Genomic DNA, 41588 nt, shown 5'->3' with positions numbered 1-41588 from the left:
ACTAATTACGCTAATTTTTAACTAATAAATCAAATACTGATTCGCATTATTTATTTCCATTTATCTCTGATTATGCAATCGTTATTGACGAATCAAGATATACATCCTGAATAGTATTCAATAATTCCACCCCTTCGTTCATTGGTTTCTGGAACGCTTTACGTCCGCTAATCAATCCCATACCTCCTGCACGTTTGTTGACTACAGCTGTAATGACTGCATCACGCAAATCGGAAGAACCGTGAGATTCTCCACCGGAGTTAATCAAACCAACGCGTCCCATATAGCCGTTGGCTACCTGGTAGCGGCAAAGGTCAATCGGATGTTCGGAAGCAAGTTCGGTATACATACGCTCGTCGATCTTTCCGAATCCGATAACTTTGAAGCCACCATTATTAGTCGGAAGTTTCTGTTTCACAATATCAGCTTTGATAGTCACTCCCAAACGGTCGGCTTGTCCTGTTAGGTCGGCGGCAGCATGATAATCGACAGCACCTTTCTTGAAATCATTATTGCGCAGGTAACACCAAAGAATGGTTGCCATCCCCAGTTCGTGAGCATATTCAAAAGCTTCGGCTATCTCCACGAGCTGACGGCGACTCTGTTCCGAACCGAAATAGATAGTGGCGCCTACCGCTACTGCTCCCATATTCCAGGCTTCCTTAACGGTACCAAACAATACTTGGTCGAAACTGTTAGGATAAGAAAGTAATTCATTGTGATTCAACTTAACGATAAAAGGTATTTTATGGGCATATTTACGTGCTACGGATCCAAGAATCCCAAAGGTAGAAACTACTCCATTACAGCCTCCTTCAATAGCCAGTTTTACGATATTTTCCGGATCGAAATAGATCGGATTGGGGGCAAACGATGCTCCGGCAGTATGTTCGATGTCCTGATCGACAGGAAGTATAGACACATAACCGGTATTTGCCAGGCGCCCATGTCCCAACAACGTTTGCAGACTGTTCAATACTCTGATGTTCCGGTCCGAATCAATCCAGATTTTATCTATTGTATCGGGAGACGGAACATGAATCAATGATTTATCAATGGTTTCGCAAGTGTGGTCCAGGTAATAACAGGCCTTATCTCTTAATAATTCTACTACTTTACTCATAACTTCTTTTTTTAATGTGTAACTTTTCTATTTTTTCTTTCCCTGATTGGCTACTGCTTCCATCAGTTTTTTGATCTCTTCTGGGTTTCCCAGGAAATAGTCATTAGCAACGTTCAGGTTTTCATCAAACTCAAATACGTAAGGCACAGCCGTAGGTAGATTCAGCTTGACAATATCTTCATCGGAGATGTTTTTTAGATACTTGATGATGCCTCTCAAACTATTGCCATGAGCGACCACCAACAGCGTATGAGCTGTTTTCAGACTAGGAAATATATCACTTTCCCAATAAGGCATAATACGTTCAATGGTATCTTTCAACGATTCAGTACGAGGCAACTCCGCATCGGGGACTTCATGATAACGGTAATCAAAACGGGGATTTCTCAAATCACTTTCTGAAAGAGGATGGGGAGCTATATCATAGCTACGACGCCACACAAGCACTTGTTCTTCTCCATATTTCTCGGCAGTCTCGGCTTTATTCAATCCCTGCAATTCACCATAATGCTTTTCATTCAGGCGCCAGCTTTTCTCTACAGGTATCCAGTCCAGATTCATCTTATCGAGAACACAGTTCAAGGTTTTCACCGCACGCTTCAAATAGGAAGTATAAGCCTTATCAAAATTGAAACCATATTCTTTCAATGTCTCTCCGGCTTTTTCAGCTTCGGCAACTCCCTTTTCTGTCAGATCTACATCTGTCCAGCCCGTAAAACGATTTTCTTTATTCCATGCACTCTCTCCGTGACGAAGTAATACTATCTTTTTCATTTCTAAAATTCTCCTTTCTTCTTTTTATATATACAACAGATTGTTTCTTCACAAAGTTCACTAGAAAATAAATAGTTGTCAATACCCAGAAATAATGATTCTTTCTGCAAAGAAGCGGGATGCAGTAATCAGGGACATAAAAAAATACCCTCCTCTAATTCTAAGCTTGCATTATGGATGATGATTCATCAAAGCAAGGTTATCATTAGAGAAGAGTAAGTCTGTTAAAGTAAAAAGAGAGAGTTTATATATACAAGAAAATCTGTTCTACTTTTCTATTTTTTTCTATTCTTCGTTTTCCTCAAAGCTATTTATCAGAAGACCGCGTATCAGGATCTTTTCCATAATATCCTTCTTTTATTTTCTGGACGTTACGCAACAATGCCGCATAATGCCGGTAATTAAGTTCTCCCTCTTTATAAGCAGCAAGCTGCTCTTTCACCGAGTCTTCAATCTTATCTAAATGCTGTTCTACAAAAAGCTGAATATCAGAACGGCTGATTGCCAGATTCGCATTGGCACCATCTTTGCCACTAGGTTTTATCATGCCTTCTACAAAGTCCAGATAAGTCCGGTGCAACTGACGACGGAAATTATTCTCCAGTTCATTGGGATCATTCAATGGTTTCCACACTGCAGTAAACACATCATTCAAATAATCATCAAGTACATACGATTCCGAAGAACACAATGAAGTTGAATAGATATTATACAACATCCCCGGTGCAAGCAATAAAGCTACAACAGAGCTTTGACGGTCACGAATCTCATCCACTGCCTTGACTCCGGTACGACTCACCACTTCATCAGGGTAGAGCCATAGCGGAGCTACAAACAAATTGCGTCCCAACCATTCAACAGCTTCTTTCTGCAAACTACGCGGCAGATAATCATGTACTTTGAGATCCGGCAAATTGTTAATATAGCGTCCTCCTATATTCTTTTGTACTTGCAGGGTATACTTCAAATGTTGGGCACGAACCGAATTATAAATGGTAGTTAAGTCATTGTACTCACCGTCAGGCTGCGCTGTCCAGGTCAGTATGTTTTCCATCACTCTTTTCAGGTTCTTTATACCATATTCATTAGCTTTCATATTATTGTCACCCAAGTCCTCACTCTGGCTACGGGGATCAAATCCCTTTCCTTCATCACCAACAAACCACAAGCGATGATCTCCCCGCAGTTTTTTGGTCACTTCGGCACGTAATACGTCTTTTTCTTTATAAGGATCCTTAAATTCCGGACGATAGCGATATCCCCATTGGATAGCCCATTTGTCATAAACACCGATACGAGGGAACAATCCTTTTTCGGAAATCCGATCTTCCGGTTGGGCTACATAATTGAACCGCGCATAATCCATGATCGATACCGTATGGCCATTGGCTTCCACCCAAGCTTTATCACGCAGTTTCTCTACCGGAGTAGCCGAACTGGCTGCCATATTGTGCCGCAAGCCGATACTATGTCCCACTTCGTGTGAAGAGACAAACTGAATCAGGCTGCCCATTAATTTATCATCAAAAGTCATCGTGCGTGCCCGTTTATCCAATGGTCCACACTGCACCATATACCACTTTTTAAGTAAGTTCATTACGTTGTGATACCAGCAGATATGGCTTTCCATAATTTCTCCGCTACGCGGATCGACAATACGCGGGCCATAAGCATTCTCCGTTTCCGAAGGCAGATAGCGTATCACACTATAACGCGCATCATCCAAACTCATATTGGGATCGTTCGGCCATTCTTTAGCTACTATGGCATTCTTGAATCCGGCAGCTTCAAATGCTGCGTTCCAATCTTCGACACCTGCTTTAAGATAAGGTATCCACTTCTTCGGTGTTGCCGGATCAATGTAGTAGATAATAGGATTTTTCGGCTCGGAGAGTTGTCCCCGGCGGTAACGTTCCGGATCTTTCGGCTCCAGCCGATAACGCTGGATGATAGCTCCACGATCGGTAATCTGCTGGTCGTCCGAAAATTCGGTCAACGGGTTTTGGAAAAATCCTACCCGTTCATCGGCAAACCGTGGTTGCATCGGTTCCTTAGGTAACATCACGATGCTGGTATTCAGTTTCACTGTCACCGAACCAGTCTGTGCAGCCGGTAGTCTACCAGCACTGATACTGTAAGTACGCAAAGTCACTGCCTCCACGTTAATAGGATAGGTTTTTATCGTATCCATAAATGTACGGTCTTGGGCTAAAGAACCGATACCAAGGATGGAACGGTCGCTTGAAGTAAAACCACACAATTTATTATCACTCAAAAAGAGTTTTGATACATCAATGAGCTGTGCCTGAGTCTCCGGATTTCTACCAATTACATCAAATTTATAGATTACCGGATCTACAGTCGATTGTTTCAACGCCTCGGCAATGTTATCACCCGGACGGGCAAACTGCGATTGCACATATTCGCGTAAAAAGAGAGTCTTATCATCATGCTGTTCCCAATAAACAACACTCCGGTTCACCTCTTCTCCGCTAAGCATTTTAAAACCCTGTGGCACCGCTTTAAACCAGGTTACAGCCAACAACAACCGTCCCAAAAGAGTATCCGGCACTTCAAAATACCAGTTATCTTTGATGTGGCGTACCGTAAACATACCTTCACATTCACTTCCTCCATCTTTCAACAGTTTCTCATAAGCTGTCACTTTCTTGACAGTGTCTTTCTTGACCGTATCTTCCTGTGCCACCAGTTTCTTCTTTCCACCTTCCAGAAGATATACACCACTGGACCGGGCTCCCACACCTTGTAGAGATAGGAGTGCCAACACAGCCATCATCAAAATCTTTTGCATAGTTTTCTCTTTATTTTCTTATTCGTTAGTGTTCATTGTCAGGTTCGGATTCTTCTCGCGGGCAGCCAACGGGAATGGAATGATATACAACCGTGAATCCGGTTTCAATGTATATGTCTTTTTCTCAACATCCGTAGATACCAGCGGGAAAGTACGGGTAATTGTCTTTGCGTACTCAGCTTCCGTATTATATCGTTTTAAATCCCAAAAACGACTAAATCCGGAGATTAACTCCTTACGGCGCTCATCAATGATTGCCTGCATCATCTCACGTTCGGTGGCAGGTTCCGGCAACACGGCTTCGGCACCCTTGATTCGTTTTTCACGCAACAGGTTCAATGTTTGGACAGCTCCTGGTATATCTTTCAGCCGTGCTTTCGCTTCTGCCAGAATCAAGTAAACTTCGGCAGTACGCATTCCCACAGACATAGGCTGGAACTTAGAATAAGTAATCGAAGTGTTCCACAAAGCAGCTCCTGAGCCTTCGTCAAAGTAGTATACACTGTTGTCACTCGTTTTAAAGAACTGATTCATACGTTCATCATTCTGTCCGAAAAGTTGCACCATCTCCGGACTGAGCATACCATAACAAAAGGCTAAAACTTCAGTAGGACCACCCATATAAGCATAGTTCAGCACTTCCGGGTTACCGCCTTTGGCATAAGTAGTAACCTTAGTCGGACCTCCTTTAACTCCCAAATCAATATAATCAATCAGGGTATTATTCAACTTTAATGATTCTTCGGCAGCTTCTTTCGCTTTTTTCCAATCCCGATGGAACAGATAAACACGGGCAGCCAACGCATATCCAAAAGCTTTTGACGGATGATATACATTCACCGGCTCTTCCTGTAAATAAGGAAGCGCCTCCTCTATATCCTTAATAATGAAATCGTATACTTGAGCAACCGTAGATTTGGTTGGAGTAGCCTCCAAATCATATTTATCGATGATAGCAACTCCACCGTCAGTGGCTGCAGTTTCCGGATTATATGCTTTCGCAAATGTATTTATCAGAATAAAGTGATCCCAGGCACGCATGATCTTTGCTTCCGCTTTTGCCAATTCCTTAACATCTTTATCACCCAGACTAGCATCAACCAATGAAATTACGATATTTGACCGTAGGATATATGTATAACAATTTTCATATAAATTGTTATCACTTAGCTCTTTCCGGTTAGCCGCCTCATTAAAAGTCATGTTAATACCATCCCATGAAATAAACTCATTACCTATGATATTCGATTCTTTCGACCAGACATTATCGCTCAGCAAGGCAAAAGCTGCCGGATGGTAGGCCCGGTTGGGCAAGGCTATCAATTCATAATAAGTTTCAGTAGAATCCACCGTTTTCTTGCCTGTAGGAGTAATATCCACATAGTTTTCACAGGCTGCAAAACCCAATATGAGAATAACTGGCAATATATAAAGTAATTTACGCATATCTTGTATCTTTTAAATAGTTAGAAACTTGTTGATAATCCGATGGAGTAAGTCTTGGGTGAAGCGATGCCACGTGTACCATCGCTCATTCCATAGCTCTCCGGATCAATATCACTTCCTGCCTTACACCAGGTAAACAGATTATTTACCTGCACTTTCACTTTCAGAGAAGAGAGGCGGAGGTGCTGGCAAACCGTAAACGGCAAGTTATACCCTACACTCAAACTACGCAATTTCACATAACCTGCATCTTTCACATTGATGTCACCGTATTGCCACCAATCCTGGAAAGTTGTTGCATAAGTTTTTACCTGTGCCGGTATATCGAGGTACATGCGTACCTGCGCATTCGAATCATCCGCAGTCCAACGGTTGGCAATTCCTTTCAAGGTTTGAGTACCTAACTGGTCATCCATTTTTAATACGCTGTTACGCAGCTTATTACCACCAGCATACACAAAGAATGCATTCAAATCAAAATTCTTATAGTTGAATCTTAACCCCACTGATCCGCTGAATTTCGGAGTCAGCGAACCAAGGTTCACCAAGTCATCAGTACCTTTGAGCGAAGAACCAGAAGTGATACTGGCTACCGTGCCGTCTTCATTAAATTTCACCAGATCATTTCCATCTTTATCCACTACTACCGGATATCCATTCTCAATACGATCTATACGGTAAGCCCATAACGTATTATAACTAGTACCTTCCATAAAATAATCCTGCGGCCCCACTATAAAAAGGCGCGCATTATCAGATTCACTATGATCGACTTTCAACATTTTGTTCTTATTATAGTCAAAGTTTAAATCTACAGCGAAGTTCCAGTCTTTCTTACGTATGATATTGGCTGTAAGGGAAAGTTCTACGCCACGATTACGCATCTCACCATTATTCACCACACGTGAACCGGCTCCTAAAGTAGGGTCCATATATCGGCGTACCAGCAAATCAGATGAGTGACGATTGTAATATTCCAGACTACCGCTTATCAGATTCTTGAAAAGACGGAAATCTAATCCTATATTGTAAGTAGCCGTTTTCTCCCAACGAAGCTTCGGATTCGGCAGATCATCATCCTCGTAAGTCAGATAAGTCGTTTTGATAGGATTGCTCTGTGTTTTTTTCTTTACAACAAAATAGGTAGTCGAGGCTTGATCTACATTACCGTTGATACCGTACGTCATACGTAGTTTAAGGTAATCCAGCCAGGAAATCTCTTCCATGAACAATTCTTCCGACAGAATCCAAGAAGCACCGACTGACCACAAAGGATGGCGCTGATTGCGTATATCAAGCCCGAACAAGTCAGCTTGATCCCAACGTATACTTCCGGAAAGATTATAACGTGAAAGATAAGAGTATCCTGCATTTGCATAAAAAGACGCATAACGATGGCGTGACTCGTGCAAAGTGGCAGACAGCCCCGATAAAGTAATCGTTCTGTCAGAAAGAGCGCTTGTTCCTACACCGTCACGATAGGTCTGCCAGTTCATAAAATCAGAAGTTAATGTCTGCGGATCGTAGCCATACAACAATTGGTAAGCAGGTGTCGGAATCTTGTTTTCACGAAATTCCAGACCGGCAATGGCAGTTACTGCATGGTCTTTCCAAGTTTTGTCAAAGTCAATCTGGTTTCGTACCGTGTAACGCTTACTTTCTACTTCTGTCTGATAAAAACGTCCCCCTTGCGGCAATTGTGCTTTTCCATTTGTATCAACCATACTGTTATGTAGCATACGCATTGCATAAGTATTTTCCGACTCAAATAGTTCACTCTTACCTTTATTCCATTCATATTGATACATGAAGTTGTATTTGAACAAGCCTGTAAACTTACAAACGGACGAATACTAACATCATGTGACTTTGTTATGCTTTCCTCCAATGCATCAAGTACATTGAAACCAAACGTTCTATAAAGTGAGACACCTTCAGCTTTTCTTACAACACTCCCATTATAGGAAGGAGATGTACCCACATTCACGTAAGGAGAAGTATAATGGTTACCGTCGGCATCCAATATCCGCTCATATCGTTGTTGCAGGGTATAGCTAGTATAACCGCTATTCGGGGTATGACTACGTCCCATACGTACGTCCACTCCAGCATTCAGATTCAACCAGTTTGTAACCGCATAATTCGATTTATAGTACAAAGAAATTTTATTGCTTTTACCACTGATAACGCGCTGACTATCCTTTTCATAATTGAAAGAAAGGAGATGGTTGCTATTTCCGGCTTTCTGTGATACGGTTACATTATAGCGCTGGGTTATAGCCGTACGCCAAGCGTTATCACGATATTCTTTATAATAATCATTATTGCGCCATTGCCCCAATGTAGCATTTACTTCACCACTGGTAATATCCCCATTGGCCTGATCCAGATAAAGCTGAAACAAGGGATTGTAATAATTATGCTCAAAAGAAGATAAAAAATTCGCCGCACTTCCTTTTTCCGCTACATTGGCATCAAAAACAGCTGTCTGATAATCAATAATATCACTTGTTGAAGCTAAATTCAAACTCTTGAAATTTGGTTTGGTAGTGATAAACCAGTCTGCATTAATGCTCACGTGCGCACCTTCTTTTTTAGCCCGCATCGTGGCTACCACAATAACGCCATTGGCTGCCAAAGCACCATAAATACTGGCAGCGGCAGCATCTTTCAGCACAGTGATACTCTCTACATTATACGGATTTATTTCGCTCAATCTCAAATTGGTTGGCATATCGTCCACAACAATCAGTGGTTCTGTTCCCACATCACGCGAGAATGTACCTACCCCACGAAGAATAGGACTCATATCACCCGTATTCGAATTGATATTCATACGCAAACCAGCTACTTGCCCTTCCAGAGATGAGGCCAGATCACTGTGCATCTGTCTGTTCAGTTGCTCGGAATCAACGAAACCGAAAGCGGCAGTAGAACGTTCACGGCTAATACGCTGATAACCCGTCACAACAACATCACCCAACTGTTGCTTGTCCTCATGCATTATCACCCTGACGTTGTTACGATCTTTAACAGAAACCATTTCCGACTGCATACCAACGAAAGACACTTCCAATGTATGTACATCGACCGGAACTCTACAAGTAAAGTTTCCCTCTGCGTCCGTAATAGCACCAAAGGGACTGTTAAGCACCTTTACATTTGCTCCCGGCAAGGGATCACCACTTTCATCCACTACCTGTCCCCCAACATTTCTGAACTTACCTGAAGCAGCTGTCGAGGTAGCTTTCACTTTACGGACAGTGATGAAATTTTGTTTCACATCATACTCAAAAGGCTTTCCTTCCAGCATCTTCTGAAGTGCTGCCAAAGGAGACATCTGATATATACTCACAGTTACACGATAAGGTGCAACGTCTTCACTGGGAAAATTCACCTTATAACCAGATACATTGCTGAACTGTTTCAAGGCCGAACCGAGCGGTTCGTTTTTCATCTCTAAAGAAATCTGCCTGTTTTCTGCATTCTGCGCCCATCCTTGCAAGGTTGCTGCTGTGAGCACCAGCAATAGAAAGGCAGTTTTCATCCATACAAGCTTTCTTTTAGTTCTTTTTTCTAATAATGTAATTTGTTGCTTTTTCATAAGAGTTGTATTTGTATAGTTAAATCTGTTTGATCGTAATGGTTCCGTCCTGATAGTCTACCTGCACTTTCTCCAACTTATTCAGTAGTTCCAATGCTTCATCCAAATGGGTATTTTTGTTAGCCCAGAAGTTCAACCTGATATGATACAATTCGCGCCGCTCGAAATCGATATTCACATTATACCATCTTCCCAAAGCACCCATGATTTCTTCCAACGGCACATCCTCAAAGTAGAACATTCCCTCTGTCCAGGCTGTATATGTAGCGATATTCACTTCTGATACTTTTTCCTCTCCGGTTTCCGTATAGGTCAAATCCTGTCCCGGACGTAATGTTACCGACTTATTGTTAGCTGTGTTTGTGACCTGCACCTTACCATTCACCAAAGTCACATGACGATCTTCAGCACTGTAGGAACGCACATTGAATTTAGTTCCCAGCACCATGGTATTCATGCCGTTGGCACATACAATAAACGGATGTTCGGCATCTTTTGCCACTTCAAAGCAAGCCTCCCCTTCTAGTTCCACACGTCGTTCTTTTCCATTAAATGCCACAGGGTAGCGCAAACGACTTTCAGCATTGAGCCATACCTTAGTCCCATCAGCCAGTACCAGCAGAAAATCTTTTCCACGTGGTGTAGTCAAAGTCTGACAGCATACAGTGTCTGCCGAGACAGTTTTCCAGTCTTTCACATCCATCACACTGTCTGTCAACAACTGCTGTCCACTACGACCATCCATTTGTAGGATCACATGTTCATCATTGTTGTTCGCAGCAAAAAAACGTATCGGCTGTTCCGCTGGTAAAGAAGTGGAAGGAAGCAAAGAAGGAATCAGAAAAGCCAGTATCAAGACAGCTGCAGCAGAAGAAGCAATTGCCAAAATGCGCATTTTCTTTCTGTACTTGCGTTTCCGTTCCAGATTCTCACGTATCATAGCCTCCTTACAAGCCATTAATTCCAAGAAAAGTTCTTTATTTTCAGGTATGCTTATCCACTGAAGAAATTCATCAGTTTCCCTTAATTGCGGATGTTGTATGGCACGAAGTGCATAATCTAATTTTTTATCTGAATGGTCTATCATAGTGTCAATAGTTTCATTAAACACGTAAAGGTTGCTGAAACTGATGACACCCTGATAGATTTTTTTTTAAAAAAAGATGGTTAATTGTTTTCGGAGTATCTTTAAAGCTCTGGCAATGTGCGTTCTAACAGTATTATCACTAATACGTAACTTTTCACTGATTTCTGCACATTTCTTTTCATTTAAGAAGAATTCTTCCACTACAGTTCGCATTTGCGGAGCCATCTGGCGAATGCTCTCCTGCATCCGGTTTATCTTATCTTCATACTCACGATATTCTTTCACAGTCCAGCCACTGTAAAGTTCTTCCAGATATCTTTCCGCATTTTTATGCACCACGTTCTGATGACGTATTTGATCAATACAACGATTTCGCACCATGACGAAGAATAACGGCAGCAGATCCTCTTCCGTTGTCAACCGTTCGCTGCTCTCAAGCACCGAACAAAAGACATCGTTCACCACATCTTTTGCGCTTTCCTCATCATTCAGCAGATTATATGCATGAATATAGAGTTTTTGCCAATGCTCCCTGTATATAACAGTAATAGCATTTTGACTATTATCCATGTATTTTTATTACTTTTTGTATTTCGCAGGACGCAAAGATAACCAATTAGAGCAAAAAATACTCTATTTATTAAAAAAGATTATAATTCATATAAACACATTTGTTGCTATAGACATATTCTATTCCCATGATCTGGCTCTTAATATTTTAACACCATGTTTCTCTCCAGAATGATACGATTCACAACTATATCCGGTGGTTTCCATTCATCTGGACGTTGATTTAATCTTCGCTTTATCTTTACGCGTACAGAATGCTTCGATTACTTTTTTTACACGAAGATAATTTATTGATATTCTGATCATATATGCTCAATTTCTTTTTAGTACAGACTTTCCTTGTGATACAATCATACTATCTTTTACTTTTTTAAAGTGGAATTCAACAAAAATGATTATTTTTACGAGCAAATTATTGTCTAACTACCTGATAATACAGACATACCTTGAAAATAAACGAACAAAACGAAAGCGAATTCCTACAAAAGCTTATGAACAAAGCGAATATAGGATGGTGGGAAGCTGACTTGAAAGCAGAGACTTACAAGTGTTCGGAACTTATCTCCCAACTACTCGGAATAGGAGAAGATGGGCTCATCAGTTTCGAAAATTTCAACAAGCGTATTCTAAAAGAAGATCAGGGATACGCAACTTTTCCGTTTTTTGACAAATTACAACAGACTGTAGAAGAAATATACTTGTTTGATACTCCCAAAGGTCATGTATGGATTCGCAGTAAGGCATGCTTCCAGGAAACAGACGAAAATGGTAACACCAAAGTATATGGAATTGCCGAAACCCAAGAGGGAATTCATATAGCATCTGCACATCAAGCTCTACAAAATAGCGAGCGGATCCTACATAATATTTATAAGAATCTTCCGGTAGGCATCGAATTATATGATAAGGATGGTCAAATGGTCGACCTGAATAAAAAAGATATGGAAATGTTCCGTATTTCCAATAAAGAAGATATTTTGGGAGTCAACATTTTCGAGAATCCTATATTGCCGGAAGAGATAAAACAGAAAATAAAAGACAATGAGAACGCAGATTTTACATTTCGGTATGACTTTTCCAAAATCAACAAATATTATCAGCCTAACAGTACAGCCGGTTTCATTGACTTAACAACCAAAGTCACCACTCTATACGATCACAATCACGAACCTATCAACTACCTCTTAATTAATGTAGACAAGACCGAAGATACAATTGCTTATAATAAGATTCAGGAATTCGAGAGTTTTTTCGACCTGGTAGGAGATTATGCCAAAGTAGGTTACGCGCACTTCGATGCTTTGAGTCGGGATGGGTATGCTTTGAGAAGCTGGTACAGGAATGTAGGTGAAGAAGAGGGTACCCCATTACCGGAAATCATCGGCATTCATTCCCATTTCCATCCGGAAGATCGGGCTGCGATGATCGACTTCCTGGATAAAGTGATAAAAGGAGAAAGTTCCAAGCTATCCCGCGATGTCCGCATTCGCAGAGCAGATGGAAATTACACTTGGACACGGGTTAACGTATTAGTCAGGAATTATCAGCCGCAGGATAATATCATCGAAATGCTGTGTATCAACTTTGATATTACCGAACTGAAAGAGACAGAGCGGATGCTGATTGGTGCCAAAGAAAAAGCTGAAGAAGCCGATCGGCTAAAATCTGCTTTTCTTGCGAATATGAGTCATGAGATACGTACCCCGCTCAATGCGATAGTAGGCTTTTCCAGTTTGCTTGAGGAAGCGGAGGATGCAGAAGAAAAACATCTGTATGCAACGATTATTGAAGAGAACAACAAGCTCTTGTTACAACTGATATCGGATATTCTTGACTTGTCAAAGATCGAAGCCGGGACTTTCGATATTATCCCGGAACAAGTGGATGCACAACAACTTTGCAACGAACTGCTACAGTCTATGCAAGTAAGGGCTACTGAACAAGTAGAGATTCTCTTAGCACCGGAACTGCCCGAGCTTACTTTTACCAGCGACAAAAACAGGTTGTATCAGGTATTGCTGAATTTTGTAACGAATGCTCTGAAATTTACTTCCGAGGGCAGTATTGTTATTGATTACCGGATCAATGGAGATGAAGTCAGATTCTCGGTTCAAGATACGGGAATGGGCATCGAACCGGAAAAGCAGGAAGCTATCTTTACCCGATTCGTGAAATTGAATAATTTCATTGCCGGCACAGGGCTGGGACTCCCTATCTGTCAAAGTATCGCCACACAGTTGGGCGGCAAAATCGGAGTGGAATCGGAACCGGGAAAAGGTTCTTGTTTCTGGTTTACGCATCCGATTAACTAAAACGAAATTATTAAGTATTATATAGTTCCATGAGCACTATTCAACCCCGATATATACCCAACAAAGATGCAGAGGATATTATCATATTCATCCATGGTATCGTAGAGGGACCTGAACAGTTTACTCAATTAATGAAGATTAGTGTTTCGGCAGGATACGCCGCAGCCGCATTGTTACTACCCGGACATGGGGGAACTGGCAAGGAGTTTGCACAAAGCAATAAAGAGGAGTGGCAGGAGCATGTTTGCCAGCAAATTGATTCTTATCGGGAAAAGTATTCTCATATCATACTTGTCGGACATTCAATGGGAGGTCTCCTCTCCTTTCTCGCATACATGGAGAACCCCACACAGATAATCGGTATCGTAGTCATTGACACTCCACTGTATGTACATACCAAATGACAGGCCATCCGAAATAATCTAAAGGTAGGATTTTGTAAGAATATTCCAGAACACGATCCGGCCTCGGCACTCCTTCAGGCAAGTAGTGTTGCGCCCTGTTCCGTATTCAGATATATCACATGGGCTCCACGAATCATCAATTTATTCCAGTTGATGGCACGCACCCGAAAAATACTCCCTGAAATAAATATTCCGACCCTAGTCTTTCACGGAGATCGGGATGAGCTAGTCAGTACATACAGTGTACGAGTATTTGAACGCAAGCTGCCTGACTCCAACAGAACAATAGTCAGATTACCGCACTCTACACACTTCACGTATGGCGAAAAAGATTTAGATACCTTATATAAAACGTATCTCCATTTCCTACACAATCTACCCTCAACAAACGGATGATCTTAGACTTTCTACCGATTTCTCTTTAAGAAAATACGATCTGTTATAGTGTTGGGAAGTTCCGATTCATAATGTGTCACCATAATCATCGTCTTATCTTTGCGTTGGCAGAAAGCCTCGATCACTTTCTTTACCCGGCGACGATTATAGGTATCCAAGCCATGAAGGGGTTCATCCAGAATCAACAGTTCCGGGTCTTTGACGAAAGCTCTTGCCAGCAAGGCCAAGCGTTGTTCTCCACTGGATAGTTGCAGGAATGGTTTATCTTTCAAATCTGCAATGCCGAATATATCCATCCACCATTCGCAGATAGCCATCTGCTCTGGTTGAGGACGTTTATACAGACCAATACTGTCATGCAAACCACTGGCTACGATTTCAATAGCCGGTAAGTTTTTGAGATAAGCACGGTGCATCTCCGGACTTACGTAACCGATATGTTTCTTGATTTCCCAAATACTTTCTCCCGTCCCTCTTTTCCGTCCGAAGAGACTGATGTCGCAGGCATACGATTGCGGATTGTCTGCACAGACAAGGCTCAACAATGTTGATTTTCCAGCACCGTTCTCGCCACTCAACGCCCACTTCTCGCCACGATGGACTGTCCAGTCCAGTTCTTTCAGAATAATTCGGTCTCCATAACGAATACTGACCTTATTCAGTTTTACTACTTCCTCCGAATCATAATTGTTGCCATCAGATGGCAAATTTATAATCCGTTGCTGCAAGTCATCAAAAGAGGTAGTCACATCTCTACTGCGAAAAGCGTCCAAATAGACTTCACGTTCCATTTTAGGAAAGACTTCCATTTTGTCCACAGGAATGACATGAGTGATGAATGACGGTATATCATCGAGCATGGAAAGTACCAAAATGATCTGTACGGACGACATTTTCGTCAGACGTTCGAGCAAAGAAAACAACAGTTCGCGCGTAGGAGCATCCAGTCCGATAAACGGATTATCCATAATCAACACGCGGGGAGCAGTCAACAAGGTTTTAGTTAGCTGGAATTTACGTAATTCACCGCTGGAAAGGAGAATGATCTTCTTGTCGAGCAACGGTTCGATACGGAAGAGTTCAAACAGTTCGCGTTGTAGTTGCTCGTCCTTGATTTCTCCCAACATCTCACGAACATAGGGAGTTTCATCCTGATCGTGAGCATTCCAACGCTGCTGATAGTAGTAATTGGCATCGGCGGCTCCATAAGTATCGCGGAAAGCAATGTATTTCACATTATCATAAAGAGTCTGGGTGGCAGAGGGGGAAAAATCATATTCCACGATTCCTTCACGCAATGGATATTTTCCGATCAGGGTATCTACAAAAAGACTTTTACCACCACCATTGGGACCTACAATAGCTATGTGTTCATTCGCTCCGATAGTTGCCGTGATGGGTTTGGCTAAACGCACAAGCGGGTTGCGTGCTACGCCCCCCGCCATGCAGAATGTATTTTGGTTCATATTCTTTTATTCTGTTTTATTATTGCCCGCAAAGGTAACAATTTTATCATAAAAGACGCCAAATTGCAAACATATTCTTATTCGTCACCTATAGGGAATATCTTTATTTACTTACTAAACCCGTAAGGTGGACATTCAAAATTGGTTATATCCAATTTGTATTCCATCATATCTTTCAACTCGTGTATGGGACGTTCCAATTCATAAGGTATCGGTTGTCTGCTGAATTGCTGGAAGTAAAGCAAACAAGCATCCCGCCACCAGACAGCATCCCGTGCCTGAATCTTCAGGTGGTGTTGCACATCATAGAAGCGTTCGGAATCAATATACGGTTCCATCCTATCCCATACTTTTTGAAAATTTCTCACTTCGTTTACACCACGATCATACGCGTAGCACAGTTCTGCCCAAAGTGTACGTCCGCTCTTCATTGGATGATTCCAGGGAACATGGTGAAACCAAAGGAGCAGATTCTCCGGACAAGTATTCACATTGTCCAGTTGCTCGCATAATGGAGAATGGTATTGTCCGATAGCATTACTTCCTGTACTGCTGCGGTCGAAACCTATTCCTATGTTGTCGGCACGGTGGTAATAAGGAGGCAACCAATCCGGGCGGGCACCGGGAATATCGCACCAGGGTTCTGGTCCGTAATGATGTCCCCATGCAAAGATATGATGCAAGCCGAGAGGCATCATGTAGTCTACTACTGCTTCTCTCGATTTCTGAAGCACTTGGGAGTTGAGAAGGGAGAGTTGAGCGTCGATTTGCTCTTTTTGAACGACTTCTCCTGCCGGAGTATCGGTTTGCGCACCGGTAACGGGAAGAAAAGTCTGTTTCAACCATTCTTCTCCTATCTGTTCGGAAGAGAGGGAATGTTTCCATGCCAAGCGTCCGAAAGCATACCAGTTGGCTTGGGCAAAAGGATGTCCACACCAATTAGTATCATCACCGATGTTTGCCACTCCGGAAATAGCCGTGAGCGGATGAGGGAATAAAGAACCATCCGTCACACGGGCAATGGTAGAGCCTTTGCCTTGCAGATAAGTATCACTGTCTAAGCACTCTTTCCACATAGGAGCAAGGAATGCGAGATGATTGGAAAAGCCAAGATACTCTTGTGTGATTTGAAATTCGGGCATAACTGCCGTCTTCTTCATAGCTCCAAACAGCGGGCTGAATGGCTCACGGGGTTGGAAATCTATCGGACCGTTCTTGATCTGCACAATAACATTATCCCGGAACTTACCATCCAAAGGTTCAAATTCAAGATAGGCTTGTTTCGCACGATCGCTGTCGGTCGGAGAATAAACGAAAGCGCGCCACATCACAATGCCATGATAGGGCCTCAACACATCGGCAAGCATATTGGCTCCTTCGGCATGAGTGCGTCCGTAGTCACATGGACCGGGCTGCCCTTCGGAATTCGCTTTCACCAGGAAACCTCCGAAATCGGGAATCAGGGAATAAATCTCTTTTGTTTTCTGCTTCCACCAGTCTATCACTTCTTTATTCAACGGATCGGAAGTGGACAAACCGCCTAAAACTGCGGGAGAAGAAAAATTGATAGATAGGTATATTTTCAAACCATAAGGGCGGAAAATGTCGGCCAAGACTTTGACTTTCTGCAAATAATCATTAGAAAGTATCTTGGGACTTGCATTGACATTGTTTATTACGGTGGCATTAATGCCGATAGAAGCATTGGCACGAGCGTAGGCTTCATAACGGGGAGAGACAACAGACGGAAGTTCGTCCCATTTCCAAAGTGAATGTCCGGCATATCCGCGTTCGATTGTACCGTCTAAGTTATCCCAATGATTCAGGATACGAATTCGGTAATCAGGTCGTTGGGAGATATTGAGGGATTGCAAAGCTGACTTCGGTAGTTGTCCGGTAGCTTGCAGACGGAGTAAATGATACGTTCCATAAAGTACTCCTTGTTCACCAGAAGAAGCTATCGTTATTTGACTGCCATCTTTGGAAGTCTGAATCGTATATCCTTCATTTCCAAGTGCACGAAGTTCTTTATTATTTCGAACTTCCAAAGTAACCGGGATCCCTCCATGCCAGAAGTTCTGTAATTCGGAAACCGCAATACGTAATGTAGGTGATTGTTTCTTGCTGGTGATTTCCGCTTTCGCTCCCGCTGCATAACGAAGCCACAAAGCCCTTCCATCTTCTGCCCAAATAGAAGAAAAACAAAAAAGGATAGTGAATGTCAATGCAAATATATTTCTAGGCATATTTTTCAGATAGAGGCGGTTGTTTTAATGTATTCTATTATTCATCTTTTCCCTCAATGGTAATGATTCGTCCGTCTGTATCATACTGAAGTTCGCAGACTTTCAGGCTACGGAGCCAAGTCTTTCCCTCTGATGGTACACAATCATGATGAAACAGATACCACTTGCCTTTAAACTCTACGATAGCATGGTGAGTAGTCCATCCTACCACCGGAGTCAGAATGACTCCCTGATAAGTAAACGGACCATAAGGGTTATCACCTATTGCATAGCAGAGCAAATGAGTGTCTCCCGTAGAATAGGAGAAATAGTATTTACCATTATATTTATGCATCCACGAAGCTTCGAAAAAACGGCGTTCCGTGTCCCCTGCTGTCAATGGCTTGCCATTTTCGTCCAGAATTACCACTGCACGGGGTTCTTCGGCAAACTCCAGCATGTCTTCACTCAAACGAGCGACACGCGAGGGTATTGCCTCCTCCTCTCCCTCCGGCAAAATAGCAGATTCCAAAGCTTTATTATTACGGTAACGTTGAAGTTGTCCACCCCACAATCCACCAAAATACATATAATAGTTACCATCTCCGTCATCCCATACAGCCGGATCAATACTATAACTACCCTTCATCGGATTAGCTTCCGGTATAAAAGGACCATAAGGTTTATCACTCACAGCTACCCCGATACGGAATATATCATTCTGATCTTTCAATGGAAAATACATATAGTATTTACCATCTTTACAAACCACATCACAATCCCAAAGTTGACGGCCCGCCCAAGGAATATCCTCGGTGGAAAGCACCACTCCATGATCTTTTATTCCACCGTTCATCACATCATCCATAGAATACACGTGATAATCTTTCATATTAAAATGATCGCCATTATCATTTTCGGCAATACCACTTTCCCAATCGTGAGAGGGATAAATATACAGTTTGCCATCAAATACGTGTACGGCAGGGTCAGCCATATAATCACCGGGAACTAAATATCTTTTTTCTGTTTTCATCCTATTTCTGTTTTTTCTGTTAAAAACTTATTTTGTTTTTTCAGCCTCTTTGATAATCTGGTCGACTACCGGCTTCGGCTGATAATTGCGATCAAAAAGTAACGGATAATCCGTGCGGCCTCTCATCGGCCAGTCATTACGCCAAGAGTTATGATCGGCTACTCCCCAAAGAGTAACTCTGGTGATGAGATCATGATGTTTCAGGAACAGACGGAAGAAGTCATTCATTCTTTCAGTCCATGCTTTCGATACCTCTTCCGGTAATCCATCCGGATAAGGATTCATCTCTTTCTTATATTCAAAAGAAGCAGAAACCTCTGCACCTACATTGGGATTCGGTGATGGTATCACTGTCAAATCCAGTTCCGTTATCATTATCTTCACCCCCGTTCCGGCAAAAGCCAGCATACTCTTCTCAAATTCACTGATTTTCGGATAGTCCATGCCAATGTGTCCTTGCATACCTACAGCATCAATACGGATTCCACGTTTTTTCAAATCGTTCACCATTTTCACGATGGCTTCTCTTCTGCCCGGTTGGGCCATAGAGTAGTCATTGTAGTAAAGTTCGGCATCCGGATCGGCCTCGTGTGCATACTGGAAAGCCAATGGGATATATTCTTCACCCAGAATCTCATAAAACTTTGTCTTGCGATATGCTCCATTGTCTTCAATCGCTTCATTTACTACATCCCAGCCTTTGATGCGGCCTTTATAACGTTTCACGATGGTAGTGATATGGTCTTTCATCCGCTTCTTCAGAACTTCCGGAGAGACATTGTTCCCGTCCTTATCTACGCAAAACCAAGGAGCCAATTGTGAATGCCAAATCAGACAGTGACCAATGATAGCCATTTGATTGCTCTCACCAAAACTGACAAATTCATCTGCTTGCGTAAAATTATACTTATTTTCTTTCGGATGAATGACAGAAGACTTCATACAGTTTTCCGCCACAATGGAATTAAAATTCTTCTTTACAACTTCAACAGCTGCGACATCCTTACCGGAACTTTGATGTGTGTTCACTGACACGCCAATCAGAAACTTGTTTTTCAAAGCCTTTTTCAGCGAATTTCCATCTTTCGCAAAAACTTCTCCAAAAGAAAAAGAGAACATCACTGTCAATAACAACAGAATTATTCGTTTGAGTTTCATACGTTATATTTTTAAACATTCTACTTTCTTATCTATTCGCCTTTTTTACAGCGCGATTCTATCTCCTCATTTATACTGTCAATCACATTATCTTCCAGTTCATATTTAGAAATAATGAACATAGCGACCAAAAGTAACAATGCCGGGATAACAGCCACGAGCCACAGTATTCCCTGTTCTGCAAAAGGCGATTGTGACACTTCATTTGTCTGGTCAAATCCGACGAAAGCCATAACAAGCCCCGGTACAACTCCCCCAAGAGCCATTCCCGCTTTATAGAAAATACCGGTCAAAGCATTGACTATACCTGAGATACGTTTACCATGAGTATATTCGCCATACGAAATTACTTCGGGAACCAAAGCCCACATGTATCCTGTCGCAATAATGACTCCGGTAGATTTTATGAACTGCGCCACAAAAACCAACCATATCTGCGTTTTGAGTACCGGAACCACAGAAATAATATACAGTAATGCCATACCCAATATGGCGACTGAAAGGAATACATAAAACATTTGTTTTTTTCCAATCGCACGTTTAATGGCAGGTACCATGGGCATGAAGATAAATGCGGGTATCGAGCCTAACGCCATAAAATAAGGCAACATCTCCGGTGCACGTACATTATAAATCATATAATATGAACCGGCTGAATTACCAATGGCCATCATTGCAAAAGCTGTAATGAAGAAAAAGGCCAGAATCCGTAAAGGTCTGTTTCTACAGAACTCTACCCATAAATCGGAGACCTTCACTTTGGATGTTTCCTCCTGATCCATCACTACACGCTCCTTCGTCTGGCTAAAGCAGAATACTAATAATGCCAACCCGACAACAGCATAGATTGTCATCGTAATAAACCAAGCATTGGCAGATGCGGTAGTATTGATTTTACCATCGGGAGATAATAACTTTACCAATATCGGAATGCCATAGGCTACCGCCAATCCGCCTAAATTGGCAAGAAACATACGCACTGACGTCAACACCGTGATTTCATTCGTATCCCGGGTAAGTGACGCATTCAGTGCTCCATAAGGCACATTTATCAATGTATAACACATGGATAATCCTACATAAGTGAAATAGGCATAGAACAGTGAGCCCGAAAAGCCGTTCCAAAAACAAAGAATAGCAAAACCAGTCAGCGGAATTCCTCCCCAAATAAGGTATGAACGGTATTTCCCTAGTTTAGGATTGTGCTTATCGACGAAAGCACCCACCAGAGGATCCCAAAGGACATCCACTATCCTGACAATAAGAAACATCACGGCTGCCACCTCCGGTTTAAGTCCATATACATTGGTATAAAAAATCAGCAGATACATACATACGGTCTGGTAAATAAGGTTTTGCGCCAAATCACCGGAACCGAATCCTATACGTTGAAGCCAAGAGAGTTTATAGAAACCTTTCGCTTCATTGGCCTTTATTGTATTCTCCATAAAATAGATAAATTGGTCATTTTCTGTTTTTCGTATTCATTTCTATCAAGATAGCTGCTGCCACTCGTTGCCCTAGCGTCTTTTTATCCAATGGATGAATATCATTCCATTCTCCTAAATCACTATTTTTAATCAGAGTAACATTTTTATTTGTATCGGCTACTTCCTCCTGCGCTTTCCGGAATTCCGCCCAGGCAGCACGTCCTCTTTTATCTGTAGGTGAAAGAAAATCTGCCAGTTCAATAATATAAAAAGGCATATCCGACTTATTCCATCGTTGTCTCCAGTCCACAATCATAGCTGTCAGCAAATCTTTATACTCATTTCTGCGCGAGACATTCGATTCTCCCTGATACCAGATGACACCGGATACCGTATAGTTCAGCAAAGGAGCAATCATTGCATTATACGGTCCTGTGGGTTTATAATGAAAAGGCGTTTGTCCCGGAGCAGCGGGCATAGGAGCACCGAGATGATATTTCCAACTCCCCTCCAAATTGATCTCCGATTCTCCTTTTTCCGGCTGACCTTTTCCGAAAAGGATTTTATAAGGCTTTTCCTTTACAAATTGAGGACGACCGCCATAACTAAAAAGGCGTATGGTTATTGTATTTTTTCCGGCTTTCAACAATCCGGCAGGAATGGTATAGATACGGGGAGGATACTGATAAGAGACAGTCCCCACAAATGTGCCATTTACATAGACCGAATCTGCATCTACGATGCATCCCAAACGAAGAGTCGCTTTCTCTCCCGCCTGTTGTGCAGACACCTGAAAGTCTTTACGGAACCAGTGGGAGCCATTGACGGTATTCAGTCCGTTTGTTGCCCAGCCGGAAGTAAACAAATCTGTTTCTGTCCAATTGCTATCATCATAATCGGCAGCATACCAAGGGATAGCCTCATGCATCCCTTTGTCTCCCTGACACAACGCCACATTCCAAGCATGACTTTTCTTCCTCTCCTCTTTTTTCATCGATTCCACCAAGTCGTCCGATTCATAGATACGCTTTTCATTCAAATAGTATGGAAAAGGCTTCAACCCTTCCTCGCTGATCCATGCTTCTACTGGTGAACCTCCGACACTGGAATTTATGATTCCTACCGGAACTTTTGTCTTCTGATAGATATCTTTAGCGAAGAAATAGACCAAAGCGGAAAATGGCATCACATTTTCAGGAGTCATCGCTTGCCAGGAAATTCCCGGAATATCTGCCTGCGGAGCATGAAAATTATAGAGCAGAGGTGTTTTTATATAGCGTACCATCGGATAGTTACTGTCCGTAGATATTTCATCGCGAAAACGATATGTAACCCGTGAAACAGGCAATTCCATATTCGACTGTCCCGAACATACCCAAACATCACCAATAAGAATATCTTTTAATTCGATATCATTAATGGTCATCGTATAAGGTCCGCCGGCTTTCAAAACAGGCAAAGTCACTTTCCAGTTACCTTGTACATCGGCAACAGTCTTATATTTCTTTTTCAGGAAAGTTATATCAACGGTTTCATCAGGATCAGCCGTTCCCCAGATATTGACAGGTTCCCCACGCTGAAGTACCATTCCGTCGGAAACAAGAGCCGGAAGTTTAACCTTTGCTCCACCCAACAAGGCGAAGCAAAGGAACACAACTACTAACCCTACCTTATAAAACCAATACTTATTCATTCTGTCTTTTCTTTTATATGTCTTTATTTCATGATAATTTAGCAAGAGAAGAAATCCACCGGGATTCCACTTTGCAAACTTAGGAAGTTTCTTTCCGTCCGCCCAGAAATTTTGATTCAAATCATTACTCACTTGTTACATCATCGTTTACGTATGTTACAAATACTTGTCGCGATGTTACATTCAAGCTAAAACCACCGATGAACAGGAGGAAAACGAAAGTTTTAGAAAGAGTGGATTACAGTAGTTATTGTTATTCATTCGATCCGCTCCAGGATGATAACAACTACTATAACCCTCACTCTCCCCCTCTTTAATTATTATAAAATCATTTATTCCAAATCTCCGGTAAAGTCTTCGCTGACATCCTTACCAGCCAAACCATCGGCTACTCCCTTATAAGCATGTTTACGTGCATAATTAGCATCCCAAAGGTTCGGAGCGTCATTCGGTATCCAATTCACATGTTCTTTTTCATTGTCCGATACTCCCCAGATGGTAATACCATATTGTTTATCCGCCGGAATATACTTTTTGTACATATCAATGACATACTGATACATTTCTGCCTGTTGTGCCAAATTTTCAGTAGTAGGCGACGAGGTGTTAACCTTAATATCCAACTCGGATATTTTAATCAACTTGCCGGTAGCACCCAGTTTCTGGAACATTTGAGCGATATTGTCTTTATTGGAATCAATAGCAATATGCATCTGTGTACCGATACCATCTACTTTGGCCCCTTTGCTTTCGATGTATTCCACATATTTAATCAGACCGTCACACTTATTGAGATTATACTCCAGATTATAATCATTGATGAATAGTTTGTCATCCGGACTTCCGTACTGACGGGCAAGTTTGAAGGCTTCTACTGCATAGTCTTTCGGAGTCAGGAAATAATCTTGCCAGTAGAATTCATCAGAAGCCAGATCAGTTTTGCCTTTACCACTCTTAATGTCCGATGTCTTTCCGTCATCCATTGGTTCATTGACTACGTCCCATGCATGAACATAAGATTTGCAATGAGTAACCATCTTTGAAATCCAGTCTTCCATAGCATCTCTGATGATCTCTGCTTTTTCTCCATCGGTCTTCTCGATGATAGTAGGACCGGAAGCGCGAGTGACTGCACGAGTCTCCACCACTTTCTCCGACAATACGATATTATCTATATAATAATCGCCTGCACTAACTCCGAAATTGATACAGAATCGATTCATATCCTCTTTAGACACTGTAAATTCTTTCTTAAATTCTGTCCAAGTCGTACTCACATTTCCATCTACATAGCATTCACCTGCATAACTCGTTGAGTTCTGAATTTGAATTTGGAAAGCAGTTGAGACACTTGCTTTAATCATAGCAGAGAACTCATAGGTCTTGCCGACTTCCAAAGGAGTATCAAAGCCATATCCAGCCTGTGCCTTATATGCATTGCCCGCCCCTCCGTCAACAGAACTAGTCAGCTTCATCGAATATGAACTTCCATATCCTTCACCTTCTTCCGAAATCGCGGCCTTTCCACTACTCCAAGCTCCCCAAGGAGTAATAGCTTTGCTTTCAAAATCTCCGTTAGAAATCAGATTAACTACAGTAGGCTCCGCATCTTTGTCTGTCACAACAATATTATCTACATAATAAGTCACATCCGGCAAATAACCAAACTCAAATGCAATCTGAAATGTAGTACTAACAAAATCATTCACTGTAATCTTCACCTGCTGCCATTGAGACGTCGTCTCAAAAGCTTCCGTCCAACTGCCACCTGTAGCATACCAATCCTTATATGGATAATTATTTCCTAACCCATCAAAAGTCAACCGGGCTTTACCGGGATTATCCGAACGGACAAAAAATGAAATTTCATAATTATGCCCACTTACTGCTGAAATGTCAGGAGTATATAATTGCACAGAATGAGCAGCCGTTACAGAAGACCCTACTGCAAATTTCAATGCTTTGGAAGTAGTTGTCAGTCCTTCCCCTTCCACAATGGACATCGCATCACTTCCATTTTTACGATTCCAGCCATCAAAGGTTCCATCTTCAATGCCTGACAGATCCAACAAATTACTGCCCGCCGGTCCCGGAATAACTTCCGGTGCAATCAGACTATTCAGATAACTCGCATTCTGATTAGTGTGCCAAATCAGACAGTGCCCATAAATGCTTATACCCGCTTCTGTAGTCTTTGTAAACAATTGATCTACCTTATCAAATTTCAAATTCCCTTTAGAATCAACCATAGGACCGTGCTTCATGGCATATCCTATCGTCAGATCATTAAAGTTCTCATTCACAATGGTAGTCGTTGTCTCGTCACCAAGATATTCATCCATCCCCACTCCGATACCCAACTTAAAGTTGGGATCGGATAAATATTCTTTCAACGGCTTGTAACGGGAAATCTTTTCAGCCAACTGTAAAGGCAGTTCGGAAGAAGTAACCGCTCCATGTGTAGGGTCTTTATACCACTCCATCTTATTATCGTCACACGATGTCAATATCAGCACCGACAAGGCAACAAACGGAAGCATATTTCTGTATTTCATAATCTTTTCAATTTAAAGTCATTATTATTCTGCATCCTCTTCTTCGTCCGGGAAATCGGAATATTCCGGCTTCGTCAAAGGTACGACACGCCAGTTATCAATATAAATTTTCACGGAAGTTGCTTTGGATAGAAACTCTGTTTCTTTATCCGAGCTCGCACCTGTGATCTTATCCAATGTAATATCAGAGTTCTCAAAATAGAAACCGAAGTTGGCATAAGAAGCAGATGCACGGGTAGCGGCCACATCGGCAAAAGTGGTCCAAGCTCCGCTGGATGCTTTCGATTTGTAGAATTCACTGAACGGAACAGTTACAGTCTGCCAACCGGTTGTCTGGAAAGGAACAATCTTTCCGTCTACAAGCCACGGTACGTAATTATAACAGTCTCTCTCCCATTCTCCACCGTTGAATCCGTTCTGACCACAAATCTTCAGGAATCCGGATTCAGACCAAGGTTCGGGCACATAAATTTCAAACTGAATAGCACATTCGGCAACAGGAGTTTCAGCAGGGACACCCAGCGTCAACCAGTCAGGATCAGTGCCATTACCAGCTGTCCAAACTTCAGCACAACGATTCTTTGCTGCTGCCACCGGCAACTGTCTTTCTAATGGCAAGCGACAGTAAGCACCTTGCGACACATTACCTTCACCAATCGAAGCAGATTCCAGTTCGGTTGTTTGAATCATACTTTCAGAATCGCCCCATGCCCCTTGTGCACCCACTCCGTCGAAGTTCAACAACAAGCCTTTCTTATAATTGAAATAGGCAGGAGAATAAGCACCACCATTCGAACCTTCTACGAAAATAGAACCGCCCTCTTCAGAAACTCCGGCAGGCATATCCACCATAAAATATTCACCGTCAAGATCAGAAATAATACCTTCTGTCACCACCACATTTCCGGGGAAAACGACTTTTGCTATTTCCGTCAATCCACTTCCATAAACAATGATAGGCTCACCTATATTCGGCATACTGTTGGAGATTTTCGTTATAGACGGTGCAGCAGCACGAATCTGGAAATCATAAACGTATTCACCGCCATCTTTTACCAAACGAATTGTATTACGTACATTCTCGTCAGCTTCTGTAGTCGGAACTTTACTGTTCACACTAACCAGAAAAGATTTATTCGAAACAAAAACCGGATTAAAATAACAGTTATATCCATTAATATACACTTTCTTCAATCCGTTGAATCCTTCACCTTCAATTCGGATCAGTTGTCCCAAACGGGCAAAATCAACCAAACGGTCAGGAACATTCGACTTCGCGTCTTCCAGATAGATCCCGGTTATGTTCATTACAGGACTTCCGCCATTATCGTCATCGTCGTCACACGAAACAAATGAACAAGAGCAGATGAGCAGGCTCACCAATAAGCCAAATGCTTTCATACTATTTTTATATATCAAGCTTTTCATTCGTATTCTCGTTTTTAGTTAAACAAATCAGTTATTCTGTCTTCCTTAAATGCATAAGGCACAGGATCTGCTTTCAACAAAGGATTTTGCACAGTCTCCGATTCCGGATAAGGAAGAAGGAATATACTGGAATCGACATCTCCTATGGCACGCTTCGTTTCATCCGAATCCTCGTCTCTCTTCAAAGTCTGTGTATCCGCATCCCATACTACAGGAATAGCAGTACCCCTATCCTGTCCTGTGATATAATTGAGTACTTCCTGTTGTTTATAATAAGCTCTACGTACCAAGTCATACCAATACTGTCCTTCCAGACAAAATTCCAGTCTACGCTCACGACGAATATCTTCGTAAGTAATCGAATTTTGGGGTTCCAAACCGGCACGTTTGCGCACTTTGTTAAAGTATTCCATTGCATCGGCATCATCTGTTGAAGGATTATTTCCCAATATAGCTTCTGCATAAATCAGATATACTTCTGCCAGACGCAACATGTAAGTATTGATAGGAGTACTTCCGGAAGTGATCTTCGCATTATCTTTGCTGGAACCACAAACGTATTTCTTACAATAGATTCCGGAAACAGTACCCGATGCTTTCTTCTCACAAGTATATCCTCCGTTTGCTTTCTGTATTTCAGGATAATGATCGCCATAAGCCATCCAAGTCGGCTGACGTCGTTTATCTCCTTTTTCATACTCCCAAATCACGTCCGGTTGTGCAAAAACATAGCCGCCCCATGCACGATCATTACCGGTAATAGCCGACTCACAAGCGAAATAATCCTGTATCGTGTTACATTCCCCATACGTACCATTACTAACCCATTGCAAAGCAAACAGTGTTTCCGAGTTGTTATTTTTATCAATCATAAACAAATCGGCATAATCAGTCATCAGTTCAAAATTTCTGTTTTCTATCACTTTTAAAGCCGCTTTCTTTGCCAAATCCAGATAGTCCTGATTACGGGTCGCACTATTAGGGTTGCTACTATAACCGGCATACGTCAGATAAACACGCGACAACATGCCAAAGGCACTGTATTTATTGACACGTCCGGCAGCAGAAGAAACCTCCGGCAAATATTTTGCCGCAAATTCCAAGTCACGCATCGCAAATTCATAGACATCACTTACCGGGCTGGTATTGACAATTGGATTAGCCACTAGTTCATCCGTATCCTCATTTATAATAACATTTCCCCATAACATCGCCAGATAGGAATAAGCAACTCCACGCATGAACCGTGCTTCAGCAATATATGGGTTCTTCACTTCTTCGCTATTGGATGAGTTACCTTTGATCCCGTTAATAATCTTATTAGTTTGCTGTACTATATTGTACAATGAGCCCCAAGCCGAAACTAACGGTCCCGTCAATCCAGTTTCGGTCAAATCAGCAAAAGGATAGATATAATTAGAGGTTGTCGCACAAAGGTTGAATCCGCGTCCGTCACCCAGTCCATAATAGAACTTATCGTTAAAGTCGAACCACACCTTATTATACAAAGGAGCTGTTGCTGCCCGGAAATCATCTTCCGTTTGATAAAAGTTATCTCCTGCGATATTGGAGTTATCTTCAGAATCGAGGAAGTCACTGCATCCTGCAAACGCCAAAGCTACAGCCAACATGAAAGAGTATATATACTTACTTGTTTTCATATTTAGTCACTTTAAATGATTAAAAGGTTAAATTCAGACCGAATGTATAAATTCGCGGAGAAGGATAACGATAGTTATCAAAGCCTGTAAGCAAAGCGTCCTGATTGGCAGAACCGATTTCCGGGTCCATCCCTTTGTATTTTGTGAATGTATATACATTCTGCAGGTTACAATAAAGTTTCAGATTCTGAATACCAATCGGTGCCAGCCATTTACGCGGGAACGTATAGCCGAAAGAGATAGACTGAATACGTAGGAAAGAACCATCTTCCACAAATCGGTCACTGAAACGATAATTGGAATCATCCGTACCTTTGGCTATAGCCATACGGCAAGCGTAAGGGTCACCGCCTACAATCTGTATATTCCGGTAATCATCCGGACCATTCGGATCAATCAAAGCCAGTTGTGCATAATCCAAAGCCGATTTCAGGATATTATTATTGCCACGTGGATTTTCAAGTTCACGACGTCCCCAGTTTACAACTTCATTTCCTACCGATCCGGTCAGGTTAATGCTCAAGTCGAAACCTTTATATGAGAAAGAGTTACCGAAGCCGAAAGTAAAGTCCGGTTCAGGATTACCGATATAAGTACGATCTTGTTCATTGATAACACCGTCTTTGTTTACATCCTCAAAAATATAATCACCAATCCAGATACTATTCTTGGAGATCGACATACCTTCAGGCAATGCTACCGGCTTAATTGCTCCGGAAGCATCTTTATAATAAAAGTCAGTAGCCTTTTCAAAGCGGCCAATCACTTTATAACCATAAAACTGTCCGATAGGGTTTCCTACTGATGTACGTGTCAGCACGGTTATTGTTTCGCCTGTCTGATTACTCTTATCTATCAGGCTGGTTGCCGTATCCAGTGATTTTACTTTATTACGGTTCATTGAGAATACCACGTTACTTCTCCATTGAAATCCGCCTTTATCAATATTCACTGTATTTAAAGTCAACTCAAGTCCTTTATTCTCCAAAGAACCCACATTCTTCCAGGGTGCGGAAGTAGAGCCCTGACCTGAAGTTCCCACGTAAGCAGGAAGAGGCACTTGCAACAACAAATCATTTGTTTTCTTATAATAAATATCGGCTATCAATTCAATCCTGTTCTGGAAAAGATTAATATCAAGTCCCAGATTACTTGAATAAGTAGATTCCCATTTCAATTCAGGATTCGGAGTATTGCCAGCCAGTAATCCTGTTCCCCAAACGGTAGCAACAGATGAATAAATGGCTTTATATGCATTATTAGGCACATTCTGATTACCTACAACACCCCATCCTAAACGCAATTTCAGATTATTAATAATATTGTTGTCTTTCAAAAAAGATTCATTGGAAACCTTCCAAGCCAAAGCAGCCGATGGGAACCATCCCCAACGATTATCTTTATAGAATTTGGAAGAACCGTCACGACGAAGAGTAAATGTCAACAGATATTTGTCATCGTATGAATAGAACAGACGGCCGAAATAAGATAAAATCGAACTTTCTCCACTATTACCATTATTCTTGGCTGTTGCAGCATCTCCCAATGTCAGGTCGGTTGCGGCATTGGACAAATATCCCATACGGCTTCCCATCAGATATTCCCATTTGCTCTCCTGCATTTCCTGACCAATCATTGCATTCACATTGTGCACTCCAAAAGTTCTCATGTAATTCACGATATTTCTCCAACTCCAGAACTTATTATATGATTTGGAGAAAGTCCCCTGACGGTCCGTATTTTCAATCGCACCAAAAGTATATGAGGGATCAAATTTATAAGTATTAGCTACCCCATAATCGAAAGACAATTCCGTTTTAAACGTCAGTCCGTCAATGATAGTAGCTTCAGCATAGGTGTTTGCCCGAATACCCATTTTCTCGTTGCGGTTATCCTTAATCATGGCAAGACCCACCGGATTCGTTTGTACCCATTCGTCCGTATCCGGTCCATCAAATGTGCCTTCAGCATTACGAACAGCAACACTCGGACTCTGCAATAAAGCAGTTCTAATCAACGACTCATCAGATACAGTCAATTTCTGACGGGAATTACTAAACGCAAAGTTAATACCCATTTTTAAGTAGCTCTTCACTTGGGCATCAAAACTACCTCGTAAGTTCAGACGCCTGAACCCTGAACCAACAGCAATACCATCCTGATTGAGGTAGCCTGCTCCCAAAGCATAGTTACTTTTATCAGTACCTCCGGTCACAGAAAGATTATGACTGGTCATCATAGCTTTAGAGAACATCTCATCCTGCCAGTCTGTACCCTCACCTAGTAAATCCGGACGAACAAAGTTATTATCCTTGTTCACTATTCCCCAATCATTTCCCGAATAGTCTTTTCCTGAACGAACATTCTTATGCTCCGCATATTCACGCAGATTCAGCATATCCAGTTTTTTAGGCATTTCCTGCCATCCTATATATCCGTCATAAGTTATTTGCGCCTCACCCTTCTGTCCACGTTTGGTAGTAATCATAATCACACCGTTTGCAGCTCGCGCACCATAAATAGCAGTGGCGGAAGCATCCTTTAATACGTCCATAGAGACGATGTCCGAAGGATTGATAGATGCTAATGCATTATCACTTCCCGAACCTGTGGAACCGTCGATGATAACACCGTCAATGACAAAGATAGGCTCATTGGAGGCATTCAAAGAGTTGATACCACGAATACGGATGGAAGAACTACCACCGGGCATACCGCTATTAGCCTGTACTTGCACACCGGCAGCACGTCCTTGCAGTACCTGGTCAATGGAAGTCACTACAGATTTCTTAATGGCTTCATCATTGACCGATACTACAGAACCGGTCAGGTCACTACGTTTCATCTGACCGTATCCAACTACAACTACTTCGTCTAATACTTTTGCGTCTTCTTTGAGAGTAATATCAAACTGTTTTTTTCCGGCTACAGAAATCGTTTGTGTCTGATATCCGATAAAAGAAATCTTCAAGCTACCTTTGGCTGATACATTCAACTTAAAATTACCATCCAAATCGGTAACTATACCATTGGTAGTGCCAGCTTCTACTACACTGGCTCCGATAATCGGTTCGCCCGATGCATCTTTGACCACTCCCGTCACGGAAACAGTCTGTGCCAATACCCATACAGGGAAGAGGCAGAAAAGAATGATAAGACCTAACGGTCGAAAATAATGATTTGTGCTTTCCATAAAATCATTTTTTTAATTAATAATGATAGTGGTTGATCCAAGTTATAGGTTTTTCTCTTCTTATTTATAATAAGGAATAGAGTAAGGAATTCATGTTTCCATAAGCAGTTATTATTTTAAGGTGTCCGACAATTCATTTTTTGGTTAATGCAAATTTATGAATAATATATCAGGCATAGGTGGAGATTTTGTTTCAAGCAATTGACAGGCGGTTACATGCGTTTGCACGTACGTTACAGGCTATTGCACGCTCGTTACATTCCCCTTTCAGAAGCTTTTGTGAAGGGGGTACATGTAACATCAGTAAAAGGAAAAGTAACAAGGCTAATGCTATTTTTAATTTAATATATTATCTTTGTCTATGCAAAAAGCGCAAATAAACCCTGCTTATATTAATGAATATGAAAGCACAAATCCTACTCCTTTTTTCTATATACTGTTTCCTGATAGGAAGTACTCCTGTAATGAAAGCACAGACCGGCAAATTCTATTCAACTGACAAAGAACTTTCCAACAGTCTGATCAATGTCGTATATCAGGACCGGAAAGGATTTATCTGGATAGCTACCGAAAACGGACTTAATAAATTCGACGGGACACGTTTCTCGATCTATCGACATAATGCTACGGATAGCACCAGTTTGAAAAACAACTATGTACGAACATTATTCGAAGACAGTCGCGGTAATTTCTGGATCGGATGTATCAATGGCTTACAACGATATGACCGCGCCACAGACAGCTTTCACGAATTATTCATCTCCCGGAAAGACGGACGAAAGAATCCTCATATCACTTCCATTATTGAGCGCCGGAACGGGGATCTTTGGATAGCAACTTCCGGACAAGGCGCCATATCCCTAAAAAAAGACAGTACCCCCGCCTCCTTCCATATCGAAACCGAACTGACAGAACGAATGGGTAGTAACTACCTGAATGTTATTTTCGAAGATTCCCGGCAAAATTTATGGATTGCTACAGAAGAAAAAGGACTTTACCGTTATTCTCCGGAAAGTAAAGAGCTTAAAAGCTATAAGGCACCTTATCATATAGCAGGTGATGACGTTTCTGCCATTTGCGAAGATGCACACGGACAAATTTTCGTAGGAACTCTGACAAAAGGTCTTTTCAGACTATCATCCCGGCAGGAAGGAAACTTCGAACCTGTCCTCTACCAAAACCGGATGAATCTGAATATCCGGACTCTCATCATTGATACCCGTGGAAAACTTATAATAGGAACAGACGGTGAAGGAGTAAAAGAATATCAGCCTCAACAAGATATTATTGTGGACAGTGAGATTAATGCGGGTCCCTTTGACTTCTCCAAATCCAAGGTTCACTCGTTAATCGAAGATAAAGATCACAATGTATGGCTGGGCATCTTTCAAAAAGGTTTGATACTAGTACCCGGCATTTCAAATAAGTTTGATTACTACGGCTATAAATCGATACACAGCAACACCATTGGTTCCAGCTGTGTTATGGCTATTTATACAGATGAACAAGCTACAATCTGGATAGGTACGGATAACGACGGATTATATGCCATAAACGATCAGGGGAAACAATTACGCCATTACACCCATCAGGCAGGTAACCCCCAATCGGTCCCCGGCACTATCCTATGTCTCTATGAAGATTCCAATCAGGAACTTTGGTTAGGATCTTACTTCAACGGTCTGGCACGGATGAACAAGCAAACCGGAAAATGTCAAGATGCCACCTCACTTTTACAAGGAAATCTTAACGCAGGCAAGCCCAAAGTTTCCTGCATCATTGAAGACAAAAACAAGAATCTTTGGGTGGGTACTTACGGATCAGGCTTATACAAAATCAATTTGCCGACTCAACATGTCACCTATTACGAATCTACCCGCAACGAAAACGATGACTGGAGTATCAACCGACTTCCAAACGATTGGATTAGCTGCCTGCTGGAAGATGAAGACGGAATGATATGGATCGGCACTTATAAAGGTCTGGCTGTACTCAATCCTCAAACGGACAATTTTATCAATTATAAAAGGCAAAATAACCTCCTCCCCGGGTATGTCGTTTACAGTTTATTGGAAAGTAGCCATGGAGAAATCTGGGCTGGTACTTCCGAAGGGTTAGTCTGCCTGAATAAAAACAGACTAACACCTGTACTTTTCACTGCTGCCGATGGGCTTCCCAGTGATATTATTTGCGGCCTGGCTGAAGACGATAAAAAAAATATATGGATCAGTACCCATCAGGGAATCTCTAAACTGAATCCTCTGGAAAAGAAATTTATCAATTATTATGCAGGTGACGGTCTACAAGGAAATGAGTTTACCCGTACTGCTGTATTTAAAGATAAACGCGGCAAGATCTTTTTTGGAGGTACCAATGGAGTAACAGCTTTCTACCCCCAGGATATCACCGAAATCAAAAAAGAAATGAATGTATTGATTACCGGCTTTTACGTTGCTAACCGCCCTGTGAAAAAAGGGGATAAATCCGGCAACAATGTTATCACTGATACTGCTGTCATGGATACGGAGCAATTTACACTGGCATATAATGAAAATACATTTAGTATTGATTTTTCCGTTTTGGAATTCAGTAATCCCGACCGGATTAGTTATCAATATAAGATAAAAGAATTAGGCGATGAGTGGATCAGTACGCAACCGGGGACAAACCGGGTGACCTATAGCAGCCTGAAACCGGGGAAATACACTTTCTCCGTACAGGCACGCGACCATAATAATTTCTCTAATATCCGCACAGCTACTATTGCCATCACTCCACCCTGGTACCAGACCTGGTGGGCAAAAGTATTCTGGGGATGTCTCGGAGCATTACTAATCTATGCTCTCACCATGTATATTCTGTCACGTATCCGCCACCGACAAGAAGTGATGCGACAAAAACACATGGAACAGATTAACGAAGCCAAATTACAATTCTTCATTAATATCTCACATGAAATACGTACCCCGATGACTCTTATCATCAGCCCGTTAGAAAAACTGTTAGCCGAACATTCCGAGAAACAACCGGTTTATCTCATGATTTACCGAAATGCCCAACGTATTCTACGTCTGATCAATCAACTGATGGACATACGAAAACTGGACAAAGGACAAATGCATCTGAAATTCCGGGAAACAGACATGGTAGGATTTATCAATGACTTGATGCAAACATTCAATTATCAAGCGCAAAAAAAGAACATCACATTTACTTTCGAAAAAGAACTGGAAGGTGTTGATTCTCTGAAAGTATGGATTGACCTAAACAACTTTGACAAAGTATTGATGAATGTCCTTTCCAATGCTTTCAAATATACACATGAGGGAGGAAATATCGAAGTGTTATTGAGAACCGGTCACAACGATGCCTACCGGGGTGCTCTGAAAGATTATTTCGAGATAGATATCACCGATAACGGGATCGGTATTGACAAAAACAAAATAGAACAAATATTCGAGCGTTTCTATCAGATTGACAACGACATGACACAATCTAATTTCGGTACAGGAATCGGACTGCATCTTTCACGGTCGTTAGTGGAACTGCACCACGGTATCATCAAAGCGGAAAACCGGGAAGACGGACAAGGAACCCGTTTCGTCATCCGCCTGCCGTTAGGTAGTAATCACTTGAAAGCAGAGGAACTGGAAAATCCTGAAGAAACCGGAAGCGAACCAACAATCTCCCAACTTCCCAAAGATTCCTTATACGAAACGGAAGAAGAAAACAAAACTAACGAGTACAGAAAACACAAAGCCAAAACACGTTATCGCGTCTTAATCGTAGAAGATGATGAAGAAATACGCCGCTACATACGTAGCGAACTGGATAGTGATTTCCGTATCTACGAATGTATAAATGGACGGGAAGGACTGGAAACCATTTTGAAGGAGAAACCCGATCTCGTCATCAGTGATGTTATGATGCCCGAAATGGATGGAATCACTCTCTGCCGGAAAATAAAACAGAATATCAATATCAATCATATACCTATTATATTATTAACCGCCAAATCGAAAGCCGAAGATCAAATCGAAGGACTTGAAATTGGAGCAGATGCTTATATCGTAAAACCATTCAATACTGAATTATTACGAACTTCTATCAGTAATCTGATAGCCAATCGAGAAAGACTGCGCGGCAAGCTGGTAGGTGAACAACAAGTAGAAGAAAAAATAACAAAGATAGAAATGAAGTCCAACGATGAGATCTTGATGAGTAAAGTAATGAAAACCATCAATGACCATCTCGCCGACCCTGCCCTTAATGTAGAGATGCTGGCAGCCAACGTTGGAATGAGCCGCGTACATATGCACCGCAAATTAAAGGAGTTGACTAATCAGTCTGCACGAGATTTCATCCGTTCTATCAGACTGAAACAAGCTGCCAATCTGCTACGTGAGAAGAATCTAAGCGTTTCGGAAGTTGCATACGCTACAGGCTTCTCCAACCTCTCTCATTTCTCCAATACATTCAGAGACTTTTACGGAATTTCACCGAGTGAATATAAAGAACAACAGATGTAACAAACAGAATTAGGCTTGTTGCAAACAAGAATCTAAATTAGAAAGAAAGCCGTTATTGATATGACAAATAATGACTAAAGCTACTTATACATAATCAATGCAGACTGACCGGGAATAATCACTTCCGACCCGGTTTGCGTACCTAATCCACGCACATCTATCACGCCATCTTTGCATACCACTGTATATTTACCAACAGGCACTTCCAAACGCGCAGGAGTCATACGGGAATTAAAAGCCACGATAATATCTTCCCAACTATCTCCGTTCGCATGATCCTTAAGACGGAATGCAATCAGGTTTTGTCCTTCCACCGGAAGAAACTCCAGATGTTTCCGAACCCTTTCCGCATCTCCCATACGGAAAGCGGGATGGGACTTACGCAGATCTATGAGTCGCTTATAATACATGAAAACATCTCCGTTCGTCGTTTTACGTCGCCAATCGATAGCATTAACTGCATCCGGACTCTTATAACTATTATCCACCCCTTGTTTATCGCGCATCACTTCTTCTCCTGCATAGATAAAAGGAATACCTTGCGAAGTGAAGACTACCGTTTGCGCAAGCTTATCAAGCCGGACCAGTTGCTCGGGAGTAGCTCCCGGCATACTTGCTTTCAAGCGATCAACAAGGCACAAACCGTCATGGCAGGAAACGTAGCTAATCATCTGGGTAGGTTGCTCCGCCCACGGTTTCTGACTGTAATTAACAGAATCACACCGTACTTGCGGATGCTCAATAGCACCCACAATACCGAATTTAACACTCATTTCTGCTCCCGGAACTCCGGTAAGGAAAGCCCCTTTCTCCTTTTTCCATACAGGTCCGCAAAGCCCGTCACGCAATTCATCCGAGAATACGGCAATTCCCGGCATGTGGGAAACATTCCCTTTCATTGCCAACGAATCTGCCGGATATTGGGGAGTGTCGGCTGCCCAACCTTCTCCATAAATACAGATGGTAGGATCAACCTTGTTCACTGCTTTTCGGATTTCATTCATGGTCTCAATATCATGCACTCCCATCAAATCAAAACGGAAACCGTCAATATGATATTCTTTTATCCAGTAAAGAACGGACTCTATCATGAACTTGCGCATCATAGGGCGTTCACTTGCCGTCTCATTACCACATCCAGAACCATTTGCCAATGTCCCGTCTTCTTTCTGACGATAAAAATAACCGGGAACAGTACGTTCAAAGTTACTTTCAACGGTATTAAAAGTATGATTGTAAACCATATCCATTATCACCCGGATACCAGCTCTATGTAATGCTTGTACCATCTGTTTAAACTCTTTCACACGAGTGGCAGGTTGATAAGGATCAGTTGAATAAGAGCCATCCGGCACATTATAATTCGCCGGATCATATCCCCAGTTATAGTGGTTTTCTTCCAGTTTTGTTTCATCGATAGAAGCATAGTCAGAGGAAGGAAGAAGATGTACGTGTGTCACTCCCAGTTCTATCAAGTGATCGATACCGGTCAGTAACTTATCCGAATTCATGGTCCCGTGTTCAGTCAATGCGAGGTATTTACCTTTATTCTTAATTCCCGAAGTAGAATCAACCGAGAAGTCACGATGATGCATTTCATAGATAATCATATCAGCAGGAGATTTCAAAGAAGGACGCCTGTCACTCTCCCACCCCTCTGGATTTGTAGTCTTCCAGTCAATAATAGCGGCACGTTTCCCATTCACTCCGACAGCATGGGCATTGATTCCCGGCGTGTCTCCCTGCCATTTATCGTTGATTTTTACATTGAAGGCATAGAATTTACCAAGCAGGTTCTTATCTACTGAAGTTGTCCAGGTTCCATCTTCTGTGGGTTCCATCTTTACAGTTTCGTAAGCATGTCCGCCTTCACCGGCATCATACAGCATCAGACGCACTTCTTCTGCTGTTGGTGACCAAAGGTAAAATTTGGTTGCCAACGGCGTATATTCCATTTCCGTAAGACTTCCCGTACGAACCGGATACAGCTCAAAAGAAGCATATTCCTTTTTCGCAGGGGAGCAGCTCATTACTGTTGTCACTGTAGTCACCCCTAATATTGCTAAATAATTACTTCCCATCTTCATTTAAACCCCTCCTAGATATTTCCTTTATATCTATCCCTATAATCAGTAGCTTTACTTCACCTTATCCGGATTCTTCGCTATAAAATCCTTCCAGCTATTATAACCTTTTTCCATTGTCGGCCGCCCCATTTGCAGGAAATGACAATAGGCTGCTGCCAATCCATCTGTTGCATCCATAAAAGTAGGCATATCCTCTTTGGGAAAGCGCAACATCCGCTGCAACATATCCGCTACCTGTTCTTTTGATGCCTGCCCGTTTCCGGTGATAGCCATCTTTATCTTCAAAGGAGCATATTCCGTAATCGGAATATCCCGGCTCAACGCCACTGCCATCGCTACCCCCTGTGCACGGCCCAACTTCAACATCGATTGTACATTTTTACCGAAGAAAGGCGCTTCAATAGCCAGCTCATCAGGCAGATAACTTTCAATAATGCCCAATACCCGTTCATGGATATGGCGAAGTTTCAGATAGTGGTTGGCAAATTTACGCAAGTCGATAATCCCCATCGCAATCATTTCGGGCTTGGTTCCTTTCACTCTTAGAACACCGTATCCCATGATTGTCGTACCGGGGTCAATCCCCAGGATTATCTTTTCTTTTACCGGTTGAATCACTCTATCACCTCCATCAAGGTCGGAAACCCGATCACTTTATCTTTAAATATTTTTGCCAGTTCGTCATTCAAACGTACTCCCTGTTCCAAATGCCAACGATGCAGTACCCCACTGCTTTCCACCTCCCATTGCAAAGAATACGCACTTCCTTCTTCCCGATGACTTAATATCCGGCAAATGCGGGGTGCCTTCAACGCACCGTGTTTCTGTACTTCAGGGATATAGCTTTCTTTTATCCAAATCATGAAATTGTCGTGAACCTCATCGTCCACTTGAAAAGTTGTATTATAAATCAGCATATCTTAATTTCATACTATTATTTACCGCAAACATAGCAATTATTTCAGAATAATGCATTATATTTGCGGCAACAAAAAAGATTCGTTTACAAACGTTATCATATAAGACAAAAAAGGGGCGTTAGCTCATCTGGCTAGAGCGTAACACTGGCAGTGTTAAGGTGATCGGTTCGAGTCCGATACGCTCCACTTACACGAGATTTAAACCACTGATTATCAATAATATTATTTTCAATATACAGTCTTACTCCCTCATTCTACTCCCCCACTAAAAAGCACTATATTTATATTACTTTAACTCAACTTATCCCCTCCTCCCAACAAATTACACTAAAAGTCCTCCTTTTCGCTCCTATCATCCCTATCCCAATAACAATAAAAAAGGGAATACACAGTAAGCCGTATATCCCCTCAATCAATAACATATTCAAGTTTACACTATAACTTTTCTATTTCTTCTCTAGACAATCCAGTAGCTTGTGAAATTATATCAATTGCTACTCCCAGCTTTTTCAGGTTACGAGCATTATTCAAATTGGCTTCTCTTACTCCTTCTTCTTTCCCTTTATTCAATCCTTCCTCAAGCCCTTCTGCTCTTCCTTCTTCTCGTTCTGTATAAATATTATCTCGGAGTATGACAATGTTATCCAAATGACGATAATAAGCAGCCAGTTCATCTTTCGTCATGCTATCAAGCTTTAATCTCTCACGTGCCTCCTCAAGTCCGGGAGCTGTAGCACTAGAAGGAATCTCACCTGTATTCAAATAGTAAATCCATTCTTCCAATGGGCTCTTGGCTACCTGATTAAAGCCATTCACTTTCAGGATATAGTATTCAGGATATAACTGACTAACTGTATCTACTTTAAATGTCTGCTTCTGGAAAGGAGTCAGTTCTAAAATATCCCCTTGATGAATACCCCTGAATTCTGTCTTTCCATGATATACGAAGTCCGTCCCGTGACCTAATGAGAAATAGACGATATTAATACTATATACTTTACGTACCTTGTCATAACTCTCTCCTCTATTTATATACTCAGTCACCAATTTAGAAGTACCGAACAACATACGCTGGAAGTAAGCATATTCATTATTATTCTGCACCTCGATCAAGACAAGCTCACCCTTAGAATTCTCGGCAAGCATATCTACACGATTATACTTGTCAAACTCGTCCTCCTGATTACTTTCACTTTCAAGGAGTTTTTGGATAACGATCTTCTCACCCAGCAACGTAGTAAGCAAACCTTCAAGTACACTAAAGTTTGCCTTATTCCGGAGCAGGCGTTTCATCGCCCAGTCAAAACGAATTATCTGATTATTATTACTATTATTCATATTCAATATATTGTTAGACACAAAGGTAAACAAAATGCATTAGATTAGCAAAAGAACGCAAGAGATAATAAACTGTCACCAAATTAGTATGAATATACATAGAAAATCTCAATAAAAGTCAGCAACAAGTACTATTATTCATTTTTGATACTGTTTTTATTTCCTTTTTATTTCGAAAATAGGATCAAAAAAAGATAATAAACAGCAAGCTAAGATGCTTATTTACAAGACTATATTAAAAATAACAATTCATTAATAAAGACTGCTTACCTGTTAAATATAGAAGGGGGCTGATAGCTGGTTAATTATGGTGCTCTCTGTCTTTGGTGGTTCTATGAAAT

The 41588-nt window shown here is 41.7% G+C and carries 24 protein-coding genes, 1 tRNA gene and 1 pseudogene; 5 read left to right on the top strand and 21 right to left on the bottom strand.

Annotation, left to right across the window (positions count from 1 at the left end; all coding sequences use genetic code 11):
- Positions 1-70: 70 nt before the first annotated feature.
- From ACT8YW_RS09450 to ACT8YW_RS09420, 7 genes and pseudogenes are all read right to left on the bottom strand, one after another.
- A complete protein-coding gene (locus ACT8YW_RS09450) occupies positions 71-1123 on the bottom strand; it encodes a class I fructose-bisphosphate aldolase (RefSeq protein ID WP_444104735.1) in 1053 nt (350 codons plus the stop codon).
- A gap of 27 nt (positions 1124-1150) precedes the next feature.
- Entirely contained in the window at positions 1151-1897 is a 747-nt protein-coding gene (gpmA, locus tag ACT8YW_RS09445) for a 2,3-diphosphoglycerate-dependent phosphoglycerate mutase (protein ID WP_444104734.1), read from the bottom strand.
- 307 nt (positions 1898-2204) lie between these two features.
- Complete coding sequence (locus ACT8YW_RS09440; RefSeq protein WP_444104733.1) at positions 2205-4709, bottom strand: zinc-dependent metalloprotease; 2505 nt, start codon at positions 4707-4709, stop codon at positions 2205-2207.
- Between the two features lie 18 nt (positions 4710-4727).
- Positions 4728-6155, bottom strand: a complete 1428-nt coding sequence (locus tag ACT8YW_RS09435; RefSeq protein WP_444104732.1) for a RagB/SusD family nutrient uptake outer membrane protein — start codon at positions 6153-6155, stop codon at positions 4728-4730.
- Between the two features lie 20 nt (positions 6156-6175).
- Positions 6176-9759: pseudogene (locus ACT8YW_RS09430) on the bottom strand (SusC/RagA family TonB-linked outer membrane protein).
- A 19-nt stretch (positions 9760-9778) separates the two neighbouring features.
- On the bottom strand, positions 9779-10846 hold the full coding sequence (locus ACT8YW_RS09425) for a FecR family protein (protein WP_444104731.1): 1068 nt from the start codon (positions 10844-10846) through the stop codon (positions 9779-9781).
- Positions 10847-10912: 66 nt separating this feature from the next.
- A complete protein-coding gene (locus ACT8YW_RS09420) occupies positions 10913-11416 on the bottom strand; it encodes an RNA polymerase sigma factor (RefSeq protein ID WP_444104730.1) in 504 nt (167 codons plus the stop codon).
- Between the two features lie 491 nt (positions 11417-11907).
- Between ACT8YW_RS09420 and ACT8YW_RS09415 the strand changes: the two genes are divergently transcribed.
- The 3 genes from ACT8YW_RS09415 (at position 11908) to ACT8YW_RS09405 (ending at position 14528) form a co-directional block, all read left to right on the top strand.
- On the top strand, positions 11908-13728 hold the full coding sequence (locus ACT8YW_RS09415) for a PAS domain-containing sensor histidine kinase (RefSeq protein ID WP_444104729.1): 1821 nt from the start codon (positions 11908-11910) through the stop codon (positions 13726-13728).
- Positions 13729-13757: 29 nt separating this feature from the next.
- Positions 13758-14132, top strand: a complete 375-nt coding sequence (locus tag ACT8YW_RS09410) for an alpha/beta hydrolase (RefSeq protein WP_444104728.1) — start codon at positions 13758-13760, stop codon at positions 14130-14132.
- A 150-nt stretch (positions 14133-14282) separates the two neighbouring features.
- On the top strand, positions 14283-14528 hold the full coding sequence (locus ACT8YW_RS09405) for a serine aminopeptidase domain-containing protein (RefSeq protein ID WP_444104727.1): 246 nt from the start codon (positions 14283-14285) through the stop codon (positions 14526-14528).
- An 11-nt stretch (positions 14529-14539) separates the two neighbouring features.
- On the opposite strand, the gene ACT8YW_RS09400 is transcribed toward ACT8YW_RS09405, so the two are convergent.
- The 10 genes from ACT8YW_RS09400 to ACT8YW_RS09355 all read right to left on the bottom strand — a co-directional run bounded on the left by ACT8YW_RS09400 (position 14540) and on the right by ACT8YW_RS09355 (position 32373).
- Positions 14540-15994: an ATP-binding cassette domain-containing protein gene (locus ACT8YW_RS09400; RefSeq protein WP_444104726.1), complete on the bottom strand. Its 1455-nt coding sequence runs from the start codon at positions 15992-15994 to the stop codon at positions 14540-14542.
- Between the two features lie 107 nt (positions 15995-16101).
- The gene (locus ACT8YW_RS09395; protein WP_444104725.1) at positions 16102-18240 is read right to left on the bottom strand and encodes an alpha-glucuronidase family glycosyl hydrolase; all 2139 of its coding nucleotides are present in this window, start codon (positions 18238-18240) and stop codon (positions 16102-16104) included.
- Positions 18241-18277: 37 nt separating this feature from the next.
- Positions 18278-19255 (bottom strand): glycoside hydrolase family 43 protein, encoded by a 978-nt coding sequence (locus tag ACT8YW_RS09390; RefSeq protein ID WP_444104724.1) that lies wholly within the window; start codon positions 19253-19255, stop codon positions 18278-18280.
- A 27-nt stretch (positions 19256-19282) separates the two neighbouring features.
- On the bottom strand, positions 19283-20413 hold the full coding sequence (locus ACT8YW_RS09385; RefSeq protein WP_444104723.1) for an endo-1,4-beta-xylanase: 1131 nt from the start codon (positions 20411-20413) through the stop codon (positions 19283-19285).
- 32 nt (positions 20414-20445) lie between these two features.
- The gene (locus tag ACT8YW_RS09380; protein ID WP_444104722.1) at positions 20446-21861 is read right to left on the bottom strand and encodes an MFS transporter; all 1416 of its coding nucleotides are present in this window, start codon (positions 21859-21861) and stop codon (positions 20446-20448) included.
- Positions 21862-21877: 16 nt separating this feature from the next.
- Positions 21878-23536: a sialate O-acetylesterase gene (locus ACT8YW_RS09375; protein ID WP_444104721.1), complete on the bottom strand. Its 1659-nt coding sequence runs from the start codon at positions 23534-23536 to the stop codon at positions 21878-21880.
- Positions 23537-23868: 332 nt separating this feature from the next.
- Positions 23869-26091: an endo-1,4-beta-xylanase gene (locus ACT8YW_RS09370; RefSeq protein WP_444104720.1), complete on the bottom strand. Its 2223-nt coding sequence runs from the start codon at positions 26089-26091 to the stop codon at positions 23869-23871.
- A 24-nt stretch (positions 26092-26115) separates the two neighbouring features.
- Entirely contained in the window at positions 26116-27519 is a 1404-nt protein-coding gene (locus tag ACT8YW_RS09365; RefSeq protein WP_444104719.1) for a glycan-binding surface protein, read from the bottom strand.
- Between the two features lie 14 nt (positions 27520-27533).
- On the bottom strand, positions 27534-29180 hold the full coding sequence (locus tag ACT8YW_RS09360) for a RagB/SusD family nutrient uptake outer membrane protein (protein ID WP_444104718.1): 1647 nt from the start codon (positions 29178-29180) through the stop codon (positions 27534-27536).
- Between the two features lie 19 nt (positions 29181-29199).
- Positions 29200-32373, bottom strand: a complete 3174-nt coding sequence (locus ACT8YW_RS09355; protein ID WP_444104717.1) for a SusC/RagA family TonB-linked outer membrane protein — start codon at positions 32371-32373, stop codon at positions 29200-29202.
- Between the two features lie 395 nt (positions 32374-32768).
- Here ACT8YW_RS09355 and ACT8YW_RS09350 point away from each other — a divergent pair, with 395 nt between their 5' ends.
- Positions 32769-36902, top strand: coding sequence for a hybrid sensor histidine kinase/response regulator transcription factor (locus tag ACT8YW_RS09350; RefSeq protein ID WP_444104716.1), 4134 nt, complete (start codon positions 32769-32771; stop codon positions 36900-36902).
- An 80-nt stretch (positions 36903-36982) separates the two neighbouring features.
- On the opposite strand, the gene pulA is transcribed toward ACT8YW_RS09350, so the two are convergent.
- Genes pulA through ACT8YW_RS09335 form a run of 3 tightly spaced genes read right to left on the bottom strand, consistent with a single transcriptional unit; the run spans position 36983 to position 39906 of the window.
- A complete protein-coding gene (gene pulA, locus ACT8YW_RS09345; protein WP_444104715.1) occupies positions 36983-38989 on the bottom strand; it encodes a type I pullulanase in 2007 nt (668 codons plus the stop codon).
- 51 nt (positions 38990-39040) lie between these two features.
- The gene (ruvC, locus tag ACT8YW_RS09340; protein ID WP_444104714.1) at positions 39041-39607 is read right to left on the bottom strand and encodes a crossover junction endodeoxyribonuclease RuvC; all 567 of its coding nucleotides are present in this window, start codon (positions 39605-39607) and stop codon (positions 39041-39043) included.
- Positions 39604-39906, bottom strand: a complete 303-nt coding sequence (locus ACT8YW_RS09335; protein ID WP_444104713.1) for a DUF4286 family protein — start codon at positions 39904-39906, stop codon at positions 39604-39606. The genes ruvC and ACT8YW_RS09335 overlap by 4 nt, the downstream gene beginning before the upstream one ends.
- A gap of 115 nt (positions 39907-40021) precedes the next feature.
- On the opposite strand from ACT8YW_RS09335, the gene ACT8YW_RS09330 reads away from it, so the two are divergent.
- Positions 40022-40095: transfer RNA gene (locus ACT8YW_RS09330), tRNA-Ala, on the top strand.
- 249 nt (positions 40096-40344) lie between these two features.
- Here ACT8YW_RS09330 and ACT8YW_RS09325 read toward each other — a convergent pair.
- Positions 40345-41247, bottom strand: coding sequence for a PD-(D/E)XK nuclease family transposase (locus ACT8YW_RS09325; RefSeq protein ID WP_272703046.1), 903 nt, complete (start codon positions 41245-41247; stop codon positions 40345-40347).
- Positions 41248-41588: the final 341 nt, after the last annotated feature.

The sequence above is a fragment of the Bacteroides sp. genome, assembly GCF_052357945.1.
GTDB lineage: Bacteria > Bacteroidota > Bacteroidia > Bacteroidales > Bacteroidaceae > Bacteroides.
This window is presented reverse-complemented; position numbering and strand designations above follow the sequence as displayed.

Bases quoted from the DNA above. Each gene is read 5' to 3' on its own strand.
- gpmA (WP_444104734.1), bottom strand. From the start codon at position 1,897: ATGAAAAAGATAGTATTACTTCGTCACGGAGAGAGTGCATGGAATAAA.
- ACT8YW_RS09390 (WP_444104724.1), bottom strand. From the start codon at position 19,255: ATGAAAACAGAAAAAAGATATTTAGTTCCCGGTGATTATATGGCTGAC.
- ACT8YW_RS09435 (WP_444104732.1), bottom strand. From the start codon at position 6,155: ATGCGTAAATTACTTTATATATTGCCAGTTATTCTCATATTGGGTTTT.
- ACT8YW_RS09350 (WP_444104716.1), top strand. From the start codon at position 32,769: ATGAATATGAAAGCACAAATCCTACTCCTTTTTTCTATATACTGTTTC.
- ACT8YW_RS09365 (WP_444104719.1), bottom strand. From the start codon at position 27,519: ATGAAAAGCTTGATATATAAAAATAGTATGAAAGCATTTGGCTTATTG.
- ACT8YW_RS09385 (WP_444104723.1), bottom strand. From the start codon at position 20,413: ATGAAACTCAAACGAATAATTCTGTTGTTATTGACAGTGATGTTCTCT.
- ACT8YW_RS09380 (WP_444104722.1), bottom strand. From the start codon at position 21,861: ATGGAGAATACAATAAAGGCCAATGAAGCGAAAGGTTTCTATAAACTC.
- ACT8YW_RS09355 (WP_444104717.1), bottom strand. From the start codon at position 32,373: ATGGAAAGCACAAATCATTATTTTCGACCGTTAGGTCTTATCATTCTT.
- pulA (WP_444104715.1), bottom strand. From the start codon at position 38,989: ATGAAGATGGGAAGTAATTATTTAGCAATATTAGGGGTGACTACAGTG.
- ACT8YW_RS09375 (WP_444104721.1), bottom strand. From the start codon at position 23,536: ATGAATAAGTATTGGTTTTATAAGGTAGGGTTAGTAGTTGTGTTCCTT.
- ACT8YW_RS09450 (WP_444104735.1), bottom strand. From the start codon at position 1,123: ATGAGTAAAGTAGTAGAATTATTAAGAGATAAGGCCTGTTATTACCTG.
- ACT8YW_RS09415 (WP_444104729.1), top strand. From the start codon at position 11,908: ATGAACAAAGCGAATATAGGATGGTGGGAAGCTGACTTGAAAGCAGAG.
- ACT8YW_RS09400 (WP_444104726.1), bottom strand. From the start codon at position 15,994: ATGAACCAAAATACATTCTGCATGGCGGGGGGCGTAGCACGCAACCCG.
- ACT8YW_RS09335 (WP_444104713.1), bottom strand. From the start codon at position 39,906: ATGCTGATTTATAATACAACTTTTCAAGTGGACGATGAGGTTCACGAC.
- ACT8YW_RS09425 (WP_444104731.1), bottom strand. From the start codon at position 10,846: ATGATAGACCATTCAGATAAAAAATTAGATTATGCACTTCGTGCCATA.
- ACT8YW_RS09360 (WP_444104718.1), bottom strand. From the start codon at position 29,180: ATGAAAACAAGTAAGTATATATACTCTTTCATGTTGGCTGTAGCTTTG.
- ACT8YW_RS09370 (WP_444104720.1), bottom strand. From the start codon at position 26,091: ATGAAATACAGAAATATGCTTCCGTTTGTTGCCTTGTCGGTGCTGATA.
- ACT8YW_RS09420 (WP_444104730.1), bottom strand. From the start codon at position 11,416: ATGGATAATAGTCAAAATGCTATTACTGTTATATACAGGGAGCATTGG.
- ACT8YW_RS09325 (WP_272703046.1), bottom strand. From the start codon at position 41,247: ATGAATAATAGTAATAATAATCAGATAATTCGTTTTGACTGGGCGATG.
- ACT8YW_RS09410 (WP_444104728.1), top strand. From the start codon at position 13,758: ATGAGCACTATTCAACCCCGATATATACCCAACAAAGATGCAGAGGAT.
- ACT8YW_RS09440 (WP_444104733.1), bottom strand. From the start codon at position 4,709: ATGCAAAAGATTTTGATGATGGCTGTGTTGGCACTCCTATCTCTACAA.
- ACT8YW_RS09395 (WP_444104725.1), bottom strand. From the start codon at position 18,240: ATGCCTAGAAATATATTTGCATTGACATTCACTATCCTTTTTTGTTTT.